This window comes from Bradyrhizobium sp. SZCCT0231 (genome assembly GCF_018130245.1).
Taxonomy (GTDB): Bacteria; Pseudomonadota; Alphaproteobacteria; order Rhizobiales; family Xanthobacteraceae; genus Bradyrhizobium; species Bradyrhizobium japonicum_F.
In genome coordinates, this window is sequence record NZ_JAFCKP010000025.1 from 1 (window position 1) to 55867 (window position 55867).

55 protein-coding genes (1 of these 55 cut by a window edge) are annotated in these 55867 nt (G+C 64.6%); 38 read left to right on the forward strand and 17 right to left on the reverse strand.

Annotation, left to right across the window (positions count from 1 at the left end):
- Positions 1-359 precede the first annotated feature (359 nt).
- Positions 360-731, reverse strand: a complete 372-nt coding sequence (locus JQ566_RS32110; RefSeq protein ID WP_212379869.1) for a hypothetical protein — start codon at positions 729-731, stop codon at positions 360-362.
- Positions 732-1000: 269 nt separating this feature from the next.
- A complete protein-coding gene (locus JQ566_RS32115; RefSeq protein ID WP_212379871.1) occupies positions 1001-1246 on the reverse strand; it encodes a hypothetical protein in 246 nt (81 codons plus the stop codon).
- 245 nt (positions 1247-1491) lie between these two features.
- Between JQ566_RS32115 and JQ566_RS32120 the strand changes: the two genes are divergently transcribed.
- From JQ566_RS32120 to JQ566_RS32150, 7 genes are all read left to right on the forward strand, one after another.
- Positions 1492-1668 (forward strand): hypothetical protein, encoded by a 177-nt coding sequence (locus tag JQ566_RS32120; protein WP_212379872.1) that lies wholly within the window; start codon positions 1492-1494, stop codon positions 1666-1668.
- A 74-nt stretch (positions 1669-1742) separates the two neighbouring features.
- A complete protein-coding gene (locus JQ566_RS32125; RefSeq protein ID WP_212379875.1) occupies positions 1743-2420 on the forward strand; it encodes a response regulator transcription factor in 678 nt (225 codons plus the stop codon).
- A gap of 15 nt (positions 2421-2435) precedes the next feature.
- Positions 2436-3860 (forward strand): sensor histidine kinase, encoded by a 1425-nt coding sequence (locus tag JQ566_RS32130; RefSeq protein ID WP_212379877.1) that lies wholly within the window; start codon positions 2436-2438, stop codon positions 3858-3860.
- A 147-nt stretch (positions 3861-4007) separates the two neighbouring features.
- On the forward strand, positions 4008-4949 hold the full coding sequence (locus tag JQ566_RS32135; RefSeq protein WP_249139939.1) for an RNA polymerase factor sigma-32: 942 nt from the start codon (positions 4008-4010) through the stop codon (positions 4947-4949).
- 61 nt (positions 4950-5010) lie between these two features.
- Positions 5011-8193: an efflux RND transporter permease subunit gene (locus JQ566_RS32140; RefSeq protein WP_212379879.1), complete on the forward strand. Its 3183-nt coding sequence runs from the start codon at positions 5011-5013 to the stop codon at positions 8191-8193.
- Positions 8190-9476, forward strand: coding sequence for an efflux RND transporter periplasmic adaptor subunit (locus JQ566_RS32145; RefSeq protein WP_212379881.1), 1287 nt, complete (start codon positions 8190-8192; stop codon positions 9474-9476). The genes JQ566_RS32140 and JQ566_RS32145 overlap by 4 nt, the downstream gene beginning before the upstream one ends.
- Complete coding sequence (locus JQ566_RS32150) at positions 9473-10174, forward strand: hypothetical protein (protein WP_212379883.1); 702 nt, start codon at positions 9473-9475, stop codon at positions 10172-10174. The genes JQ566_RS32145 and JQ566_RS32150 overlap by 4 nt, the downstream gene beginning before the upstream one ends.
- A 274-nt stretch (positions 10175-10448) precedes the next feature.
- On the opposite strand, the gene JQ566_RS32155 is transcribed toward JQ566_RS32150, so the two are convergent.
- The 3 genes from JQ566_RS32155 to JQ566_RS32165 all read right to left on the reverse strand — a co-directional run bounded on the left by JQ566_RS32155 (position 10449) and on the right by JQ566_RS32165 (position 12192).
- Entirely contained in the window at positions 10449-10682 is a 234-nt protein-coding gene (locus tag JQ566_RS32155; protein WP_212379885.1) for a hypothetical protein, read from the reverse strand.
- A 226-nt stretch (positions 10683-10908) separates the two neighbouring features.
- On the reverse strand, positions 10909-11151 hold the full coding sequence (locus JQ566_RS32160; protein WP_212379887.1) for a hypothetical protein: 243 nt from the start codon (positions 11149-11151) through the stop codon (positions 10909-10911).
- A gap of 534 nt (positions 11152-11685) precedes the next feature.
- A complete protein-coding gene (locus JQ566_RS32165; RefSeq protein ID WP_212379889.1) occupies positions 11686-12192 on the reverse strand; it encodes a winged helix-turn-helix transcriptional regulator in 507 nt (168 codons plus the stop codon).
- A 328-nt stretch (positions 12193-12520) separates the two neighbouring features.
- Here JQ566_RS32165 and JQ566_RS32170 point away from each other — a divergent pair, with 328 nt between their 5' ends.
- From JQ566_RS32170 to fabI, 6 genes are all read left to right on the forward strand, one after another.
- A complete protein-coding gene (locus JQ566_RS32170; protein ID WP_212379891.1) occupies positions 12521-13258 on the forward strand; it encodes an SDR family oxidoreductase in 738 nt (245 codons plus the stop codon).
- Positions 13259-13485: 227 nt separating this feature from the next.
- Entirely contained in the window at positions 13486-14535 is a 1050-nt protein-coding gene (locus JQ566_RS32175) for an AI-2E family transporter (RefSeq protein WP_212379966.1), read from the forward strand.
- Between the two features lie 72 nt (positions 14536-14607).
- The gene (locus tag JQ566_RS32180) at positions 14608-16824 is read left to right on the forward strand and encodes a DUF3141 domain-containing protein (RefSeq protein ID WP_212379893.1); all 2217 of its coding nucleotides are present in this window, start codon (positions 14608-14610) and stop codon (positions 16822-16824) included.
- Between the two features lie 29 nt (positions 16825-16853).
- A complete protein-coding gene (locus JQ566_RS32185; protein ID WP_212379895.1) occupies positions 16854-17810 on the forward strand; it encodes a phosphate acetyltransferase in 957 nt (318 codons plus the stop codon).
- Between the two features lie 5 nt (positions 17811-17815).
- Complete coding sequence (locus tag JQ566_RS32190) at positions 17816-19030, forward strand: acetate/propionate family kinase (protein ID WP_212379897.1); 1215 nt, start codon at positions 17816-17818, stop codon at positions 19028-19030.
- Positions 19027-19815: an enoyl-ACP reductase FabI gene (gene fabI, locus JQ566_RS32195; protein WP_212379899.1), complete on the forward strand. Its 789-nt coding sequence runs from the start codon at positions 19027-19029 to the stop codon at positions 19813-19815. Before JQ566_RS32190 ends, fabI begins: the two co-directional genes overlap by 4 nt.
- Positions 19816-19925: 110 nt before the next feature.
- On the opposite strand, the gene JQ566_RS32200 is transcribed toward fabI, so the two are convergent.
- The 5 genes from JQ566_RS32200 to JQ566_RS32220 all read right to left on the reverse strand — a co-directional run bounded on the left by JQ566_RS32200 (position 19926) and on the right by JQ566_RS32220 (position 23310).
- Positions 19926-20384, reverse strand: a complete 459-nt coding sequence (locus JQ566_RS32200) for a MaoC family dehydratase (protein ID WP_212379901.1) — start codon at positions 20382-20384, stop codon at positions 19926-19928.
- Between the two features lie 13 nt (positions 20385-20397).
- Complete coding sequence (locus tag JQ566_RS32205) at positions 20398-21048, reverse strand: 3-oxoacid CoA-transferase subunit B (protein WP_212379903.1); 651 nt, start codon at positions 21046-21048, stop codon at positions 20398-20400.
- A 3-nt stretch (positions 21049-21051) separates the two neighbouring features.
- Positions 21052-21705 (reverse strand): CoA transferase subunit A, encoded by a 654-nt coding sequence (locus JQ566_RS32210; protein ID WP_212379905.1) that lies wholly within the window; start codon positions 21703-21705, stop codon positions 21052-21054.
- A gap of 67 nt (positions 21706-21772) precedes the next feature.
- Positions 21773-22387, reverse strand: coding sequence for a hypothetical protein (locus JQ566_RS32215; RefSeq protein ID WP_212379907.1), 615 nt, complete (start codon positions 22385-22387; stop codon positions 21773-21775).
- Positions 22384-23310 carry an alpha/beta fold hydrolase gene (locus tag JQ566_RS32220; RefSeq protein ID WP_212379909.1) on the reverse strand — a complete coding sequence of 309 codons (927 nt, stop codon included), beginning with the start codon at positions 23308-23310 and terminating at the stop codon, positions 22384-22386. The genes JQ566_RS32215 and JQ566_RS32220 overlap by 4 nt, the downstream gene beginning before the upstream one ends.
- 134 nt (positions 23311-23444) lie before the next feature.
- Here JQ566_RS32220 and JQ566_RS32225 point away from each other — a divergent pair, with 134 nt between their 5' ends.
- Genes JQ566_RS32225 through JQ566_RS32240 form a run of 4 tightly spaced genes read left to right on the forward strand, consistent with a single transcriptional unit; the run spans position 23445 to position 27502 of the window.
- Positions 23445-25952 (forward strand): alpha/beta hydrolase, encoded by a 2508-nt coding sequence (locus JQ566_RS32225; RefSeq protein ID WP_212379911.1) that lies wholly within the window; start codon positions 23445-23447, stop codon positions 25950-25952.
- Positions 25953-25960: 8 nt separating this feature from the next.
- Positions 25961-26824 carry an alpha/beta fold hydrolase gene (locus tag JQ566_RS32230; protein ID WP_212379913.1) on the forward strand — a complete coding sequence of 288 codons (864 nt, stop codon included), beginning with the start codon at positions 25961-25963 and terminating at the stop codon, positions 26822-26824.
- Between the two features lie 28 nt (positions 26825-26852).
- Positions 26853-27029 (forward strand): hypothetical protein, encoded by a 177-nt coding sequence (locus tag JQ566_RS32235; protein WP_212379915.1) that lies wholly within the window; start codon positions 26853-26855, stop codon positions 27027-27029.
- Positions 27030-27046: 17 nt separating this feature from the next.
- Positions 27047-27502: a potassium channel family protein gene (locus tag JQ566_RS32240; RefSeq protein WP_212379917.1), complete on the forward strand. Its 456-nt coding sequence runs from the start codon at positions 27047-27049 to the stop codon at positions 27500-27502.
- Here the strand turns inward: JQ566_RS32240 and JQ566_RS32245 are convergent.
- On the reverse strand, positions 27483-28166 hold the full coding sequence (locus tag JQ566_RS32245) for a helix-turn-helix domain-containing protein (RefSeq protein ID WP_212379918.1): 684 nt from the start codon (positions 28164-28166) through the stop codon (positions 27483-27485). The two genes, JQ566_RS32240 and JQ566_RS32245, sit on opposite strands and share 20 nt — an antisense overlap.
- Positions 28167-28433: 267 nt before the next feature.
- Between JQ566_RS32245 and JQ566_RS32250 the strand changes: the two genes are divergently transcribed.
- Together JQ566_RS32250 and JQ566_RS32255 are read left to right on the forward strand one after the other, a co-directional pair.
- Complete coding sequence (locus JQ566_RS32250) at positions 28434-29057, forward strand: response regulator transcription factor (RefSeq protein WP_212379920.1); 624 nt, start codon at positions 28434-28436, stop codon at positions 29055-29057.
- A gap of 177 nt (positions 29058-29234) precedes the next feature.
- Positions 29235-29615, forward strand: a complete 381-nt coding sequence (locus JQ566_RS32255; protein WP_212379922.1) for a response regulator transcription factor — start codon at positions 29235-29237, stop codon at positions 29613-29615.
- Between the two features lie 141 nt (positions 29616-29756).
- Here the strand turns inward: JQ566_RS32255 and JQ566_RS32260 are convergent, their stop codons facing one another.
- Both JQ566_RS32260 and JQ566_RS32265 read right to left on the reverse strand, forming a co-directional pair.
- Positions 29757-30338, reverse strand: a complete 582-nt coding sequence (locus tag JQ566_RS32260) for an invasion associated locus B family protein (RefSeq protein ID WP_212379924.1) — start codon at positions 30336-30338, stop codon at positions 29757-29759.
- A gap of 26 nt (positions 30339-30364) precedes the next feature.
- Positions 30365-31252: an alpha/beta hydrolase family protein gene (locus JQ566_RS32265; RefSeq protein ID WP_212379926.1), complete on the reverse strand. Its 888-nt coding sequence runs from the start codon at positions 31250-31252 to the stop codon at positions 30365-30367.
- A 128-nt stretch (positions 31253-31380) separates the two neighbouring features.
- Here JQ566_RS32265 and JQ566_RS34915 point away from each other — a divergent pair, with 128 nt between their 5' ends.
- The 3 genes from JQ566_RS34915 (at position 31381) to JQ566_RS32275 (ending at position 33906) form a co-directional block, all read left to right on the forward strand.
- Entirely contained in the window at positions 31381-31503 is a 123-nt protein-coding gene (locus JQ566_RS34915) for a hypothetical protein (RefSeq protein ID WP_283814394.1), read from the forward strand.
- The gene (locus JQ566_RS32270) at positions 31500-33209 is read left to right on the forward strand and encodes a SulP family inorganic anion transporter (RefSeq protein WP_212379928.1); all 1710 of its coding nucleotides are present in this window, start codon (positions 31500-31502) and stop codon (positions 33207-33209) included. The genes JQ566_RS34915 and JQ566_RS32270 overlap by 4 nt, the downstream gene beginning before the upstream one ends.
- A gap of 262 nt (positions 33210-33471) precedes the next feature.
- Positions 33472-33906 carry a hypothetical protein gene (locus JQ566_RS32275; protein WP_212379930.1) on the forward strand — a complete coding sequence of 145 codons (435 nt, stop codon included), beginning with the start codon at positions 33472-33474 and terminating at the stop codon, positions 33904-33906.
- A 43-nt stretch (positions 33907-33949) separates the two neighbouring features.
- On the opposite strand, the gene ppk2 is transcribed toward JQ566_RS32275, so the two are convergent.
- Positions 33950-34750, reverse strand: coding sequence for a polyphosphate kinase 2 (gene ppk2 / locus JQ566_RS32280; protein ID WP_212379932.1), 801 nt, complete (start codon positions 34748-34750; stop codon positions 33950-33952).
- Positions 34751-34786: 36 nt separating this feature from the next.
- Positions 34787-35239: a hypothetical protein gene (locus JQ566_RS32285; protein WP_212379934.1), complete on the reverse strand. Its 453-nt coding sequence runs from the start codon at positions 35237-35239 to the stop codon at positions 34787-34789.
- Between the two features lie 181 nt (positions 35240-35420).
- Between JQ566_RS32285 and JQ566_RS32290 the strand changes: the two genes are divergently transcribed.
- The 7 genes from JQ566_RS32290 (at position 35421) to JQ566_RS32320 (ending at position 42639) form a co-directional block, all read left to right on the forward strand.
- Positions 35421-35831, forward strand: coding sequence for a hypothetical protein (locus JQ566_RS32290; RefSeq protein WP_212379967.1), 411 nt, complete (start codon positions 35421-35423; stop codon positions 35829-35831).
- Positions 35824-37056 carry an HlyD family secretion protein gene (locus tag JQ566_RS32295; protein ID WP_212379936.1) on the forward strand — a complete coding sequence of 411 codons (1233 nt, stop codon included), beginning with the start codon at positions 35824-35826 and terminating at the stop codon, positions 37054-37056. The genes JQ566_RS32290 and JQ566_RS32295 overlap by 8 nt, the downstream gene beginning before the upstream one ends.
- 54 nt (positions 37057-37110) lie before the next feature.
- The gene (locus JQ566_RS32300) at positions 37111-38991 is read left to right on the forward strand and encodes a sensor histidine kinase (protein WP_212379938.1); all 1881 of its coding nucleotides are present in this window, start codon (positions 37111-37113) and stop codon (positions 38989-38991) included.
- Between the two features lie 214 nt (positions 38992-39205).
- A complete protein-coding gene (locus JQ566_RS32305; RefSeq protein WP_212379968.1) occupies positions 39206-40852 on the forward strand; it encodes a DUF3300 domain-containing protein in 1647 nt (548 codons plus the stop codon).
- Positions 40849-41763 carry a DUF2950 domain-containing protein gene (locus JQ566_RS32310; protein ID WP_212379940.1) on the forward strand — a complete coding sequence of 305 codons (915 nt, stop codon included), beginning with the start codon at positions 40849-40851 and terminating at the stop codon, positions 41761-41763. Before JQ566_RS32305 ends, JQ566_RS32310 begins: the two co-directional genes overlap by 4 nt.
- Complete coding sequence (locus JQ566_RS32315; RefSeq protein WP_212379942.1) at positions 41747-42211, forward strand: hypothetical protein; 465 nt, start codon at positions 41747-41749, stop codon at positions 42209-42211. The genes JQ566_RS32310 and JQ566_RS32315 overlap by 17 nt, the downstream gene beginning before the upstream one ends.
- Before the next feature lie 266 nt (positions 42212-42477).
- The gene (locus tag JQ566_RS32320; protein WP_212379944.1) at positions 42478-42639 is read left to right on the forward strand and encodes a DUF2934 domain-containing protein; all 162 of its coding nucleotides are present in this window, start codon (positions 42478-42480) and stop codon (positions 42637-42639) included.
- 378 nt (positions 42640-43017) lie between these two features.
- Here JQ566_RS32320 and JQ566_RS32325 read toward each other — a convergent pair whose 3' ends face one another.
- The gene (locus JQ566_RS32325; protein ID WP_212379946.1) at positions 43018-44805 is read right to left on the reverse strand and encodes a peptide ABC transporter substrate-binding protein; all 1788 of its coding nucleotides are present in this window, start codon (positions 44803-44805) and stop codon (positions 43018-43020) included.
- Positions 44806-45258: 453 nt separating this feature from the next.
- Here JQ566_RS32325 and JQ566_RS32330 point away from each other — a divergent pair, with 453 nt between their 5' ends.
- The 9 genes from JQ566_RS32330 (at position 45259) to JQ566_RS32370 (ending at position 54350) form a co-directional block, all read left to right on the forward strand.
- Positions 45259-46041, forward strand: coding sequence for a MetQ/NlpA family ABC transporter substrate-binding protein (locus JQ566_RS32330; protein ID WP_212379948.1), 783 nt, complete (start codon positions 45259-45261; stop codon positions 46039-46041).
- Positions 46042-46189: 148 nt separating this feature from the next.
- Positions 46190-47227 carry a putative FMN-dependent luciferase-like monooxygenase gene (locus JQ566_RS32335; RefSeq protein ID WP_212379950.1) on the forward strand — a complete coding sequence of 346 codons (1038 nt, stop codon included), beginning with the start codon at positions 46190-46192 and terminating at the stop codon, positions 47225-47227.
- A 37-nt stretch (positions 47228-47264) separates the two neighbouring features.
- A complete protein-coding gene (locus JQ566_RS32340) occupies positions 47265-47864 on the forward strand; it encodes a CMD domain protein (RefSeq protein ID WP_212379969.1) in 600 nt (199 codons plus the stop codon).
- An 11-nt stretch (positions 47865-47875) separates the two neighbouring features.
- A complete protein-coding gene (locus JQ566_RS32345; RefSeq protein ID WP_212379952.1) occupies positions 47876-48451 on the forward strand; it encodes an alkylhydroperoxidase domain protein in 576 nt (191 codons plus the stop codon).
- Between the two features lie 59 nt (positions 48452-48510).
- The gene (locus tag JQ566_RS32350) at positions 48511-49668 is read left to right on the forward strand and encodes an ABC transporter substrate-binding protein (RefSeq protein WP_212379953.1); all 1158 of its coding nucleotides are present in this window, start codon (positions 48511-48513) and stop codon (positions 49666-49668) included.
- A 96-nt stretch (positions 49669-49764) separates the two neighbouring features.
- On the forward strand, positions 49765-51588 hold the full coding sequence (locus JQ566_RS32355; protein WP_212379954.1) for an ABC transporter permease: 1824 nt from the start codon (positions 49765-49767) through the stop codon (positions 51586-51588).
- Positions 51588-52436, forward strand: a complete 849-nt coding sequence (locus JQ566_RS32360) for an ABC transporter ATP-binding protein (protein WP_212379955.1) — start codon at positions 51588-51590, stop codon at positions 52434-52436. The genes JQ566_RS32355 and JQ566_RS32360 overlap by 1 nt, the downstream gene beginning before the upstream one ends.
- On the forward strand, positions 52433-53170 hold the full coding sequence (locus JQ566_RS32365; RefSeq protein ID WP_212379956.1) for an ABC transporter ATP-binding protein: 738 nt from the start codon (positions 52433-52435) through the stop codon (positions 53168-53170). Before JQ566_RS32360 ends, JQ566_RS32365 begins: the two co-directional genes overlap by 4 nt.
- A 103-nt stretch (positions 53171-53273) precedes the next feature.
- The gene (locus JQ566_RS32370; protein ID WP_212379957.1) at positions 53274-54350 is read left to right on the forward strand and encodes a HoxN/HupN/NixA family nickel/cobalt transporter; all 1077 of its coding nucleotides are present in this window, start codon (positions 53274-53276) and stop codon (positions 54348-54350) included.
- A 26-nt stretch (positions 54351-54376) separates the two neighbouring features.
- Here JQ566_RS32370 and JQ566_RS32375 read toward each other — a convergent pair whose 3' ends face one another.
- A protein-coding gene (locus JQ566_RS32375) for a helicase HerA domain-containing protein (RefSeq protein ID WP_212379958.1) crosses the window boundary here: on the reverse strand, positions 54377-55867 show its 3' portion. 24 nt of this gene lie beyond the right edge of the window; 1491 of the gene's 1515 nt are visible here — the last part of the coding sequence; its start codon lies off the right edge, out of view; its stop codon occupies positions 54377-54379.

The window sequence follows — 55867 nt, forward strand, 5'->3', positions numbered from 1 at the left end:
CTGGAATTTGGCGCCGCCGCACGAAAGCCGTCGTCTGGCGCGCACTCGTCTCAAGCTGCTCAGCTCCACCCAGCTGCGCAACCACTCTCGTCCAGTCCTCGTTCAGAAGCGATTCGTCTGCCATGCCCCTTGGAATCACGTGTGATTCCAACACTCAAGAATAAACTTAACGCCTATGCGGCCTTCCCTGCGCCCTCTTGGCTGAAGAAGGGCGGAGCGACGACGAGAAAGCTCGGGCGAAACAGGCCGCGAGAACGCGAAGCCATGTGTTTCATCGCAACGCTATCAAGCTGCGCGGTGCGATCGGCCGGCACTGCGACGCTGCGCGGCCCGGACCGATCGGCATCGTGCATGCAGGCTTAGCTGCAGCTCAGCGGCAACGGCTGGCCGGGATGAAACGCGTACCAGTCATAGCAATCCGGATAGGCGCCGTAGAATCCATATCCGGGCCGGAAGCGGCCGAAGTGGTGAAACGCGTGCTGGCGGAGGCCGCCGGCATGGCCGCCGAAGCCGAGGTGCTCGCCGCCGAACCGGGCACCGCCGCCGAATCCGCCGGCATGTCCCATGCCGCTGAAATGCGCGCCGCCGCCAAAGCCCATATGGCCGCCGCTGAAGCCGCCACCGCCGAAGCCGCCGTGGCCGCCGCCAGCGCCGCCATGCGCTTCGGCCGTTCCGACAGCCAGCGCGGAGGCAAGCGCCGCTGTCGCCAGGATCATCAATGCTCGTTTCATGAGGGACTCCTTTCGTGTCCGGATGCGCGGCGGCCGATGCGCTCGCTTGCGCCTCGTGCCGTCCGCAAGCCCCTGCGTGAAGGGAAGATAGGAAGCTCGCGCGGCCCTCCCACTGAATTCGATGTCAGGCGCGGGGCGCCTCGGCGGGATGTGCGGGCGGTCGCCGGCGCGCCTCGCAAAGCAAAGGCGGGCCCGCGATCGGGCCCGCCTGCATCCTTGAACGGCAAGCGGCCGGGCGAGGCGCCCACCCGGCCGCGAGGTCGCCATGATCAGAAGCTGCCGGTGCCCGGCTCACAGGGAACATTGTTGCCGGTCCACGGCGCTGTCGCGAACGCGCCGACGCGCGGCGCCGGAACGCAGGCGCGGCCGCCCTGATAGACGGGCCCCTCCGATGCGACCGGATCGGCCTGCATGGCGGATGGATGCGTGACGGCATGGCTGGTGCGCGCCATGGCCGGTCCCCCGAGCATGGCGACAGCGATCAGTCCGGTCGACAACAGCTTGAGAGTGGTCATTGGGATTCTCCTTGTGTGACAGCAGGCAGTCCAAGCCGGCCTGCGAAGGAGGTGCGTATGGTCGCGCGTGAACCAAACGCACGAATCGCTCACCCGCCTTCAACGGCGCGTGATCCCGACGTTGCCGGCAAGCACGATCGTGCAAACCGGCAACGTTCGCGGTGCCGGCGCGTAACAACGGCCTCCCCAAGGACATATCTGCAAGGACATATCCGTAAGAGCGTCCTGCTGCATGGAGATGAGAGATGATCGCGGCGACAGCACATTCGATCGCGCTCGCACCGCTGGCGGTGGCCGCGCGTCGGGCCTCCCTGACATGCTATTTAATGGTGCTCGATCCCGCCGGGGACTATCTGCATGACGAGCCGGCGGCGCGTCGCATGATGGTGCTGCCCCGCATGTTCGGCCCGAAGGGGCATTGAACATGTCGTCGCGGACCAGCGAGCCCATGCCTCGCCGCCGGCCTCAACGTCTCGCAGCACGTGGGACCAGCACAATGACGCGGATTCTCCTGATCGAGGACGACACCGAGACCGCCGACGCGATCGTGTCGGAGCTCACCGAGCACGGCTTCGAGGTGCGATGGGCGCCCGACGGCATCGGCGGTCTCGACCGCGCGCGCGAATCCTCGCCCGATGCGCTGATCGTCGATCGCATGCTGCCCGGAATGGATGGGCTCACCGTCATCGAGGCCTTGCGCAAGGATCAGGTCAGGACGCCGGTGCTGGTGCTGAGCGCGCTCGGCGCCGTCGACGACCGGGTGCGCGGCTTGCGCGTCGGCGGCGACGACTATCTCACAAAACCGTTCGCGCTGGTCGAGCTCGTCGCGCGCGTGGAGGCGCTGCTGCGCCGTCCGATCGACAACCGTGAGACCACGCTGCATGCCGGCCCGCTGGAGCTCGACCTGATCGAGCGGACCGCGCGGCGCGGCGAGCGCGAGATCGACCTGCTGCCGCGCGAATTCCGCCTGCTCGAATACATGATGCGGCGGAGCGATCAGCTGCTGACGCGCGCGATGCTGCTCGAGGAGGTCTGGAACTACAAATTCGTTCCGGCGACCACCAATCTCATCGACGTGCACATGGGCCGTCTTCGCCACAAGGTCGACGGTCCCGGTGAGACGCAACTCATCCACAACGTTCGCGGCTCAGGATTCATCCTGCGCGTTCGCTGACAGGTCCGGCGGATCATGCGGCAGATTGAGTTCATCCGTTCGAACACGTTCCTCTGGGCCGCGGCGGTTGCAGCCACGCTGGCGCTGTTCGTTGCCGCCCTGTTCGCCTTCATCTATTGGAAGATCGACGATTACCTGATCATGCGGTCCGATCGCATGATCGCAACGCAGCTCAACGTCCTGGCCCAGCTGCCGCCCGGCCGTCTCATCGATGCGATTTCCGATCATCTCGAGCAGGACTCCAGGGGCGTGCAATATGCCGGCCTGTTCGATGCCGCAGGCGCCCGGCTTGCCGGCAACATCGAACGGTTGCCGCCGCATCTCGATCTCGGCGGGCCGGTCCGCAGCATGCGGCTCGCCCGGGTCGGGCCGCCGCCGGTTCGCGATGCCGTCGTCAAGGCCGCGGGCAGGCAGCTCGGCAACGGCCACATTCTCGTGATGGGGCGGAATGTCGATGAGACGCGCGAGATATCCAGCGTCGTCGGGCAGGCGCTGCTGCTCGGCCTGCTGCCGGCATTCTGCCTCTGCCTGCTGGCCGGGGCCTGGCTCAGCATCCGCGCCGAGCGGCGCGTCGAGCAGGTGAACCGGCACGTACAGCGCATCGTGGCCGGCGATCTCCGCGAGCGGCTGCCGCAGACCAATGCGGACGATCCGTTTGCGCGGCTGGCCAGGATCGTCAACGGCATGCTCGATGAGATGGAGACGACGATCAACGCGCTGGCCGGTGTCGGCAACGACATCGCCCACGATCTCAGGACGCCGCTCACGCGGGTCCGTCTGGCGCTGGAGCGCGGTCGTACGCACGCAGCCACTCTGGAGAACCTTCAGGACGTCGTGGACAAGTCCATCGCCGGCATCGACCAGTCGCTCGCGATCATCACCGCGCTGCTGCGCCTGGCCGAAATCGAGAGCAGCAGCCGCACGGCCGGGTTCGGTGAGGTCGCGCTCGACGAGATCCTGCGGCAGGTGTGCGACGTCTATGAACCGATCGCCGAAGACAAGGACATCGCGCTTCGCGTCGACATCGACCGCAAGGCGGAGGTGCGGGGCGACCGGGATCTGCTGTTCGAGGCGATCGCCAATCTCGTCGACAACGCCGTCAAGTTCACGCCGCGCGGTGGAAGGGTGACGCTCGAGCTGGTGTCGGACGCCAAGACCGTGCGCGTCGGCGTGAGCGATACCGGCCCCGGCATCGGCGAGGGGGAGCGCGAGGCTGTGCTGCGGCGATTCTATCGTTCCGACAAGATGCGCAATACGCCGGGAGTGGGACTGGGCCTGAGCCTCGTCGCCGCCATCGTCAAGCTGCACGGCTTCCGCCTGACCATTTGCCCTGCACCCGGCGGACGGGTGGAGATCCTCGCCGCGTCGGGAAAGACATCACGCGGGACCGCGGCATCCGACCCCGCTCGCGCGCGTCACGCCAGCCTCGCGCCGTTGTGACCGCGAAGGGCGCGCGCGATGCGTGCGAAGCGGAAATCACGTCGAGATATCTGAAAGCGAATTCAGGCTTGTTAAGTCCAATTTACTGGCGCCGTCAGTCGGAGGCCTCTTACGCTCCGTTCGCCGGTTCCAATGTGGGAGCAAGAGATGCCAATGCGCCACGCGGGTTTGAGCAAGATCGATGTCGCCGTGCCGGCCAGGCCTAAAGCGGCCGGCGTGGCCAATCCGTATTCCGCACTGATCGGCCGCTACGACCTGCTCGAGCGCGAGCAGGAGCAGCAGCTTGCGCGTCGCTGGCAGGAGACGCGGGACGGCGATGCCGCGAACGTGCTCGTCACGAGCCATCTCCGCCTCGCCGCCAAGGTCGCGCGGAGCTACCGGGGATATGGTCTGCCGTTCGCCGACCTCATGGCCGAGGCCAATCTCGGTCTCGTGATTGCTGCGTCGCGGTTCGAGCCCGGCCGAAACTCGCGATTCTCCACCTATGCGACATGGTGGATCAAGGCTGCCATTCACGAGTACATCCTGCGCTCCTGGTCGCTGGTCAGAATTGGAACGACGGCGGCCCAGAAGAAGCTGTTTTTCCGGCTCCGCGGCGAGATGCGAAAGACCGCCGGCGGCGCGATGGCGGGGATCACGCCTGACGTTGCCGAGGCGATTGCCGTCAAGCTCGACGTGTCCGCGCGTGACGTGATCGAGATGGATTGCCGGCTGCGCGGCGACCTGTCGCTGAACGCGCGGGTTGGCGGCGACGAGCAAGGTGCCGAGTGGGAGGCCATGCTCGTGGACGAGGCGCGCGACGCCGAGACCATTCTTGCCGATCGGGACCAGACGGAGCGCCGGGCCGGTGCCCTGCGGACCGCGCTCAAGGCCCTCACGGGGCGCGAGCGGCGCGTGCTGGAGGCAAGGCGGCTCGCTGAGCATCCCCCGACGCTCGATCAGCTCGCCCGCGAGCTTTCGATCTCCAGCGAACGCGTTCGGCAGATCGAGCTTCGCGCCTTTGCAAAGGTCCGGCAAGCCGCGATCCGTGCCACGCAGTCGCCGTCCCTGGCGCCAACCGCCAGCGATGCTGAACGCGTTTTCATTTGAACGGCCGCGCATCGCCGCCATCTGAACAGAGACTTCGCGCAACCTCCAGGCAGGCGCCATCATGGGAATTGTCCGCTTTGCGCTCCGCTTTCCGCACACCTTCTATGTGCTCGCGGCGCTGATCCTGTTTCTCGGCGGCATCGCGGTCTGGTCGATGCCGACGGACATTTTTCCCGAGATCCGCATTCCCGTCGTCACGGTCATCTGGAGCTATACCGGCCTCTCGACGCCGGAGATGGAGCAGCGCGTCTCTACGTACAGCCAGTACTCGATCAGCGCCAATGTCAGCGGCATCAAGAACATCGAGGCGCAGACGCTCAACGGCCTGTCGGTTCAGAAGATCTACTTCCAGCCGGACGTCAATCTCGATCTCGCGATCTCGCAGATCGTTTCGGCAACCAACGCCATCCGCGCCCTGATGCCGCCGGGCATTCAGCCGCCGGTCATCGTGCAGTTCAATGCCTCGAGCGTGCCGGTGCTGCAGCTCAGTCTCGAGTCCGACAAATTGAACGAGCAGCAATTATACGACTTCGGCATCTACCGGATCCGGCAGCAGCTGGCTCCGGTCCCGGGGGTGACGCTGCCGACGCCTGCCGGCGGAAAATACCGGCAGATCATGGTCGACATCGATCCGAACAAGCTGCTGTCGCGCGGGTTGACGCCGCTCGACATCGTCAATGCGGTGAACACCCAGAACCTGACGCTGCCGACCGGCACGGCGAAGATCGGCGACACCCAGTACACCATCAGGACCAATGCGACGCCCGCCTCGATCAAGGATCTCAACATGATCCCGGTCAAGTTCGCGAACGGCGCGACCATCCTGCTGAAGGATGTTGCCCAGGTCCGCGACGGATCGCAGGTCCAGCAGAACATCGTGCGCGAGGACGGTCATCGGTCGGTCCTGCTCAGCGTGATCAAGAACGGCAATGCCTCGACGCTTGCCGTCGTCAACGGTGTCAAGCAGGCCCTGGAGTCGATTCGAGCGTCGGCCCCTGCCGGGTTGAAGATCAGCGAACTGTTCGATCAGTCGGTCTTCGTCACCCATTCGGTCGACGGCGTGCTGCGCGAAGGCGCGATCGCGGCGGGGCTCACGGCGCTGATGATCCTGGTCTTCCTGGGGTCGTGGCGGTCGACGCTCGTGGTGCTGATCTCCATCCCGCTCGCGATGCTGTCCTCGCTCGTCGTGCTGCATTTCCTCGGCGAGACCCTCAACACGATGACGCTGGGCGGGTTGGCGCTCGCGGTCGGAATCCTGGTCGACGATTCCACGGTGACGATCGAGAACACGCATCGGCTCTGGACCGAGGAGGGGATGCCGCTGTCGGAGGCGACGCTGCACGGTGCGGCCGAAATCGCCGTACCGACGCTCGTCTCCACGCTTGCGATCAGCTGCGTCTTTACTTCCGTCGTATTCCTGGAAGGACCGGCCAAATACCTGTTCACGCCGCTCGGCCTTGCGGTGGTGTTCGCGATGCTGGCCTCATACGTGCTGTCGCGGACTCTCACGCCGATCACGATCGGCCTGTTGCTGAAGGGCGAGCGGCGCCATGGCGAGGGCGAAAGACCATCCGGCCTGTTTTCGCGCGCCTCGGCCATGTTCGAGCGCGCCTTCGAGCGCCTGCGCGACGGCTATTCCGAGCTCTTGACGATGCTGCTCCGGCGGCGCGGCATCGTGCCGACCGCTGCCCTGCTCGTGCTGGCTCTCGGGGCCGTCATGTTCGTCTACGTGGGCAGGGACTTCTATCCCCTGATCGACGGCGGCGAGATCCAGCTCCATGTTCGCGCGCCCGCCGGCACCCGCATCGAGCGCACTGAGGCGATCTTCCAGGCGGTCGAGGACAAGATCCGCGAGGTCATTCCGGACCGGGATCGCGGGCTGATCGTCGACAATATCGGACTGCCGGCGCGCCCCTACAATCTGGCCTTCACCGACGGCTCGACGATCGGGGTGAACGACGGCACGATCCTCGTATCGCTCAAGGACGGCCACAAGCCGACCGCGGACTACGTCAAGAAGCTGCGCCAGGTCTTGCCGGCGGCATTCCCGGAGGACGTCTTCTATTTCCAGGCGGCCGATATCGTCACCCAGATCCTGAATTTCGGCCTGCCGGCACAAATCGACGTCCGGACCGTCGGCTACGGCGCCAACAATCTGGCCGTGGCGAAGGAATTGCAGAAGAGCCTGGCGGCAATTCCCGGGATCGTCGATGCGCATCTCCAGCAGGAAGTCGATGCGCCGGCCTTCTATGCCGACATCGACCGGACCCGGGCCGCTCAACTGGGACTCAACGCCAGCACGGTGGCGACCAACATCAATGTCAGCCTCAGCTCGTCCGCCCAGGTCTCGCCGAATTTCTGGACCGATCCGACATCGGGCATTCCCTACTATCTGGCCGTGCAGACGCCGGAGTACCGCGCCAATTCACTCAATGCGCTGGCGAACACGCCGGTGTCGGCCTCGCTGGCTGCAAGCGGGCAGACGGTGCCTGGCCTGCTCAGCAATGTCGCGACCTTCAAGCGCGGGACTGTGCCGACCAATTTGAACCAGGCCAATGTCCAACCGGTGTTTGACGTCTATGCGAGCGTGCAGGGGCGCGATCTCGGCAGCGTCGCGGCGGATATCGACAAGGTGACTTCGACGCTTCAAAAGCAGCTGCAGCCGGGAAATTCGATCCAGGTCCTGGGACAGATCCAGAGCATGCATCAATCGTTCCGCGATCTCGGGATCGGGCTGCTGTTTGCCGCCATCCTGGTCTACATGCTGATGGTCGTGAACTACCAGAACTTCGGCGACCCCTTTGTCGTCATCATGGCGTTGCCGGCGACGTTCTGCGGTATCGTGACGATGCTGTTCATCACCGGGACGACGCTGAACGTGCCTTCGCTGATGGGTGCGATCATGGCGGTGGGGGTTGCGTCGGCCAATTCCATCCTGCTCGTGACCTTCGCGCGTGAGGCGCAGCTGAAGGGGCAGTCCGCGTTCGAGGCTGCGCTGAGTGCGGGCCGCACGCGAATCCGTCCCGTGCTGATGACGGCCGCCGCGATGATCGTGGGCATGATCCCGATGGCGATCGGAGGCCCGGGCGAGGAGCAGAACGCGGCGCTCGCCCGCGCCGTCATCGGCGGGCTGCTGTTCGCGACGCCCACGACATTGCTGATCGTGCCTTATCTCTTCGCCTGGCTGCGCAAGGGCAATGACGGCAAGGCTCACCACGGCGTATTCGAGGAGCAACCGGAATGAGCGATGTTCGCGTGCGGACCAATAGCGACGAGGTGAGCGACCAGCCAGATGCGGAAAGCGGCCGCATCGTGGAGTTGCCCGGCAAGGAGGCGCGGCCACGACGCCGGCACGGCGGCGCCTGGCTCGGCGGCGCTATGCTTCTGCTGCTAACGGGCGGCCTTGGCGTGGGCGGCTGGCGGCACTATCAGGCCGCACGCGATCTGGCTGCATCGACGGAGCAGATCAGGACCGCCATCCCGGAGGTTCGGGTCGCGACGGTTCGTGCCGGTGGCGACCTCATGAAGGTCACGCTGCCGGCGACGACGACGGCGTTCGAGGCCGCGAACATCTTCGCGCGGGCCAGCGGCTACATCGAGAAGCGCTACGTCGATATCGGCGATCGCGTGAAGAAGGGCGATCTCCTTGCCGCGATCACCGCGCCGGAGCTCGACCAGCAGATCGCGCAGGCGCAGGCGATGCTGGCGCAGAACCAGGCCGCGTTGCAGCAGGCGCAGGCGAGCCGGGAGCTTGCCGACGTCACCAATGCGCGGGACAGCAATCTGGTCAAGCAGGGCTGGTTGACGGCTCAGCAGGGTGACAACGATCGTCTCACCCTGCGCGCCCAGCAGGCCGCCGTGAACGTGGCGCAGTCGAACATCACGGCGCAGGAGGCGCAGATTCGCGTGCTGCAGCAGGAGAAGGCCTACCAGCGCGTGGTGGCACCGTTCGACGGCGTGATCACGCAACGCAACGTGGACAATGGCAGCCTCGTCCAGGCCGGATCGACCTTCATGTTCACGCTGATGCATTCGAATGTGATCCGAACCCAAGTCTTCGTTCCGCAGGACGAGGCCTTCGGCATCGCGCCGGGCGTCGATGCCGAGATTCGCGTCCCCGAGATTCCGGGCCGGACCTTTCCGGGAAAGGTCACGCGCATTGCGACCGCGTTGCAGCCGGGAAGCCGAACGCTGCTGACCGAGATCGACGTCCCCAATCCGGACGGCGCCTTGAATCCAGGCATCTACTGCACGGTCGAGCTGTCGATCCCGCGGAAGACTCCGTCGATGTCGGTTCCGGCGGATGCGCTGGTCTTCGATCAGAACGGCCTTCATGTCGCAGTCGTGCGCAATGGTGTCGTTCATTTGCAGAAGGTCTCGATCGCGCGGGATTTCGGCACGTCGATAGAAGTGCGCGAGGGCGTGCAGCCCGGCGATCAGGTCGTGCTCAATCCGCCGGTCAATCTGGCCGAGGGCAGCAAGGTCGCCATTCGCAAGCAGGATGCGAGCCAGGGGACCCAGACATGATCCGGATCGTATGCGCGGCGCTCGCTGCCCTGTTGCTCGGCTGCTCTGCCGGCAAAGCCCAGGTAGCGACGACCGGCAGCACGGCGATGGACCTTCCGACCGTGCCGGGCGCGATCGTCACGTCGCCGCTCAATAGTCCGGGGCCGTTTTCCGCAGCGACTGTGCCGGGCGCTCCCGATACCACGCTGGCACCTGTCCCACTCGCGCTGGATCCGACGACGCCGGGTACGGTCGTCGTCTGTGCGCCACCATCGGCGTCTCCGACGCCGGTGCCGGCGACCCCGATCGTATCGAGCACGGGATTGCCGGCGTCTGGCAGTGTGGTCCCGATCGTGCCGGCGATGGGGCAGAACACCAGCTCGATCGGGACCGTTCCCGCGGCTGCGCCGGCGGGGACGGCGGCGACCACCGCGTGCAGTTCAACACCAGGCGGAGCCGTCGCGAGCGCTGCATCCTTGCCGCTCTCGATCGCGGACGTGCCGGCCGGACCCTCGCCCGGCACGATCCCGCAGGTCGTCACTGACGCTGGCGGCACGGGCATCGATCCAAATGCTGCGGTCGCGCCGAGCCCCAACACGTCGACATGTGCGGAAGGCGTGACGATGAATCTGGCGTCGCCTGCGACAGTGATGCCGGCCAACGCAACAGGTGCGGCGCCGACGCCGGGCGTCACGCCGATTTTGCCGCCGGGCTGTTGAGGGTGAAGCCGTGTAGCGCAATCGCCGTACGATATCCTCCTGCCGAGCAGCGACAATCTTCGCTGATGCCGGTGCTCGATCGCCCATTTGGCGGCGGAGACAGAGTCAACGATCAGGTATCTGCCGATCGGGATCGGAGGAATGACAGCGTCGCGAACAGTTGTCATTCCTCCTTCCTGCTCGAGACGGACAAGCCTCGAGACCGTGTGACGATCCGCTTCGGCTCAGTGTGCGCGATTGCGTCACGCCGAAGGGCCTCGTCCGGACCGCGCGCTCAATAGCCGGAGGTGGGCTCGCAGGGCGGACGGCGCCACGGGGCAGTTGCATAGGCGCCGACGTCCGGAGCCCGCGTGCAGCCGCGCTTGGAAGTGACCGGAACACGTTGCGCCGATGCGTAGGCATCGACGTTCGTGCGCCGCGCGTTGGTATTGCTTTCGCGCGCGATCGCCGGGGAGGTAACCATCGCCGCGGCGATCAGTCCGGCCGAAAACAGCTTCAGTGTCGTCATCGTACGTCTCCTTGATAAAGCGATGCCGGGAATGCCTCGGCTCGCTCGCCAGACATGTGTACGCGTGCGCTCGATCCGCAGTATCAAACGAACGGTCATTTTCGTCTTTGCACGGAGTCATGCGCGCGCGATGTTCATCGTAGTTGCGCGCGCACGGCGTGGGCGTACTCGCGGACGATGGTCGCCTCTACTCGCGGGCTGCATCTTGTCTGCTCGCTCCACCCTGTCATCGGCGCCAATGATGGCCGTGCACCTGACCCGCGCCGAACACGGGAGCGGCGCCACCGGGGCGCTCGAGGCCCATCCGTCCTGCCGGCGTCAACGCGCCGCCATTCAGTACGTCGCGGTCGGGATACATCGAGGCATAGGCCGCTGGCTCCTGGTCGGCGAAGGACCAGGCAGCGGAGGCCGACGACAGCGTCGCTGTTGAGATCAGTGCCGCAGCGATCAGGATCTTCAATGCACTCATAGCGATTCTCCATTGTTGTCTCGTGCGGAGTCGCTGGGCGAGAGATCGCTGCTCGGCTGATGGCGTTTCCGGAATCGTCTTCTATGCCGGGACATATAGGTCGCCCGGCGGACAAAACCCGTGCGTGTGCATCACGCTCGCGAGAAGATGGCCGACTGCAGGACATAGTGGCCAGTCTATCGACGAATACTCTGTGCGTTGTCGCAGGGATTCCTGTCACCGATGTCAGACTCGATCGCGCGATCGTTCATGGTCAAAATCGCGCGCGGAGCCCAGTTCGGATACGTCTGCAGCGATGGACCGGCGCCACCTGGAAAGCTTCGGGATGTGCTGGACGCCAGGTCCGAATGAGCCCGCAGCAGGCATTGTGACGGACGTATCAATCATTGCAGCGGCCGGCGGCGCCCGCACAACATGACGCGTGCAGCGCGCGGAATCGGCCTGCCGGAAATTCGAACCGGCTTCAGATGTGATCCGGGTATAGGAGCGACATCGGCTGCCCGCAGGTGACGACAGATCATGGATCCGCGCGCCTCAAGCGGCGCGGGAGCGCGCCTTCGTCTTCGAGGCCGCCGGGTTCGGTGGGGTGCTACGGGCGCCCGGCCCCGGGTGAGTGTGAACCTCCTTGGCCGAAAGCGGCTCGCCGCACTCGGAGCACACCATGACCGGATCGAAGTCCTTGCCGCACTTGCGGTGCTGGTGCAGCAACGGCCTGCCGCGCTCGTCGACCATGTGAATATCGCCCCAATGCACGATCGCCATCATGATCGGATACAGATCGAGCCCCTTTTGAGTCAGGATGTATTCGTGGCGCTTGGGGGATTCCTGGTAGGGAATGCGGCGCAGGATGCCCTGCCGTACCAGTTTTTTCAGCCGCTCGGCCAGCAGGTGGCGCGTGATACCGAGGGCCGACTGGAAGCCCTCGAAGCGGCGGGTGCGCAGGAAGCATTCGCGCAAGATCAGAAGAGTCCAGCGATCGCCGATCACGCCGATGGTTCGGGCCATCGAACATGGCTCTTCCTCGAGCTCTTTCCACTTCATCCATTCATTCCAGCGGCCCGTCGCGGGCTCGAATCGTCAGGGAGCCGGCACGGCTTTCCTCCATTCTAGATAGGCACTAAAGTTCCAACAATCCTCCTCCAGATCAGGAAAAACAAGCCATTTCCAGATAATTTGACGGTTCTATTTTAGAACTATAGAATTAAGAACGTGCTGAGCCTCGGATGCCAGGTGGCCATGGCGGACTTTCCAGGCGCGGTCGATGCCGCGAGCCGCCGGATGGTCATGGTCCAGGGCCGCGGCATCGCGCCGGGTGCTGTGGTGCAGGCAAAGCAGCTTCGACAAATCTAACCTAACCGGGAGACGACCCGTGCAGAAGAGAAACGCGACCGTGGCAGTGATCGGCGCCGGCGACTATATCGGCGGCGAGATCGCCAAGAAGTTCGCCTCCGAGGGATTCACCGTGTTCGCCGGGCGCCGCAACGGCGACAAGCTGGCGCCACTGGTCAAGGAGATCGAGGCCGCCGGCGGCGAGATCCAGGCCCGCTCTCTGGATGCGCGCAAGGAGGAGGAGATCATCTCCTTCCTCAATGATGCCGACAAGCATGCGCCGCTCGAAGTGTGCATCTTCAACATCGGTGCGAACGTCAATTTCCCGATTCTGGAGACCACGGAACGCGTGTTCCGGAAGGTGTGGGAGATGGCCTGCTATTCCGGCTTCTTGGCAGGCCGCGAGGCAGCGCGGCTGATGCTGCCGCGCGGCGGCGGCAACATCTTCTTCACCGGCGCGACGGCATCGCTCCGCGGCGGCAGCGGCTATGCCGCCTTTGCCAGCGCGAAATTCGGCCTCCGTGCCGTGGCGCAGGCGATGGCGCGCGAGTTGGGTCCGAAGAACATCCACGTCGCGCATCTCATCATCGACTCCGGCGTCGATACGGAATGGGTCCGGCAGCGTCGCATCGAGGCGCTCGGTCCCAATGCACTCGATGATCCGGACGCCTTGATGCCGCCGGCATCGGTCGCCGCGTCCTACTGGCAACTCTACCAGCAGCCGAAGAGCGCATGGACGTTCGAGCTGGAAATCCGCCCCTTCGGCGAGAAGTGGTGAGGGGATCAGCAAGACTGCAATCAATCATCGCTTGGTGAAAGCCGACGACGACCTCGGATGGATTCCGAGCCTGCGGCCCAAGTCAGGCCTCTTGCCGGCTCGATCGCTTGATCTGGATCAAGATCGCTTTGTAAAGGCGCCGGCTAGGGTGCCGATCGTGCGTGCAGTTCGACGAGAATAAAGGCGCGGCCGTGAAGACACTTCGTCAGCTGGTCACCGGCGAAGACATGATCCAGCTTGTAGTCCGGCTTGGGCTGCTGGCTCTTCTGATCATCTGGACCCTCGTCCTGATCCGACCGTTTGGCACGATCCTCGCCTGGGGCGTCGTGCTCGCGGTCGCGCTCAATCCGGTCTTCGTGCTGCTTGCCAAGGCCTTGGGCGGTCGCCCGAAGCTCGCGGCAGGGCTTCTCACGGCAATCAGTCTGGCGATTCTCATCGGTCCGGCGACCTGGCTTGGAATGGGCGCGGTGGATGGGGTCAAGGATTTTGCCGGGCAGCTGGCCGCTGGCGAGATCGCTATCCCGTCGCCGCCCGAAAATATCCAGAGCTGGCCCGTGGTTGGACCGCAGCTCTATGCGTTCTGGGACGAGGCTTCGACCAATCTCCGCTCTGTGCTTCGCCAGATCGCGCCCTATCTGAAGCCGTTCGCCGGCACGTTGTTGGGGCTTGCCGGCGATGCCGGCGTAGGCGCAATCAAGTTCCTGTTGTCGGTGGCGGTGGCCGGACTGATGTTGCCTTATGGGCAGCATCTTGTGGCGGCCGGCAGGGGATTTCTGTCGCGGATCGTTCCCGAGCAAAGCGAGCATTTCTTGGACCTCGCAGGCGCGACCATCCGTGCGGTATCGCAGGGCGTGATCGGTATCGCGGTGATCCAGGCCCTGCTGGCCGGAATCGGATTCAAGCTCGCCGGCATTCCGATCGCCGGCCTTCTGGCATTCATTGTATTGTTGTTGTCTATCGTACAGATCGGCGGAGCGATCGTGATGCTGCCGGTGATCATCTGGATCTGGGCAGCGAAGGACGTCACCACGGCACTGCTGCTGACGCTTTTCCTGGGAATCGTCAGCGTGCTCGACAACATCTTGAAACCGCTGGTGATGGGGCGTGGCCTGACCACACCGACATTGGTGATCCTGATCGGCGTGATCGGCGGCACGTTGGCGCATGGTATGGTGGGCCTTTTCATCGGGCCGATCATTCTATCGGTGAGCTGGGAGCTTGCGGTCGCCTGGATCCGCCTCGACCGCACGGCGTCGAACGTGATCGCGAAACCTTGACCTGTTGACCTAAATCAACGTTCCGCAGCGCAGCGCGCCTTGTATGGAGCGAAACGCGAGCGAGGTCGGAACATGTCGATGGAAACTCCAAGCCTGCCGGGCGGTCCCATCTCCGGGCTTGTCGCCTCGGCCGTTGAATACATGATCGATGCCGGACAGCGCAGCGTGCTGTTCCTGGACATCATGCGCCGGCGCGGGGATCAATATCGCGAGCACGTCGCCCAGACCGCGCCGCACGTTCTGCAATTTGCCGCGGAATTGATCATCGACGGCCGCAAGCTCGATCAACCGGTCAATTATGCGCTGGTCCGCATCATTCCGCCCAAGGGTGTCGAAATCGATCTTGAACGGCGGCCGTTCGTCATCGTCGATCCGCGCGCTGGCCACGGCCCTGGTATCGGCGGCTTCAAGGCCGACAGCGAGATCGGCGTCGCCATGAAGGCGGGGCATCCCTGTTACTTCATCGGCTTCTTGCCGGAGCCCATGCCGGAACAGACCATCGAGCGCATCGCGCGTGCCGAAGCGCTCTTCATCGAGAAAGTCATCAGCCTGCATCCGAAGGCCGACGGCAAGCCCTGCGTGATCGGCAATTGTCAGGCCGGCTGGGCCGTCATGATCCTGGCCTCGCTGCGACCGGAGCTGTTCGGGCCGCTGATCGTCGCCGGCGCGCCGCTTGCTTATTGGGCCGGCGTGCACGGCAAATATCCGATGCGCTATTCGGGCGGCCTGCTCGGTGGAAGCTGGCTGACCGCGCTCGCCAGCGATCTTGGCGGCGGCAAGTTCGACGGCGCGTGGCTGGTGCAGAACTTCGAGAACCAGAATCCATCGAACACGCTGTGGACCAAGCAATACAACGTCTATTCCAAGGTGGACAGCGAGGCCGACCGCTACCTCGAATTCGAGCGCTGGTGGGGCGGGCACGTCAATCTGAACGCCGAGGAGATCCAGTTCATCGTCGACGAGCTTTTCGTGGGCAACAATCTCGCGGCCGGCAAGATCGAAATGTCCGACGGCCAGAAGGTGGATCTGCGTAACATCCGCTCGCCGATCGTGGTGTTCTGCTCGAAGGGCGACAACATCACCCCGCCGCAACAGGCGCTTGACTGGATCCTCGATTGCTACGCCGATGTCGACGAGATCAGGGCCTATGCGCAGACCATCGTCTACACCGTTCACGAAAGCATCGGCCATCTCGGCATCTTCGTCTCCGGCGGTGTGGCCAAGAAGGAGCACGCCGAATTTTCCAGCAATATCGACCTGATCGACGTGCTTCCGCCGGGGCTGTACGAGGCGACGTTCGAAGCCAAGGGCGAGGAGACGACGAGCTCTGACATGGTCGTCGGCAATTGGGTGATGCGCTGCGAAGCACGTACGCTCGATGACATCCGCGCCATGGGCGGCAATTCGCCGGAGGACGAGCGGCGATTTGCCGCCGCCAAGCGGGTCTCCGAGATCAACCTGGCCGCCTATCAGAGGTTCATTCAGCCCTGGATCAGGAAGATGGTGACGCCTGAGATGGCGGAGACGATGCGCAACCTGCATCCCCTGCGGTTCCAGTACGAGGCGCTCAGCAGCAAGAACCCGCTGATGAACGCGGTGAAGTCGGCCGCCAACGAGATCGAGGACAACCGCAAGCCGGTGGCGAAGGACAATCCGTTCCTTGCCTTCCAGGAGCAGATGTCCAAGCAGATCGTTCATGCGCTCGACAGCTGGCGCGATGCGACTGAAGCCCTCAGCGAGGCGGTCTTCCTCAACGTGTACGGCTCGCCGGCCCTGCAGGCGGCGCTCGGGATCGATCCGAACTCGGAGCCGTCGCGCCGGCGCGAAATGTCGGCCGAGCACCGTGCGATGCTCGAAGGGAAGATTGCCGAGCTGAAATCGAAGATTGGCGAGGGAGGCTTGCGCGAAGCGGCCATTCGCAGCCTGCTTTACATTGGCTCGGCGCGGGGAATGGTGGACGAGCGAAGCATCGAGGCGCTGCGGCAGGTTCGCCGGGACTACAGCGGTCCGCAACTGACCCTGGCGCAGTTCAAGATGCTGGTGCGCGAGCAGTTCTTCATGCTGCTGCTCGATCGCGAAGCAGCCCTGGCTGCGATTCCCAGGATGCTGCCGGAGGACCTCAACAAGCGGCGCGCGGTTATTGGCTCGATGCGCGAGGTGCTGTCCGCCAGCGGCGAGATCACGGGGGAACGTGCGAGCCGGCTCCGGCGCATTGTCGCATTGTTCGGCGTCGAGGAGGAGGCGTCGTCGAACGTCGCCCCTTTCGATCCAAAGGCAAGAGCATCGTAGCGGCCGGCGAGAGGAGCGGGAGCAGCATCATGTCAACGGACGCAACACCATCTCCCAGCAAGTATGACCGGCTGATCGCGGCGGTGAAGGCACTGCCGCCGATGCCGACCATCGTGGTGCATCCCTGCGACGAGACCTCGCTGCGCGGTGCGGTCGACAGCGCGCAGGCCGGCATCATTCGCCCGATCCTGGTCGGCCCCGCCGGCAAGATTGGGGACACGGCAAAGAAGTCCGGTCTCGACATCGCGGGATTCGAGGTCGTCGACGCCGCCCATAGTGATGAGGCCGCCGCCAAAGGCGTCGAGCTGATCCACGCGGCCCGCGGCGAGATGCTGATGAAGGGAAGCTTGCACACCGACGAGCTGATGCGGGCCGTCACCGCGAAGGTTGGAGGCCTGCGCACCAACCGCCGGATCAGCCATGTCTTCGTGATGGACGTGCCGGCCTATGCCGAGACGATCTTCGTCACCGATGCAGCCATCAACATCTTCCCCGATCTCGATGCCAAGCGCGACATCATCCAGAACGCGATCGATCTCTACACCCAGACCGGTTTCGGCAAGCAGCCGCGCGTCGCGATCCTGTCGGCGGTCGAGACCGTCACGGCAAAGATCCCCTCGACGATCGAGGCGGCGGCGCTGTGCAAGATGGCGGATCGCGGGCAGATCACCGGCGGGCTGCTGGATGGACCGCTTGCCTTCGACAACGCCATCGATCCGGAGGCGGCGCGCATCAAGGGCATCAAGTCCGAGGTCGCGGGCCGGGCGCAGATCTTGGTCGTTCCCGATCTCGAAGCCGGCAACATGCTGGCGAAGAATCTCGCTTATTTCGCCAAGGCCGACGGTGCCGGCATCGTGCTCGGCGCGCGCGTGCCGGTCGTGCTCACCTCGCGAGCGGACAGCCCGCGTGCCCGGATGGCGTCCTGTGCGGTGGCAGCACTCTACGCTCACGGACGGCGCCAGCATTCGCCAACCATTGCAGCGTGACCGCCATGGACACCATCCTCGTCGTCAATGCCGGCTCCTCCAGCGTCAAGTTCCAGGTCTTTTCGATCGAGGGCGAGGGCAGGCTGCGACGACAGATCAAGGGGCAGGTCGACGGCATCGGCAGCCGTCCGCGGTTGCGGGCCAGCGGGGCGAGCGGCGATCCCATGGCCGACCGGGCCTATCCGATCGAGACGGTCGCGGACGTGCCGGCCGCGATGGGGCTCGCGGGCAATTGGCTGCGCGAGGAGCTTCGTATCCACCCGATCGCCGTCGGGCATCGCGTCGTGCATGGCGGGCCGGACTACGAGCGGCCGGTGCTGATCGACCACGGCGTGGTCGCCCGCCTGGAACGGTTCATCAGCCTCGCGCCGTTGCACCAACCGCACAATCTGGCGCCGATCCGCTCGGTTCTCGCCAATTTCCCGGCCCTGCCGCAGGTCGCCTGTTTCGACACCGCCTTTCATCGCACGCATCCTGCCGTCGCCGATCACTATGCGATCCCGCACCAGCTCCATGCAGAGGGCGTGCGGCGCTACGGCTTTCACGGACTGTCCTACGAGTATATCGCCAAGACCCTGCCGCAGATCGCGCCCGAACTCGCGATGCAGCGGGTGATTGTCGCGCATCTCGGCAGTGGCGCCTCGATGTGCGCGATCAAGGACGGGCGAAGCGTCGAAAGCACCATGGGCTTCACCGCCTTGGACGGACTGCCGATGGGCACCCGGCCGGGCCAGATCGATCCCGGCGTCGTGCTCTATCTCATGACCGAGAAGGGCATGTCGGCCTCCGACATGCAGAACTTTCTCTACCGCGACTGCGGCTTGAAGGGGCTTTCCGGCGTCAGCAACGACATGCGCGAGCTGGAATCGAGCAAGGATCCCAAAGCGAAGCTTGCCATCGACTATTTCGTCTACCGGATCGGCCTCAACACAGGCATGCTCGCGGCGGCCTTGCAGGGCCTGGACGCCTTCGTCTTCACGGCCGGCATCGGCGAGAACTCCGCGACCATTCGCGCGCGCGTGGTCGCCCGGCTCGGTTGGCTCGGGATGACCCTCGACCAGACGGAGAACGCCAGGCACGCGCGCCTGATTTCGCGGTCCGACGGTTCCATTCCGGTCTACGTCGTGCCGACTGACGAGGAGCTGATGATCGCGCAGCATACCTTGTCGCTCCTCATGAACAGACCGTCGAGCCACCCCCAACAAGCGAGGGCGTCATGATTCCCGTCTATCCGGAGACCAAGATTGCGCTGAAGGGCAAGAAGGGCCTCGTCGTCGGCATCGCCAACGATCAATCCATCGCCTGGGGCTGCGCCAGGGCGTTTCGCGCGCTCGGCGCGGAGCTTGCGGTGACTTACCTCAACGACCGCGCCAAGAAGCATGTCGAACCGCTCGCGCAGGCGCTGCAGGCGCCGATCTTCATGCCGCTCGATGTCATGACCGAAGGCCAGACCGAGCAGGTGTTCGAGAGGATCGCGAAGGAGTGGGGCCAGCTTGATTTCCTGCTGCATTCGATCGCCTTCTCACCCAAGGAGGCGCTGCACGGTCGTGTCGTCGATGTCGGCCGCGACGGCTTCCTCAAGACCATGGAGGTCTCCTGCTGGTCGTTCCTGCGGATGGCGCATCTGGCCGAGCCGCTCATGAAGAACGGCGGCACCATGTTCACGATGACCTACTACGGCAGCCAGATGGTGGTGGAGAACTACAACATCATGGGCGTCGCCAAGGCCGCGCTGGAAGCCGCCGTCCGTTACGCCGCCGCGGAGCTCGGGCCCAAAGGCATCCGCGTGCACGCGATCTCCCCGGGCCCGCTCGCCACGCGCGCGGCCTCGGGCATTCCCGAGTTCGACGAGCTGATGGACAAGGCGCAGTCCAAGGCACCATCGCGCAGCCTCGTCAGCATCGATGATGTCGGCAACGCCACCGCCTTCCTGGCGCTCGACGGTGCCAAGCTGATCACCGGCGGCGTGCTCTACATCGACGGCGGCTATCACATCATCGATTGAACGCCTCGCCGGAGCCCGGATGGAGCGAAGCCCGCGAAGGGACTTGCTCCGCGCCCGGCCGACCCGGGCTACTTTGCATGGGGTTGTTTTTCAGAATTTACGCACCCCGCTCAGCGGTAGTGCAGGGCGATCAGCTCGGCCACGCAGGCCGGCTTCTTGCCGCCTTCGATCTCGATCACGAGGTGGTAGTTCACGCGCAGGCCGTCGGGCGGCACGTCCTCGGCTTCGGCAATCGTCACGCGGCCGCGCACCCGCGAGCCCGCCGGCACCGGCGCCAGGTATCTGATCCGGTCGGCTCCGTAGTTGAGCGTGTTGCGCAAGCCCTTCAGGCTCATGACCGAGCGGACGAACATCGGCGCGAGCGAGAGCGACAGCAGCCCGTGAGCGATGGTCCTTCCACCAGGCATCTCCACCTTGGCGCGCTCCTCGTCGACGTGGATCCACTGCTCGTCGCAGGTCGCATCGGCGAACTTGTTGATGCGATCCTGGGTGATCTCGATCCAGTCGCTGACGCCGATCTCGGTGCCGACCGCGGCTTTGACTTCCTTGAAATCGCTGAATATCCGCATGCCTCTAGCCTCTTCAGAGCTTCATTTCCGAAACCTTGTCGGGCACGACGAGCTCGGCCTCCGTCACCGCCATGACCTCGCCGACACTGACGCCGGGCGCCGTCTCGAGCAGCGTCCCTCTGCCGTCGGGGAAGCCGATCACGGCGAGATCGGTGACGACCAGATCGACTGGCCGTGCCGAGGTCAGGGGCAGGCTGCACTTTTTCACGATCTTCGATTTGCCCTTGGCCGCGTGCTGCATGGCGACGATGACGCGCTTGGCGCCGCTCACGAGATCCATCGCGCCGCCCATGCCGGGTACCATCTTGCCAGGGATCATCCAGTTGGCGAGAAGCCCATGCGCATCGACTTGCAGGCCGCCGAGTACGGTGACGTCGACATGTCCGCCGCGGATCAATCCGAACGACATCGCGCTGTCGAACGTGCAGGCGCCAGGCAGTGCGCTGATCGGCCGACCTCCGGCGTCGGTGAGGAGCGGGTGCTCCATGCCCTGCTCGGGGATCGGGCCGGTGCCGATCAGGCCGTTCTCCGACTGGAAGAACACCTTCAGATCGGGCGACACGTAGTTGGCGACCAGCGTCGGAATGCCGATGCCGAGATTGACGAGGTTGCCGGCGCGCAGCTCCTGCGCGACTCGTCGGGCGATGATCTCCTGTGCATCCATGGATCACCCGTTCGAATTTGTGATGATGTAGTCGACCAGCGGCGCGGGCGTCATCACGTGATCGGGCGCGATGACACCCACCGGCACGATGTGTTCCGCGGTCACGATCACGGTGTCCGCCGCCATCGCCATGACCGGATTGAAGTTGCGGGAGGTCAGCGCATAAGCGAGGTTGCCGAGGTAGTCGGCGAGGAAGGCGTGCACCAGCGCGAACTGTGCCCGCAGCGCGGTCTCGAGCAGATACGGCTTGCCATCGACCTCGATCTGTCGCTTGCCCTCCGCGACCAGCGTACCGACGCCGGTCGGGGTGAGCACACCGCCGAGGCCGCAGCCGCCGGCGCGAATGCGCTCGGCGAACGTGCCCTGCGGAATCAGATCGATTGCGACCCGGTTGGTCAGCATCTGCTGTTGGGCCTTGGGATTGAGCCCGATATGCGTTGCGGTCAATCGCGAGACGAGCGTCGCATCGAACAGCTTGCCCACGCCTTTTCCAGGCGTTGCCGCGTCGTTGCAGATGACGGTCAGATTGCCCTTTTTCTGCCGGACCACCTCGTCGAGCAGGCGCTCCGGCGTTCCGACCCCCATGAAGCCGCCGACCATGACGCTGGCGCCATCCGGGATCATCGCGACGGCTTCTTCGACGGAAACGGCCTTCATGGTCGACCCTCCAGTCTGTTCCTCGCTCCGATGTTGGCGAGCGGGCTCTACACTCCCTTGATCTGGGTCAAGGCTTCGCCTCATTCTCGTCGCGGTCGGCAATGCCGACGCTCTGCAGCATGTCGCGCCACAGCTTGCGCACCTGGACGTGGCGTCGCTCGAGCGCCGCGCTCACGCTGTCGCGAAACGGCACGAGGCTTTCGCCCTTCAGGAACACGATCTGCGCCTGCAACAGCCGGCCGCTCTCGAACTCGACGCGCCGCAGCGCCATCACGAAGGGGTCGTTTGCACTGGCCTCCGGCGGAAGCAGCGCCGCCGGCCGGACGCCGGCGTGAACGGCGTGCGCCAGCGTCGCAAGGTCAACCGCGGCGGCGAGCGCGTGGTCGGCCATTCCTTCGACCGGGGCCGGAAGCCAGGCCATCTCCCAGGAGGCCGCCAGATAGCCAAGCGCGAGCTCCGGGGCCCAGCTGGTTGCGCGCATCAGCAGCGAGACGATCTCGGACTCGTTGTAGAGTTGGGCGTTCAATTCGGTCTGCCAGGCGGATTCCAGCCTCAAGGGCAGGCTGAGGGCGAAGCGCCGGCCCAGCGCGCCATGGGCCGAGATCAAGAACGCGGCGATGCGGGTCTGCTGCTGCGGCGGCACCCGGCCGTCGGAATCGAGGGGGCCAAGAAACTTGCTCATGGCGCCTTCCCCTGCACGGGAATGGCCCGCAGATGATCGTAGCCGGCGGGAAAGGGAATGAGATCGCCGCCGGCATCCTCCGGAGCGATCCAGACCGCCTTGTTGCCGTGCCACCGCCCAGCCAGCACGTCGTCCGCAAAGCGCGCGAGCAGGTCCGCCGTCAGCGTCGGCTTCTCCAGCGTGAAGGCGTGATAGGCCCGCGGAATGATCACGAGCGAGCTATTGGGAATCCCGACGCGCAGCGTCTCGTGCAACGCGCGCGGCGTCAGGAAGTCGAACTCGCCGTTCAGGATCATGGTCGGCACGCTGATCGCGGGCAATTGCGGCGTCAGCGGTTTGAAGTCGAGGAAGGACTCCATCAGGTTTTGCAGGGCATAGACGTCGTTGACGAGCCAGCCCTGCCGCTTCACCGCATCGAGCTTGTCCAGCACCGGCTTGAGCCATGCGTCGGAGACGTTCATCGGCAGCAGCAGATCCTGCAGATAGCTGGTGCCGCCGAGGATCAGTCCCGTGCGCAAGGCGTTGCCGAGCAGGAAGAGCTGCGGGGGCAGCTCGGCAAAGCAGCTCATCGGCACCAGGCCCGAGAGCCGCTCTCCGCGCTCGATCGCATAGCGCAGCGCGATCAGGCCGCCAAAACTGATGCCGCTCAGGAAGACGGGGCCGTCGCCGAGCTCGGAGATCAACAGGTGAAGTGCTTTGACCTGATCATCCTGACTGATGAAGAGAGCGGGCTTGTCGGACTCCCCCTGGCCGAGCAGGTCGAACGTCGCGACGCGAAATCGGCGCGCGACCAAGGCATCGCGATAGGCCGTCCATAGTTCGGCATATTGCGTGAGCCCGTTCACCAACACGTAGGCCGGCGCGTCGGTGGGACCGTCCAGCTCGTAACGGATGCGGTACGAGCCGTAGGCAAGGAAAGGCATTGCGGCGATCCGGCAGGTAATTTGGTGCGGGACTATCCTCGATCAGAACCTCTGGATTCCGTTGAGCTAAATCAAAGGATGCGTCGGCTGCTGCTCCTAGCGTCCGATCAAAATAATCGCCGGAGGAATTCGCCATGATCGGGAGAGAGGCCGTGCGCCGCTGTTTCCTCAGTCTGCTGCTGCTGTTGATCGGGACGTCACTCGCAATGGCGCAGCCCTTCACCCGTCGCTCATCGCAGATGCAGCACGACGGGCTGAAGAAGACCTACGAGATCGCCAACTTCCGTCTCGGCGGCAAGTACGATCTCTCCGATCCCTCCAAATGGGAGAATGGCGGCGAGGGCGGCGTCACGCTGGAATCGCTCGGTGGCGGCAAGCTGCACACCGCCTACATCGCGATCGGCAACGCCCGGCGCAATGCAGCCGGTGAGATCACCAATGCAGTGGTCATCAATTCCTACTATTCCGGCGATTCGACCGACATGTACGAGCAGTGGGTCAAGGGTGCTCCGCTGTCGGGCGGCGTGCCGATCATCGGCCCGGGTCGGCCGATCGATACCGATCGCTATTACGTCATCATGGTCGATCCGCTCGGCACCTGGGGCGCCAGCAAGCCGTCCGAAGGGCTCGGCAACAAGTTTCCGCAATACAGCTACTACGACATGGTGCAGGCGAACTATCGCCTGCTCCGCGACGGTCTGAAGGTCGCGCGTGTGGCGCTTGTGACCGGTGTCTCCATGGGCGGCACTCAGACCTATGTCTGGGGCGTGATGCATCCGGAATATGTGAGTGCCTTGATGCCCATCGGCGGCACCACGCAGTCGGATGGCGATGACCCCGTGGGCAACTGGACATTCCAGATGATGACAGCCGCGATCGAGGCCGATCCCGTCTGGCAGGCGACCAAGGGTGACTACTACAAGCTGCCCAAGGAGAAGCATCCGGTACCTGGCGTCGCGTTCGGCTGGTCGATCCTGGGAATGACGGGCTACGACTTTGCCTTCCGCACAGGTCAGAACTGGAAAGCGGTCCAGCCGGAGATATTCTACTGGGATCCGCCGAACGAGCAGGCGGGGCTGAACGTCGCCAATCGCGCCAAGCTTTATGACGCCGTGGATCTCGTGTGGCGCAACCGGGTCGGCGAGACCCACAACATCAATCCCTATCTGGGCCGCATCCAGGCGCGCACGCTGGTGATGCACATCACCAACGATCTCTGGCTGAACTTCAAGCTGGCCCAAAAGGCCGTCGATCGTGTGCCCGGCGCAGATCTCATCGCCCAGGAGAGCCCGGTCGCCCATTACGGCGTGTTCCCGATCATCAACCAGCGCAAGAACGATCCGAAGTTCGTCGCCTTCATGGACGACGTGGCCGCCCTCGATCGCGCCCAGAAATTCGTCGACAAGAATTACCGCGTGCCCGACGTCGCCCAGAACATCGATCCCAAGAAGTCGTTCTGGAAGGCGTATGTGACCTATCCCTATCCGGTCAAATTCGGCAATGCCAAGGACAAGAGCGGCAAATCCTGGGAAATCGGCTACATGGACGAGTATGCCGGCACCGACAAGGATCCGAAGGTGCTGGTCATCATCCACGGCAAGGGCGCGTTCGGCGGCCACTACGGCAACATCATGCAGTACGCGCTGCGCAGCGGACTGCGCGTGATCGTGCCCGACCTGCCGCATTACGGCATGTCCGGGCCGGGCAATCTCGACAAGAGCCCGGCGCGGACCATGCAGGACATGCGCGAGGTGATCTATGACCTCGTGGTCAACCAGCTCGGCGTCAAGAAGGCGTACTATCTCGGCCACTCGCTCGGCGGACAGTTCGTGATGGGCTACGCCCTGACCTGGCCGGACGCGGTGCAGGGCCTCGCGCTCGAAGCTCCCTCCGGTCTCGAGGAATATCCGCGCGAGATCACGATCGCCAAGGACACGAAGGCGAAGCTGTTCGACCCGTCGTTCGACCACGATTTCGACAAGTGGAAGGCGACTTGGGGGCCGACCGGGATCCTCGACGCGGAGATCAAGCGGCCGGAGCAGAGCGTTCGCGACTTCTTCTACTTCAAGAAGCGCGATCCCGAGACCAACGTGGTGTCGGCGGCCAAGAGCGGCTACTTCTTCAGTGACAGCGAGTACGCCCGCTTCCACACCGAGCAGCGCGTCGGGCTCATCAAGGGCAACCCGAAGGAGCTCGAGCAGTGGTCCAACGTCTTCATCTACGACATCTACACCATAGGCGCCGAGCTACAGCAGGACGATCCGAAGAACCTTTACGAGCGCGTCACCCAAATCAAGGCGCCGATCTTCCTGTCGTTCGGTGACAAGGAGCCGTTCATCCCGACGCCGGCCTTCAACGGGCTGACCGACCTCGGGCGCGACGTCATCTCGCCCTTCATGACGCGGATGACCAATGCCGGCAATCGGCCGATCCTGAAGATCTACCCGGACACCGGTCATTTCATCCACACGGATAATCCGGTGGAATTCCCGGTCGACGTCGTAGACTTCGTGACCAAGGGAAGCGTCGACACGTCATCGCCGCTCGGCATCGACCGCATGATCAAGGGCGCCGTGGTCTCGGCCCTGCCGGTGGCGCCGACGCCGCCCGGTGCGGCGCCGACCGCCGGCCTGAACAAATAGGGCAGCGCATGGCAACGGTGCAGGCGGGTGAGGTCCAGCTGGGCTGGCGGGAGTGGGGAGGGGGCGACGTCACCGTCGTCTTCATCCACGGCAATCTCGCCAGCAAGGACTGGATCGAGCTCGCCGCGCCGCTGTTTCCCTCCGGCCTGCGGGTGATCGGCATCGACTGGCGGGGCTGCGGCGACAGCGACCGGCCGAAGCCGGCCGCCGACTACTCCAACTATTCCATGCAGCAGCATGCGCACGACATGCTGGCCGCGCTCGATACGCTCGGCATCAGGTTCTGTCATCTCGCCACCCACTCGACCGGCGGTATCATTGCCGCGCGGATACTCCTGATGCAGCCGCAGCGGTTCGGACGCGTATTCGCGCTCGATCCGGTCACGCCGCTCGGCATGGCCTTCAACAGCGACCAGATCGGCCTGTTCCGCGCGATGATGGCGAGCAAGGAGCTGACCCGGACGATCATGGCGACGGCAGCCTCCTCGCTGTTTGTGCCGGAAAGTCTGGCGCCGAACGCTGTTCCCCGCTTTCGTGAGGGCCTCCCCGAAATTCAAGCGCTGTTCGACCGGATCATCGAACAGACCTTTGGAGTCTCAGAGGGGATCTGGATCGGTACGCCGGTCAATCTTACCCTCGAGCGGGAAAGCAGGGAGCTGGAGGGCCGCATGCCGGAACTCCACCATCCGCACCTCGTGCTGTGGGGCGAATGCGACGGCTGGATTCCGCCGGTGGATTTGCGCACCATGGCGGCCGCAATGCCCGACTGCCGGCTCGTGGTGGTGCCCGGCATCGGTCATTCCATGAATCTCGAATTGCCGGCGCTCTATGCCGGCTATTTCGGGGCCTGGTTCGGAGGACTTTCGAAATAGTGCGATCTTGCAAGGGGGTGAAACCGTGATGGCCGATACGACCAAGCTCTCGGTTGAAAAAGCGCTGGAAAAGCTGCGAAGCAGCGAGCACGTCAAATCAAAGAGCCACCCTCGCGACGATAGGACTGAGGAGCTCAGCCAAGAAATCAAGCGCATGAGAGCACAGAGGCGGCGCCTGGACCAGCCACCGCGCAAGCGCAGCTGAAGCCGGTTCGGTCCGGCATGGCGCTTCAATTCCTGCTCGTCGCGCTCGTCAGCGCGATCAACATCATGATCCACGCGCTCGTGACCGTGGGAGCCATCGGCATCGCCCGAGCCGCCGGGTATCGGCACACGGCGCGGCCGAGATTGCACCTGATGGCCGTCATGGTCGCCACCGCCACGGCGCTGATGCTGGCGCACACGCTGGAGGTCCTGGTCTGGGCGTTGGCTTATCGCATCGTCGGCGCGGCGCCCCCGGGCAGCGAGTTGCTCTATTTCACCTTCGTCAACTATACCACGCTCGGCTACGGCGACATCACGCCGGTGCAGGACTGGCGGCTGCTAGGCCCGATGACCGCGATGAACGGCATCCTGCTGTTCGGCTGGTCGACCGCCGTGCTGTTCGAGGTGCTGCGCAAGACGCTGGAGCGCCTTGCGGTGATCGATGCACCCGGATTCAGCCCTGAAGATCGATAGTCGCGAGCTGCTGCCGGTCCAGCAGCACGATCTGGCGCTGCGTATTGCCGAGGAAGCCAATGACGCCGAGCTCGTGCAAGCGCGACAGGGCGCGCGAGACGGTCTCCAGCGTGAGGCCGAGATAATCGGCGATGTCGCGCCGCGACATCGGCAACGCCATGACGGTGGAGGCCGCAATCCGCTTGTCCATTTCGAGTAGGAAAGCGGCGACCCGTTCAAGCGAGGTCTTCCGGCCCAGGAGCAGCATGTGGTCCTCGGCATGCTGGAGGTTGTTCGTGGTCATGCAGAGCAGGTTCTTGGCTACCATGACGTCGCTCTCGGCCACGGTTTCCAGGCTCTGGCGCCTGATCAGCCGGACGGTCGTTTCCACGATGGCTTCGGCAGTGAAGCGATGAGAAGCGCCGTTCTCCAGTCCGAAGATATCGCCGACGAGGTGAAATGCGCCGATCTGGCGGCGCCCGTCCGACAAGAGCTTGTAGCTCCTGACGGCACCCGTCTTGACCTGATAGACGTACTCGGCCGATTCCTTCTCGCCGTAGATCTCGGTGCCCTTTTTGTAAGTAAATTCGTTTAAACTCACGATCGGATTTGAGCTACTTGTCATTCCGAAGTCGTTGAGCGAATTGGGAAGGGAGAGCGGGGCGGTCGTGATGCGTAAGAACATGGGCCAACTCCTCAGGAGGAATCGCTGAATTGGACGTGGAATTGTCATGGGGGAATGCGCCGCGCTATCCCACTCCCGCTGAGGTTGATGTTCGACCAGGGAGTTATTTCAGACCATTGTCCCAGTGGTCAATGTACCAAAGGACAGTGCGGCAGGGATGGTGCGCTCCGTGAGAAAAACGTCAGCCTGTCTGCCCCGGATTGCGAAATTGGGCATATGATCGGCATCATCGGATGGGTTTGAGGGTTCTGGTTTGAAGAGGGCAATTTGCCTGGCCTCGTTCACGTAGTTGACGACGACGCCTCGTTTCGCACGGCGATCGAGCGGCGCCTGAAGCTCTCCGGCTATGATGTCGCAACCTATGCATCTGCGCAGGAGCTGCTCGACCGCTTGCCGGATGATAGCAAGCCCGGTTGCATCCTGCTGGACGTGCGGATCCCCGGGTTGAGCGGACCGGAGCTACAGAGCCGTCTGATCGAGCTCGGCTCGACGGTCCCCATCGTCTTCCTGACCGGACACGCCGATACGCCGACGACTGTCCGGGCCATCAAGGCGGGTGCCGAGGATTTCCTGACCAAGCCGGTGTCGTCGGAGCAACTGATCGATGCGATCGAGCGCGCTTTGGCCCGCCAGGAGGCCAGCCGGCATCATCGGCGGAAGCTCGAATCGCTCCGCGCGCTCGTTGCGACGCTGACGCCGCGGGAGCACCAGGTGTTCGATCTGATCGTGCGGGGCAAGATCAACAAGCAGATCGGCCACGAGCTTGGAACGACCGAGCGCACCATCAAGGCTCATCGTCATCAGGTGATGGAGAAGATGCAGGTGCGCTCGCTGGCGGAACTGGTCTCGATCGCGGAGCGGCTCGGCTTGCTCGATGCCGACAAGGCTTAGGAAAGCTGGTTGTCGGCTCGCGGTGCCGACCGCGTGACCTGTACCAAGGGACAACATCATACTTTATTGACAGGTGGCGGGAGAGGGTGAGCTAATGTCTTAGGTTGTCGGCCGACAATAGCGATCAGAGCCAGAGCTGATGATGCCTGGCAATGCGTCCAACGAAGGCCGACCAAATTGCCCGGGAACAAGTGCATTTTCGTCGTCGATGACGATCCGTCGGTACGGATCAGCATGAAGCGGCTGCTTCGCGAGCACGGCTTCAGCGTCCTGCTGTTCGAATCGGCGAACGCGCTGCTTGAGCATGGCGACCTGGACGACGCGATCTGCGCAATCCTTGACGTCAACCTGGGTAATCATTCGGGCATCGATCTGCGTCGGCGTCTGACGGATGATGGCGTTTCACTGCCGGTCATCTTCATCACGGGAAACGACAGCTCTGAAAATCGCTCGGCTGCGATCGAGTCGGGATGCGCGGCCTATCTCACCAAGCCCTTTGCCGCGCACACGCTGATCGAGTCGATCGAAAAGGCCTGCGCCGGAACGATCGCACAATGATGCCGACCCGGTTGGGTCAGCAGCGCCATCCCATTTCACACGAGGGGCTTGAAATCGATTTGGTTGATTTCGATCGACGGCGGAGTGCCGGGTTTCCGCGGGCCTCGCGACGTTTGCGAGAGTGAGCAAGCCGATCCCTGCTCACTCGTCGATATCCTGTTCCATGGTCATGGCTGGCGCGCCCTTGTGGACGGCGGCGAATTGCGCAAGCGGCAGGGACGTCGTCAGGGCCAGCAGGTTGGAATCGACGACCTCGAGAGTCAGCGACTTGCCCGCTTCCATGGTCTTGACGAATTTGGGATCGGCCACGGTTCCCGCGATGCAGGCGTTGGTGAGACACCAGCTATATGGCACCTGGTGAGGGTTGCCTCCATCGACCGTCAGCTTGACGGGATGCTTGAGATACATGCCGACGGGCACGAACATCTGCAGCCGGGCCGTCCGGCTGTCCTCCCGTTCGATCAGGTCGACACGCACGGCGGTCTGCCCGGTCGGAAATTTGCCGGTGATCGACGTGCGGCAGAGCCTAGGAGCCCCGGCTGCCTTGAAGCAGAGCTTCTGCCAATCGCCGTAGGTGATGTCCTTGGCTTCGCGCTCCCCGCGCTTGGCCACGGAGGCGTTGGTATCGCTGGACTGCTCGTCCCTCGCAATCGCGTCAGCAACGGACGAGCTGACGAGGGCTGCAGCCACGACTCCCCAGATGCAGCGAGCGGAATTGTGCATGGCACGACCTCCCGGATTTCTTGGGCCTATTTCTGGGCCTCGAGGAATTTCTCGACCAGCGGTGACCACAACGGAATGGCGTCGGGCGAACCGATGAAGAAATGGCCCTCATTGCCGAACGGCGGCATCAAATGGTACTCGGCCTTGCCGCCCGCCGCGGTGAAGGCCGCATGCATACGCTTCGACAGGGCAGGGCCGAAGAAGGTGTCGTTATCGATATAGATCCACAGCATCGGTATGCGCGAGGTGCGCCCGAACTCGGCGGCGGCCTCAACGAGCTTGTCGGGCGCGCAATTGTTGTTCGGCTTGCCGCCAACGCGGCCGCCTCGACCCGCGGCAAACGTGATGATCGCCTTGACTGCCGGCGGGTTCAAGCTCGACAGTGCGATCGACGCCCAGCCGCCGGCGGATTGCCCGATGACGACCACATCCTTCGGGATGATGCGCTTCTCGATGGCCATGTAGTCGATGATCCAGAGGTCGACCTGCGCGACGGCGAGACCTGGCGAGCGGAAGTCGGGATTGGTGCACTTGCCGACCTTCGAGAAGAACGGGCCGTAGATGCCGCGCTCGGGTATGTCGATGGCGGAGGCGCCATAGCCGCTGCCGACCGGCGCCACCACGAGATGGCCGCGATTTGCGAACCATTTTGCGGCATCGCGAAATTCCACGAGCGGAAAGAAGCTGCGCTCCGTCGGGTTGAGCGAGACGCCATGATTCATGATGACGAGCGGGAAGGGGCCGTCGCCGACGGGCCGCACCACGTAGGCGAACATCGGCAGCGGCAAGGGTAGTGCCCAGATTTCTTCCTGAATGCGCCGGGCTGCGGATTGATCGTCTGCGCGCGCCGACGCGATCAACGCCAGGAAAGCCAGCGTCCACAACAGCCATCGGACCGGGGATTGCAGCCGCATCGCGTCCTCCCTCATCCAGAAACGGTGGCGGCCAAGTCCGATCGGAGGCTTGATTCAGATCAACCCTCTGCCGCCCGCGCGTGCCGTCATGGATCGACGCCGGGGATGCGAGACACGACGTATCGGATATGAGCTCACTGGGTATCGCCGTCAGCCCGTCGCTGCGCCGCGAAGAAACAGTTCTGGTCGAACTGCTGCTTGCCTTCGTGCTGCTGCGCTGCGAGGCCGGGCATTCGGAGGTGCGCGCATGAATGGGCCCTCCGAGCCACGCACGAGCTGGATGCGATTCCTTCCTCCTTCGGGCTGGCTGCCCGCCTATCGCGGTGAGTTTCTGCCATCCGACGCCGTTGCCGGCGTCACGCTGGCGGCCTACGCGATTCCCGTCTCGCTGGCCTATGCCGCCCTGGCCGGACTGCCGCCGCAGGTCGGCATCTACGGCTACATGCTCGGCGGCATCGGCTATGCGCTGCTCGGGTCTTCGCGGCAGCTCGCGGTGGGGCCGACCTCGGCGATTTCGCTCATGATCGCCGGCACGGTCGGCGCGCTCGCCGGCGGCGATGCGGTGCGCTATGCGGAGATCGCGAGCCTTGCCGCCTGCGCGGTCGCGCTGCTGTGCTTCCTGGCCTGGCTGTTCAAGCTCAGCGTGCTCGTCCGGCTGGTCAGCGACAGCATTTTGGTTGGCTTCAAGGCCGGTGCCGGGCTGACCATCATCATGAGCCAGCTTCCGAGTTTGCTCGGTGTTCCCGGCGGCGGCCACAATTTCTTCGATCGCGTCATCAAGCTCGCCGGCCAGCTCGGCGACATCAATCTCCTCATCCTGGCGATCGGCGCGGTCGCGCTTCTGCTCCTCCTGCTCGGGGAGCGGTTGCTGCCGGGAAAGCCGGTCGGCATCACCATCGTGGCGCTGTCGATCGCGGTGGCGACACTGCTCGGCTTCCCGTCGCACGGTGTCCCCGTCACCGGGAAGATTCCCGAAGGCCTGCCTGCTTTGGGACTGCCGACCTTCGGCCTGCTCGAGTTCGACGATCTGTTTCCGCTCGCCGCGGGCTGCGTGCTGCTGGCCTATATCGAGGGTGTCTCGGCGGCGCGGAGCTTTGCCGCCAAGCACGGCTATAATCTCGACGTCCGCCAGGAGTTTCTGGGGCTCGGCGCTGCAAATCTCGCCACCGCCTTCGGCCACGGCTATCCCGTCGCCGGCGGCCTGTCCCAATCCGCCGTCAATGATAGCGCGGGCGCGCGGACGCCGCTGGCGCTCATCGTCTGCTCGGTCGCGCTCGGGCTGTGCCTCCTGTTCTTCACGGGGTTGTTGACCAATCTGCCGAAGGCGGTGCTCGCGGCCGTCGTGTTTGCCGCCGTGTACAGGCTGGTGGATGCCCGCGCCTTGTTGCGGATGTGGCAGGTCAGCCGGATCGATTTCTACGCCGCGGCGATCGCGCTGATCGCGGTGCTGCTGCTTGGGATCCTGCAAGGTGTCCTGCTGGCCTCGATCGCATCGATCTTCCTGCTTCTGGCGCGCGCCTCGAATCCGAACGTCGCCTTTCTCGGCCGTCTGCCCGGCAGCGGACGCTATTCGGATAGCGCGCGACACGAAGGCGTCGAGCCGCTGGTCGGCGTCATCGCGTTTCGTCCCGAGGCCTCGCTGCTCTACATCAATGCGGAGATCATTTTGGACACGGTCCTGACGTCGCTGCGGCGATCGCCGGGCATCCGCCTGGTCGCCTGCGACTTGTCTGCATCGCCCTATATCGACTTGGCGGGCGCTCGCATGCTGCGCGATCTCACCGACGAGCTTGCCTCCCGCCATGTCGCCTTCTGCATCGTGGGCGCGCATGCGCAGCTGCGCGATTTGCTGCAGGCTGAGGGGCTCGCGGAGAAGACGGACGCCAGCCACTGGCTGCGCTCGCTCGACAGCGTGCTCGGCGAAGGTCAGTCCGGGCCGGCTCGGAGAACCTTCTGACGGCTCGTGGCTTTCCCATCAGCCCCGGTATCGTGCTGCATTGCGATGACAACGACGCTGTCAGTCGATCGCATCACAACCGCCATGACCATTGACTTGGATCAACGGAGCGCCCGGTGCGCCCCTCAGATTGACGACCACCTCCGTGCTCTGGATCGGATTCCGTCGGCTATGCCGTCTCGGGCATCCTGCTCACCGTGTTCGGCTACTTCGCAATGATCCTGGCTCAGTAATCAGCGTGACCTCACAGGGGAAGGAACTCATGAGAAAACTTGCTACACGCCTCGCTCTCGCCGCTCTGCTCGCCGGTGTTGCCGGCCTCAGCACGCCGTCGCGTGCTGATACCGGCCAGGTCGCTGTCGTCTTCACCAAGGGCGGATTCATCGTCGGCGTGGGCGGCGGTGAGGGCGTCCTGCTGTATCGGGGCAAGAAATATCCGTTCACCGTCTCCGGCATGAGCGTCGGTTTGACGGTGGGAGCATCGACCACCAAGTTCGTCGGCCGCGCGCTCAATCTGAAGGGGCCGGCATCCATCGAAGGGTCGTATGCCGTGGGAGGAGCGGGTGGGGCAGTCGCCGCAGGCGCTGGTGCCGTTCAGCTGCAGAACAGCAATGGCGTGATCCTCCAGCTCAGCGGCCCGCGCGTCGGGGCGGAAGTGTCGGCTGCCGTCGGCGGCGTCACGATTCGTCTGAAGTGATCCGAACAGGCGACAGGCTGCGCCACCGCAGCCCGCTCGTCTTTCAATATCGTTCGGCGACGAAATTCATTCCCTTCAGGCTGGCCTGGTCGTTGTAGCGTCCCTTGCCGGCGCGCTTCGGCAGCTTGACCTTGTCCTTCTTGATGCGCTTGTAGGGGATGGCGCCGAGAATGTGGGCGATGCAGTTCAGCCGCGCCTTTCGTTTGTCGTCGGAGCGGACGACGCACCAGGGCGCATCCTTCGTGTTGGTCTTCTTCAGCATCAGGTCGCGCGCCCGCGAATAGTCGTACCACCGCCGGAAGGATTCCAGATCCATCGGGCTCAGCTTCCACTGCCGCACCGGATCGTCGATGCGGGCCTTGAAGCGGCGCTCCTGCTCGTCCATGCCGACCTCGAGCCAGATCTTGATCAGCATGATGCCGCCGTCGATGACGTATTTCTCCATTTGCGGACAGAGCGTGAGAAACCGCTCGTGCTCGGCGGGCGTGCAGAAGCCCATGACGTATTCGACGCCGGCGCGGTTGTACCAGCTGCGGTCGAAGATCACGATCTCGCCACCGGCCGGGAATTGCTGCATGTAGCGCTGGAAGAAGAGCTGCGTCTTCTCGCGGTCGGATGGCGCGGGCAGCGCGACGGTGCGGAACACGCGCGGGCTGACCTTTTCCGTGATCGCCTTGATGGTGCCGCCCTTGCCGGCGGCATCGCGGCCCTCGAACAGGACGATGACCCGAAGCTTGTTGGCCTTCACATAGTCCTGGAGATGGCAGAGCTCGACCTGGAGCTTTGCCAGCTCCTTCTCATAGGCCTTCCGCTTCATTCGACCGTCAGGCTCGTCCTTGGCCATGCGCACCCCTTCCGGCTGATAGCGACAAGGCGAGGCTCAGTCGCCCCAGGAGATCGTGACGCCGACGTCGCCGGGCATGCCGCCCGGGAAATCGATGATCTGGTAGGCGATGCGATAGCCGCGTGGCTTCAGATAATCGGTCCAGAGCTGGAAGATTTCCTTCGGAATGCCGGTCAGGGTGTTCTCCCAGCCCGCCTCCTGCTGATTGATCGCGCGGCCCTTGTCGGTGCACAGCGTATTCGGGAAGCGATAGACCTGCACCTCGGTCAGTCCGTTGCGGACGGCCCGCTGGATGATGGTCGAGGCGAGCTTGATCTTCTCTTCCTCGGTCTTGCCGGACGGCTTGCCCAGCCGTTCGATCAGCGCGCGCTTCTCCGCTTCGGCGGCGGCGGCGAGACGGGCGTACTCCTCGGCCTTTTCGGCCTCCTTGAGGGCGGCCTCTTTGCGGATCTGGGTGGCGTTGGGAATGAGCTCATCGAGACCGGGCATGGTTTGCGGCTCCTAAAGTGGCTGTTGCAATTCAGTGTTCCGCGTTAGGCTAGGTCCGGCAGGCGGCATTCCCTTGATTCAAATCAAGCAACCCGCGATGGGCCTTTACACACTGCCTCGGGCCCCTGCTTAAGGCCGGATTTCTGATCGGGAGAGACCATTGAGCGAGCAGCTTCATCCGATGGCCCCGCACCATCTGCCGTTCTTTCTCGCGCCCGGCAGCGGGACCGACACATTGATGGTGATCATGGGCATCTTCCTGGTCGGAACCGTGCTCTGGGTCGGCACGCTCTATTGGAAGCTGCACAGCTTGCCCGAGCGCATGGCGCACAAGTCGCAGAAGCTACAGCTCGAGTTCGTCGCGGTGCTCGGCCTGATCTCGCTCTTTACCCATATGCATATCTTCTGGGTGGCGGGCTTGCTGCTCGCGCTGATCGACATTCCCGACTTCGGCACGCCGCTGCGCAGCATCGCCGATTCCGTCGAGAAGATCGCGGACGCGGCGCCGGGAGAGGAGCGGGCGACGCCGCAAGCAAGCGCGCCGCCGGACAAGCCGGATGTCGTCAGGGAGAGGGAGCCCAGCCATGTTTGAGCTCATGTTTTGCTCCCTGCTCACGATCCTGCCCGATTACCTCTACCGCCGCTACGCCCAGGGCAAGCGCTTCGGTAAGGAGATCACCTTCTTCTCCGTGTGGTACGAGTTGAGGTGGGGGATCACCGGCTGCCTGATGCTCACGGTCTCTCTGATCACGATGATCTTCTATTTCCACCCGGCAACCAACTCGGCGACGCTCTACTTCCGGACGGTGCCGATCCTGCCGGAGGGCTCGGGGCGGGTTGCGGAGGTCAAGGTCGGCTTCAGCCAGGCGGTCAAGGAGGGCGACGTGCTGTTCACGTTGGACAGCTCCAGGCAACAGGCCGCGGTCGAAACGGCCAAGCGCAAGATTGCCGAGGTGGAGGCTGCCATGGAGGCGGCCAAGGCCGACGTGGTCAAGGCCGAGGCGCAGACCGAGGAAGCCAAGGCGAATTACCAGCAGGCCAAGGATGAGCTGGACACCAAATCCGATCTGCAGCGCCGCAATCCCGGTATCGTTCCGCAACGAGATATTGAAAAGCTCCAGGTCCTGGTCAGTCAGCGGCAGTCGGGTGTCGATGCCGCAGCGGCCGCCAAGGAATCGGCCGCCTTGCAGGTCTCGACGCTGCTGCCCGCGCAGAAGGCGAGTGCCGTCGCGGCGCTGGACCAAGCCCAGGTCGATCTCGACAAGACCTTCGTCCGCGCCGGCGTGGACGGACGCGTCGAGCAGTTCGCGGTCCGGCCAGGGGACGTCGTCAATCAGATGATGCGTCCTGCCGGCGTGCTGATCCCGGAAGGTGCGGGGCGGAAGGTTCTGCAAGCCGGCTTCGGCCAGATCGAGGCCCAGGTGATGAAGGAAGGCATGGTCGCGGAAGCGACCTGCATCTCCAGGCCATGGGTCATCATCCCGATGGTGGTCACAACCGTTCAGGACTACATCGCCGCCGGACAGTTCCAGGCGGGCCAGCAACTGCTCGAGGCGCAGAATGCCGTCAAGCCGGGCACGATTCTCGCGTTCCTCGAGCCGCTCTACAAGAATGGCCTCGACGGCGTGACGCCCGGCAGCGCCTGCATCGTCAATGCCTACACCAGCAATCACGAGGAGATCAACGCCAAGGGCACCTCGACCGGCCGCGCGATCGCGCTGCATGTCGTTGACGGCGTCGGCCTCGTGCACGCCCTGTTGCTGCGCATCCAGGCCTTGCTGCTGCCGATCAAGACGCTGGTCCTGAGCGGACATTGACAAAACCTGGCGCGTTGCTCGTTTGAATCGCGCCAGCCCGATGTGGGAGACAGGATGATCGGGCACGTCGTCATGATTGCGCGCGGAGGGCGCTCGTGGGGATTGTGCCTGGTTTTTCTGTGCTTGCTGTCGGTTGCGACATTTCCGGCAACGTTGGCCACTGGCGCCGAGCCGAAGCGAGTTCTCCTGCTGCATTCCTTCGGTCGCGACTTCCTGCCCTGGAGCGAGTATGCCCGCAGCATCAAGGCCAATCTCGAGCAGCGATCCCCATGGCCACTCGATATTCATGAGCACACGCTGCTGAACGCGCGGTTTACCGCGCCGGGCCCCGAAGGGCCGTTCGTCGAATACCTGCACTCACTCTATCAGGGCCGACCGCCGGACATCGTGATGAGTGTTGGAGGGCCGGCGGCGGGCTTCATTCAAAGGCATCGCCGAGAGCTGTTTCCGAAGGCGCCGATGGTGCTGACGACGGTCGAGGAGCGGCTGATCGACAGAGCGGTTCTCACTGACAACGACACCGTTGTTCCGGTCCGTAACGATTTCATCGTGGCATTCCGCAACGTCCTGCAGGTTCTGCCGGATACTCGATCGATTGCCCTCGTCATCGGCGCATCGCGGCTGGAGAAATTCTGGCTGGAGGAGGTCAAGAAGGATGTCAGGCCGCTCGAAGGCCGGGTGTCGTTCATCTGGTACGGAGACCTGTCTTTCGAGGATATCCTGAAGCAGGCATCGAGGCTCCCGGAGCATACGGTCCTGTTCTGGGGCTTGATGTCGGTCGATGCGGCGGGCGTCGTTCACGACGGCAATGTCGCGCTCCATCGCCTCCATGCCGTCGCGAATGCGCCGATCTTCTGCTTTGAGGAAGCATTTTTCGGACGCGATATCGTCGGCGGTCCCATGCATTCGATTCCCGAACTGGCCCAGAAGACCGTCGATGCGGCGCTTCGCATTCTCGGCGGCGAGAAGCCTGCCAATGTCAAAGTCGAGCCGATTGAATATGCCGTCCCGAAATACGATTGGCGCGAACTGCAGCGCTGGGGAATCGAGGAGAGCAACCTGCCGCAGGGCAGCGAGATCCTGTTTCGCGAGCCAGGCATCTGGGAGAGATACCGCTGGCAGTTGGCATTGATTGCCGCGGTGATCCTGATCCAGGCGAGTCTCATCAGCGGCTTGCTCCATGAGCGCCGGCGGCGGCGCACGGCCGAGGTCGAGTCGCGGCAGCGGCTGTCGGAGCTTGCGCATGTCAACCGCTACGCAGCTGTCGGCGAGCTGACGACGTCGATCGCGCATGAGCTGAACCAGCCTCTCGGCGCCATCCTCACCAACGCCGAGTCGGCGGAGCTGATGTTGAAGGGCGCTTCGCCGGACCTCCAGGAGCTCCGCGAAATTCTCGCCGATATCAGGCGCGACGACCAGCGGGCCAGCGAGGTGATCCGCCGCCTGCGCAGTGTGCTGAAGAGGACGCCGTTCGAAGTCCGGAGCATCGATCTGAACGAGACGGTGCGCGAAGTGATGGGCTTTGTCGCCGACGTGGCTGCTGGACGCGATGTCGCCCTGAGCTTCCATGCTCCTCCCGCTAATGTGCTTTGCGTCAAGGGTGATCCCATCCAGCTTCAGCAGGTCGTCCTCAATCTGATCCTCAATGCGCTCGATGCGATCTCTGAAGCGAAATCCGGAAAGCGCGAGGTCCGCGTGATGACCGGCCGTGCGGGCCATTTTGCCGAGATCAGGATTAGCGACACCGGAGTCGGTATTGCCGTCGACGACCTCAAGAGCATTTTCGAGCCATTCTTCACAACCAAGCCGCTGGGCATGGGCATGGGATTGACGATCGTCCGGAGCATCGTCGAGGCGCATGGCGGGACGATTTCCGCCGAGAACCAGACCTACGGGGGAGCCCTGTTCACGATCCGGCTTCCGATCGTTCACTAGAGCATGATCCGGAAAAGTGTCCAGCGGTTTTCCGAAAAGATCATGCTCAAACAAGAACCTAAAGCGCGATGACGATTCATCCTGATCTCATCGCGCTTTAGGCTCTTTCGCTGCAGCGGGCAGGTGCCGCGCCGGAGGCCGTTTCCTTGATCTTTGTCAATGAATGCGTCCTTCGCGGTCTCATGTTCTTCGAATGACTGTGATGGAGGACGTGATGATCCGCTGCGGCAAGACGTTGATCGCGCTTGCGCTGCTGCTGGCCGTGCCGGGGGGAGTCTCTGCTCAGACGCCCCAGCCGGCCGCACCTGCTCCCCAGACGCAACCCGCGCCGGCTGCCGAATTGCTGAAGCCCGAGCAGCTCGAGGCCCTGGTCGCGCCGATCGCGCTTTATCCCGACACACTCCTTGCGAACGTGCTGGCGGCCTCGACCTATCCGCTGGAGGTGGTGCAGGCCGATCGCTGGCTGAAGGAGCGCAAGAGCCTGAAGGGAGATGCGCTCAGGACCGAAGTCGAGAAGCAGTCGTGGGACGACAGCGTCAAGGCGCTCGCGAGCACCGCGGATGTCCTGACGATGATGAACGACAAGCTCGAATGGACCAAGAGTCTCGGAGATGCGTTCCTCGCGCAGCAGGCCGACGTGATGGACGCGATCCAGCGGCTGCGCACCAAGGCCTATGACAACAAGAAGCTGGTCACGACCAAGCAGCAGAGGGTCAGCGTCCAGACCCAGGAAAGCAAGCAGGTGGTGGTGATCGAGCAGGCCGATCCGCAGGAGATCTACGTGCCTTACTACGATCCGGCGACGGTTTACGGCGCGTGGCCCTATGAGGCCTATCCGCCATACTATTTCGGCTATCCGTCCTATATCGGCGCCGGCGTGGTGGCCGCGGGCATCGCCTTCGGCACCGCCTGGGCGATCGGACGCTGGGGCAATTACTGGGGCGGCGGCTGCAACTGGGGCAATCGCAACGTCTACGTCAACCACCGCACCGCCAACATCAACACCGGCTGGCAGCACAATCCGGCGCACCGTCAGGGCGTGCGCTACAACAACACCAATGTTCAGCAGCGCTTCGGCAACAACAATCTGAAGGCCGGCGCATCGGACAGGATGGATTTCCGCGGACGCGATGGGCAGCAGGTGTTGCGGCCCGATCAGGGTGCGCGAGATCGCGCGGGCGACCGCGCTGGTGATCGTGGCGGACTTGGCGACCGTGTTGGCGACCGTGCCGGAGATCGCGCAGGCGATCGCGCCGGCAATCGGGGCGATCGGCCTGGCGGCGACCGTGCTGGTGCGGCGGATCGCGCCAAGGGCGGCGGCGATCGGGCCAAGGCCGCTGCCAAGGCCACTACCAAGGGCGGCGGCGATCGCGCGAAAGCCGCGAACCGCGGCGGCGGCGGCAATCGCGGCGGCGCGATGAACGTGTCGTCCGGTCGATCGGCGGCCGCGGCATCAGCGCGCGGGCGGTCGAGCATGGCGAGCATGCCGCGTGGCGGCGGCGGTCCGAGCATGGCCGGCCGAGGTGGCGGAGGCGGAATGGCAATGCGTGGCGGCGGTGGCGGCGGTTTCCGCGGAGGTGGCGGCGGGGGCCGGCGCTCCGACATCGCGCTGAAGCACGATATCGTCCTGCTCGGCCACCTCGCCAACGGCCTCGGCTATTATCGCTTCAGCTATATCGGCAGCGACAAGGCCTATGTCGGCGTGATGGCGCAGGAGGTCGAGCAGGTGATGCCCGACGCTGTGGCCCGCGGCAACGATGGTTATCTGCGGGTCCACTATGAAAAGCTCGGGCTGACATTCCGCACCTACGGCGACTGGCTCGCCGGCGGCGCGAAGCTCCCCGCGGAGGTGACGCCATGATCGGCCTGACATTGTTTCGCCGCACGGTGTTGCCGGGCATGATGGTGCTGGCGCTGCTTGGCTCTGTGGCCGAGGCACAGCAATCCTACAGGACGCCGGAGGACGCGGCCGCAGCGCTTGCTGCGGCAGTCAAGAGCGGACCTCGCGACATCCTGAAAGTGCTCGGCAGCGCGGCCGAGGACATCGTCTCCTCCGGCGACGAGATCGCCGACGACGATATCCGCCAGCGCTTCACCTCGATGTATGACGCCAAGCACGGCATCAAGGCGGAGGGCAACAAGAGCGCGACACTCATCCTGGGGCCCGACGATTTCCCGTTTCCGATTCCGCTGATCAATACCAAGGCGGGTTGGGAATTCGACACCGACGAAGGACGCATCGAAGTGCTTCGCCGTCGCATCGGGCGCAACGAGCTCGACGCGATCCAGACCGCGCTCGCTTTCGTCGACGCGCAGAACGAATATGCGGACAAGGACCGCGGCGAGGGCGTCGGCGTCTACGCACAGCGCATTGTCTCCTCCCCCGGCAAGAAGGATGGATTGTTCTGGCGCGACGACAGCGATCCCAGCCCGCTCGGAGCACTGGCTGCGCAAGCCTCGCGTGAGGGCTACAAAGCCGGCGAGGGAATGACGCCCTATCACGGCTACTACTTTCGCATCCTGAGGGGGCAGGGGCCGGATGCCCCCGGCGGCGCGCTGAACTACGTCGTCAAGGGCAGGATGATCGGCGGCTTCGCGCTGATCGCCTGGCCCGCCGAATACGGCAATTCCGGTGTGATGACATTCCTCGTCAATCACGCTGGCGTTGTCTATCAGAAAGACCTGGGGCGACGGACCGAGTTTATCGCCCAGCGCACGACATTGTTCGACCCGGACCAGACCTGGAAGAAAGTCGATGCGCAAAAGCCATGATATGAGCGCGAGCTTCGGTACGAGGTTCGTTCGCCTTGCGGCGATCACATTCCTCGCTTGCACGATTCCGGCTACTCCGTCCTTCGCACAAGCCGCCGGGCACGTTCGGGTCAAGATCGTGAAGGCAGGCCTGCTCGTCGGCGGAGGCGCCGGCAATGGGATACTGACCTATCGCGGCCGCGACTATCCCTTTCGCGTCACAGGAATAAGCCTCGGGATCACGGCCGGCGCGACTGCCGGCCGCCTGGAAGGCTGGGCGTCCGGCATCAGGGATATCAGCGATTTCGCTGGCACTTACAGCTCCGTAGGCGGTGGCGCCGCCCTGGTCGGAGGTATCGGCGGCGTCCACCTGCGAAACGACAATGGCGTCGTGATGGTGCTGCAAGGGCCGAAGGCCGGGCTGGAGATGGCCGCCAATCTCAGCGCGATAACGATTTCGCTGAAGTAGGCCAATTCGCGTTCCAGCGTCCAGTTGCAGCAAAGCTCGGGCGGATTGCGCCGCGCGCGGCCGCTGTCTGACAACCAAGCCAGCCGCAAATTCGCCGGTCAGACTGGATTCCGCCCGGCGGGGCCAGGCGCGCAGGAACTCTTGCACATGGTCGAAGATTGACTCCGCGGGCCAGCGTCGCCGCCGATGGCTGGCCTGCACGGCCCCGCCTCCAAGCCCCCCGTACCCCCCAGGGTGGGGCCGTGCTCCCGACGCAGGAGGTGCAATTGTCCGAGCCGACCGAGCAAGCCATCCGAGAACGCGCGCACCGATTGTGGGAGCAGGCCGGCAAGCCCGAAGGCCGCGAGGAGGAATTTTGGCACGCTGCCGAGCAGGAGCTGCGCAACGAGGACAAGTCGAGCACGATGCGGACGCCGGATACGCTGTGACCGACAGGACCTGCCCGTTCTGCCAGGGCCTCGGATGGGTCTGCGGTGGTGCGTAGGATGGGTAGAGCCCTTGCGAAACCCATCATGCGTTCGCGTTCGAGACCTATTGACGGGTTTCGCTTCGCTCCACCCATCCTGCGAGACTCTAAAAAAGAAAGAGCCGCCGGGATCTTCACCCTGGCGGCGTCGCAAGGTCCGTAGCTGTTGATCGTGTTCCCAGCCTTGTGCGTACCGCCGTTACCTTGTTTGCGGCCATGCCCGGTCTTTGTAGGGGAGGGTGCGTGATTCCGCTGTGATCTGGAGCACACAGCGGAAGGGATTCCACGCGCTATGCGCGGTGCGGCTTGTCCGGATACGAGAGTTCTCGCCGAGTTCCCCTCAGCTCCGATACCACGCCGCCAGATTCCACGTGATGGTGTCCCAGCCCGAGATGTCGATCATCAGGTTGTTGGCGCCGGCATTGACGACGTGGCGCGAGAGCAGGGGCAGGAACACGTGAGCCCCGCAGAAGATCTCGTCCACCTTCATCAGCAGCGCGGCGCGCTTGACGGGATCGAGCTCGTTCTGCGCCGCCTTGTAGGCCTTGTCGGCTTCGGGATCGGAATAGCGCGAATTGTTGCGGCCGAGCCATTTGTTGTCCTTGGTGGCGATCTCCCAGGACACGCACTGGTTCAGCAGGCGCTCCGGATCGGGCTGCGGCTGCGTCGTGTTGTACATCTCCATGTCGGCGTAGAATTTCGAATAGGTGTCGGGATTGCCGACATCGGAGGAGAAGAACACCGAGGCGGTCACCGCCTTGATCTCGATGTCGATGCCGGCCTTCTGGCAGGCCTGCTTGATGATGGCCTGGGTCTTCTGCCGCGGGGCGTTGGTCGAGGTCTGGAACACGTATTTGAGCCTCTTGCCGTCCTTCTCGCGGATGCCGTCCGCGCCCCTGGTCCAGCCGGCCTCGTCGAGGATCTTGTTGGCCTTGTCGATGTCGAACTCGTATTTCAGCCTGGGCGACTTGAACTGCTTGGGCGCGTTGACGAAGCTCGCGGTGGCGATGGCGCCGCGGCCGTAGATGAATTTCTGGATCGAATCGCGGTCGATCAGGAGATTGATCGCGCGGCGAACGGCGGGATCGGACAGCGTCGGGTGCTTGGTCTTGACGCTCGAACGCTCGCCGTCGACCTCGGTCCAGGGGTCCGTCGTGTTGAGGATGACGAACTCGACATTGCCTGAAGGCGTGATGTCGAGCTTGCCCTTGCCGCCCGCCTCCATGCGCTTGAGGACCTCCTCCTCCACCTGCATGTTCCAGGCAAAGTCGTATTCGCCGGTCTGTAGCACCGCGCGCGCCGCAGACACCGCGTCGCCGCCGCCCTTGATCTCGAGCGTGTCGAAATGCGGCTGGTTCTTGACGTGATAGTCGGGATTGCGCTCGGCGCGGATCATGTCGCCCGGCTTGAACTCGACGAATTTGTACGGACCGGTGCCGACCGGCTTCAGATTGCCCGGTGCTTCGCGCGACTTGGCGCCGACATAGTCGCCGAAATGATGCTTTGGCAGGATCATCCCGACCGAGCCGACGAACGGATCGGCCCAGAACGGCGTCGGCGCCCGGAAGATCACCTTGACGGCGTGGTCGTCGATCTTCTCGACCTTGATGTCCTTGTAGGAGCCCGTCGTGTAGGCCGCGGTGGCGAGGTCGGCGGCATACTGCCAGGTGAAGACGACGTCGTCGGCGGTGAAGGGCTTGCCGTCATGCCATGTCACGCCCCGCTTCAGCTTCCAGATCACGCTCATGCCGTCGGCCGAAAGGCCGCCGTTCGCCTTGGTCGGAGCTTCGGCCGCCAGGCAGGGGATGAGATTGCCGTCCTTGTCCCAGCCGGCGAGCGGCTCGAAGAAGACGCGCGATGCGATCTGGTCCTTGGTGCCGAGCGCGAAATGCGGATTGAGCAGGGTGGGCGCCTGCCAGAGCAGGAGCTTGAGCGTGCCGCCGCCGCCGGCCTTGGTCGGCTTGTACGGCAGCGTGGCGTCCGCCATCGCCACGTCGTGCCAGACCAGGATTTGGCTGGCGATCGGCGCCGCGATTCCGACCGCGGCCATTGTCCTGATGAACGAGCGACGCGACAGCGTGCCTTGCTTCACCTCCGCGACCAGATTGCGGATTTCGTTCTCGTTCATCGGATGACCTCCACCTGCGCAACTCGTCGCCGAGCAGCCATCATGTTTCATGACGGCCGGGCCGGCAATGCCGGCAAGGCGGGGATGCGACGAAATGACGATGCGGAGAGCGCCCCCTGTCGGGCACGGACCCGGATCGCCTGCCTGAGGGACCCAGGTGGCGATCCGGTGCGATCTAAGTGAACTTGGGGAAGTTCTAAGGCCGCACCGAAACGCTAACCCGGCCGGCGCAGATCCATCAAGTTTCGGAGTGTTGCGCTGGCGAAAGAATCATTGCTGCGGCCGGGAAATCGCCACACATGAAAGATGCCGGCGTGGTTTCTTTTCCGTTTGATGTCGAACGGAGAACGTGCGTCCGCGGGGGCCCGACAATATGGTTTTCCATTTCATTGATTTCATGCGGCGGGGAAGCGAATACGGTTCCATATTTGTCGCAGACCTACGGAGACCAAGATGTCGTTTCGCCTCCCTTTCATACTCTCGACCGTGCTCGCCGTCTGGTCCGCCGCAGCAACCGCCGAGACCATCAAGATTGGCGTGACGCCGGGGCCGCATGCGCAGATCCTCGAGGCCGTGAAGCCGATCGCCGCCAAGCAGGGGCTCGACATCCAGCTGCTCGAGTTCTCCGATTACGTGGTGCCGAACGCCGCGCTCGATGCCGGCGAGATCCAGGCCAATTCGTTCCAGAACCAGCCTTATCTGGACAACCAGAAGGCCGATCGCGGCTACAAGATCGAGTCCGTCGGCCTGACCGTGAACTTCCCGATCGGCGTCTATTCGAAGAAGCACAAGGCCTTCGCCGATATCCCCGAGGGCGGCAAGGTCTCGATCCCGAACGACCCGACCAATGGCGGCCGCGTGCTGCTGTTGCTGCGCGACAAGGGCGTGATCAAGCTGAAGGACGGCACGGGCTTCAAGCCGACGGTGCTCGACATCACCGACAACCCCAGGAAGCTGAAATTCATCGAGGTCGATGCGGCCCAGGCTCCGCGCGCGCTCGACGACGTCGACGCCGCCGCGATCAACACCAATTATGCAACCCAGGCCGGCCTCGATCCGGTCAAGGATCCGATCCTGCGCGAGGATCCGAAGGGGCCCTACGTCAACCTGATCGCGGTCCGCACGGCCGACAAGGACAAGCCCTGGGTCAAGATTCTCGTGGACAGCTATCACACGCCCGAGGTCAAGGAGTTCGTCCTGACCAAGTTCAAGGGCGCGGTGCTGCCGAGCTGGTAGGCAGTCTGCCCGCATAAAGTCCATGTAAGGGCGATCCGGCGGGCAGCCTTGCGTATGAGCCTTGCGTATGTGCCCTGCGCAATGTCCGCTTGTCTGGAGCTGCGGCAACCGACATCATCGGGGCCCATCCTCGCCCGACAGGGATCGTATGAAACGCTTTGCCAACCTGAAACGCCTGGGCTTCTTCACGCGGCTGCTCGACGAGGCCCCGGCCGCCGAGCGATATCGCTGCGCGGCCGAGCAGATCGTCCGCGCCGAACAGGCGGGCCTCGATTCCGCGTGGATCGCACAGCATCATTTCCACGAGCGCGAGGGCGGCCTGCCGTCGCCCTTCACCTTCCTGGGTTACGTCGCAGCCGAAACCTCGCGCATCCGCCTCGGCACCGGCATCGTGACGCTGCCGCTGGAGAACGCGGTGAGGGTGGCGGAGGATGCCGCGGTGCTCGATCTCCTCTGCAACGGCCGTTTCGAGCTCGGCGTCGGCACCGGCGGCAACCCGTCCGCCTTCGCCGCCTTCGGCCTCGACAGTGCCCAGCGCAACGAGATCTTTGCACGCAATCTCGAAATCGTCCGCACCGCGCTTGTCGGCAAGCCGCTCGACGGCGGCGACACGCTCTATCCGCAGCGGCCGCAACTGGACAAGCGCATCTGGCAGGCGACATTCTCGGTCGCCGGCGGCGCCCGGGCCGGCAAGGCCGGCGATGGCCTCCTGCTGTCGCGCACCCAGCCGCGATCCAAGGACGCGCCGGACGCGACGCTCGCCGAGATCCAGAACCCGATCATCGACGCCTATCTCGCAGCACTGCCGCCGGGCTGCGAGCCGCGCATCATGGCCTCGCGCAGCGTCTTCGTCGCCGACGACCATCGCGAGGCGATGCGTCTCGCCGACATCGGACTGCGCCGCGCGCTGCCGCAATTCATGAAGGGCGGACATCTTCCCCCGGGAGAGACGCTGGAGGAGATGATCACCGCGTTCGACACCCATGTCGGCGCCGCCGATGAAGTCATCGCCTCGCTGCGCACCGATGCCACCCTGGAGCGGGTGACCGATCTCGTCTTCCAGGTGCATTCGGTCGATGCGCCGCATCCCTATGTCCTGCGCTCGATTGATCTCGTCGCGGAGAAGGTCGCGCCGGCGCTGGGCTGGACCCGGACGATAGCCAAAGACGTCGCTCTCGCAGGTTAGCCGGGATGAATGTGATCGCGTTGCACGAGGCTGAATGATGGCACCGAAGGATATCATCGACACGCTTGCCGGCATCGAGCCGGGCTCCACCCTGGACGCCATCCGCGCGCGCCGCCTGCAGGCGCGCGAGAACGCGCAGAAGAGCTATCTCTCGCTGTTCGAGCCGATCGACGCGAGCGATTTTTCGCTTGCCGAACGCGCCGCGGTCGCGGCCTTCGTGACCGGGCTCCATGGCGAGTCCCCCGTCGCCGCCTTCTATCGCGAGAAGCTCGCGGCGAACGCGGATGGAGCGGCGCTGGTCGAGCCGATCAAGTCAGAGATCGCGCGCGGCACGACGTCGGGTCCCTATGGCGCCTTTCCGGCCGGCCCGCTGTCGGTCGAGAACAAGGCCGGGCCGATCTATCGCGTGAGCACAGAGGGGAAGTCCGCCTTCGGCCCCAGGCTGGTCGCAGCACTGGAGCACGCGCATCTCCTGGTGTTCCGCCCGCGCGATGCCGCATCCGCCGATATGAAGGCGCTGCTGGCCGCCGGCTGGTCGACCACCGGCATCGTCACGTTCTCCCAGCTCGTTGCGTTCCTGTCGTTCCAGGTGCGCGTCGTCAGCGGCTTGCGCACGCTCGCAGCGGCAAGCGTGTAGGAGGTTGCATCATGAGTACCGTCAATCCGCCCGTCGTCTTCACCCAGGACGAGCTAGGCTGGGTCTCGTGGATCGCCCCGCTGCCCGAGGCTGAGCTGACCGAGCGGCACTTCGCCGGCCTTGTCGATCGTGCCCGCGCCAAGTCGGAATATTTCCGCCTGCTGGTGCGCGACCCTGAGGTGCTGGAAGCCCGCACCAAGACCGACAAGGACATCTTCTACAACGTGGCCGACGGCCTGCCGCGCGCCGAGCGCGAGCTCGCAGCGGCAGCAACCTCGCGTTACAACGGCTGCATCTATTGCGCCTCCGTGCATGCGCGCTTTGCCAGCACCTATTCCAAGCGCCGAGACGACGTGCAGCGCCTGCTCGACGAGGGCGTCGGGGCCGATCTCGGCGAGCGCTGGAACGCCGTGGTCAAGGCCTCGGTGGCGCTGGCCGCAACGCCAATCGCGTTCGGTCCTGACAATATCGCGGAGCTGCGCCGCGCCGGTCTCGACGATGCCGAGATCGTCGACGTCATCAACGGCGCCTCGTTCTTCAACTGGGCGAACCGGCTGATGCTGTCGCTCGGCGAGCCCGCGAAATAGGCAATCTCACCGGCACAAGAATTGCTGCTTGTCTCAACATTGAATGGACGGAGCCGTGCATGAGCAACATCGATCGCCGTACCCTGGTCAGGGGCTCTCTCGCCACCATGGTGGCCGGAGCGGCCTTCTCGCGCGCCGCGCTGGCGCAGTCCTCTGAGCCGATCCTGCTCGGCGTCAGCGGCCCCCTCACGGGACCGAACGCCCAATATGGCGCGCAGTGGAAACAGGGCTTTGATCTCGCGCTCGACGAGATTCACGCCGCCGGCGGCATCAACGGCCGCAAGCTTGCCTACCAGTTCGAGGACAGCCAGAGCGATCCGCGCCAGTCGGTGGCGATTGCCCAGAAATTCGTCTCCGATCCCCGCATCGTCCTGGAGCTCGGTGATTTCTCGAGTCCCGCCTCGATGGCGGCCTCCCCGATCTATCAGCGCGGCGGCCTGGTGCAGTTCGGCTTCACCAATTCGCACCCTGACTTCACCAAGGGCGGCGACTTCATGTGGAGCACGTCGGTGAGCCAGGCCGACGAGCAGCCGTTGCTGGCGTCCTATGCCGTGAGGCGGCTCGGCCTGAAGAAGCTTGCGGTGCTGCACCTCAACACCGATTGGGGCCGCACCAGCCGCGATCATTTTGTCAAGGCGGCCAAGGAATACGGTGCGGAGGTCGCGGTCACCGAGGGCTACATCGCGGAGGAGCGCGACTTCCGCTCCACGCTCGTGCGCGTGCGCGACGCCAATCCCGACGGGCTGATCCTGATCTCCTATTATTCCGACGGCGCGCTGATTGCCCGCCAGGCGCGCCAGGTCGGCCTGAAGCAGACCATCTGCGCGGCAAGCTCGGTGTACTCGCCGAAATTCCTGGAGCTCGGCGGCGAGGCGGTCGAGGACGTCCATCTCGGCACGCGTTATTTCCCCCAGGATCCCAGGCCCGAGGTCAAGAAATTCATTGCGGGCTTCAAGGCCAAGTACAACGGGCAGGAGCCCGACGCCTTCAACGCCTATTCCTATGACGCGGTGCACATGGCGGCCGCCGTGGTCAAGATCGGCGGCACCGACCGCCGCGCCATCCGCGACGCCTTTGCCAAGGTGAAGGACGTCTCCAGCGTCATCTTCGGCCAGGCGACGTTCGACGTCGAGAGCCGCCGCGTCAAGGGAGCCATGAACGCCGAACTCGTCGTGCGCAAGGGCCAGTTCGCGCTCTGGGACGGCAAGCCGACCTGATCTGATGGCCGGATCATGCGCAAACAAACCAAGGCGCGATGATCTCATCGCGCTTTATCGCTCCGGCCGCTCTTCTCTCTACGCGGGGATCATCGCTTGTCTTCCTGGCTCGACTACACGATCAACGGGCTGATCGTCGGTAATGTCTACGCCCTCGTCGCGGTCGGGCTCGCGCTGATCTTCGGCGTCAGCCGGCTGATCAACTTCGCGCAAGGCTCGATCTATCTGGTCGGCGCCTATATCGGCTGGGTTGCGGTGGTGCAGCTGCATACGCCGCTGCCGCTCACGATCATCGTCGTGGCGGCGGCCGCGGCGGCGGTCGGCTTGATCATCGAGCGGTTCGGCCTGCGGCCGCTGCAGAACTCGGTGCGCATCGCGCCGCTGCTCGCGACGATCGGCATCAGCTTCGTGCTCGATCAATTGGTGATGCTGACCTTCTCGCCCAATCCGCGCGCGCTGCCGAGCCAACTGCCTGATGTTCGCTTCCAGCTCGGCGGCGGCACGATCGGGCCGCTTGATCTGCTCATCGCCGGCGTCGGCATCACCAGCGCGCTGCTGCTGTTCGTGTTCCTGCGCTACAGCAAGCTCGGCTGGGCGGTGCGCGCGGCGTCGCAGGACCGCGACGCTGCGATGCAGATGGGTGTCGACGTCAACCGCGTCAACCAGGCCGTGTTCGGCATCGCGGCGGCGCTCGGCGGCGTCTCCGGCATGCTGGTCGGCATGTACTACAACCAGATCGACACCGCGATGAGCCTTCAGGCGACGCTGAAGGGCGTCGTCGCGGAAGTCGTCGGCGGCGCCGGCAACGTGCCCGGTGCGGTCATCGGCAGCCTGCTGCTGGGACTGGTCGAGAGCTACGGCGTCGCCGTGTTCGGCACCAGCTATCGCAATCTGTTCGCATTCCTGCTTCTCGTTGTCGTGCTCGTGCTGCGGCCGAACGGCTTGTTCGTCAGCGCCCGGCAGGCGCCGCCCGAGCCGCTCACCGGCACCTTCATCGCGCCGAGCCGCCCGGTGCGCATTCCGCGCTGGGCCTTGGCCGTCGCTGCCGCTGGCTTCGCGGTCCTGCCGTTCTTCCCGGTGTCCTTCTACGTGCTCCAGACCCTGATCAACGCCTGGCTGCTCGGCATGCTCGCGCTCAGCCTGACGCTGGTCGCGGGCACGATCGGGCAGGTCTCGCTTGGGCACGCCGCGCTGCTCGCGATCGGCGCCTATACCTCCGCGCTGCTGTCGCTGACATCGGCCGTTCCGGTCGGCCTCGCCATCATCGGTGGCGGCCTGATGAGCGCTGCGCTCGGTACGCTCCTGATCTCGCCCTCCTTCCGCCTGCGCGGGCATTATGTGTCGATCGCGACCCTCGCGATCGGCGAGATCGTGTCGCTGGTGATCCTGAACTGGGAGAGCGTCACGCGCGGCCCGATCGGCATCTCCGGCATCCCGCCGCTGTCGCTGTTCGGCTACGACCTGATCAGCCCGTCCTCGGTCTACTGGTTCAGCCTTGCGGTGATGCTCGTGCTGGCGCTGCTCCAGGGGCGGCTGCTCACTTCGCATCTCGGGCGCAGCTTCCGCGCCATCCGCGACGACGACATCGCCGCGCGCGCCTATGGCCTCAGCCTGAACCGCTACAAGTCGCTGGCCTTCATCTTCGGCGGCTTCGCCGCCGGCGTCAGCGGCGGCATCGCCGCGCATCTCTACTCCTACATCAACCACGAGACCTTCAACACGCAGCAATCCATCCTGGCGCTGACCGTCGTCATCCTCGGCGGCCTCGGCAACGTCGTCGGCGCGATTGTCGGATCTGTCGCGCTGGTCGGCCTGCCCGAAGTCTTCAGGATCGCGGCTGAGTATCGTATCCTGATCTACGGCATCGTGCTGCTGCTCCTCGTGCGATTCAGGCCTCAGGGCCTGTTGGGGACGATCTGATGGCGGAGCGGCACAATCCCATGCTGTCCCTGCGCGGGCTGACGCGCCGTTTCGGCGGCCTCACCGCGGTCGATGCCATCGACCTCGACCTCGCCAAGGGCGAGCTCATCAGCATCATCGGACCGAACGGCGCCGGCAAGACGACGCTGTTCAACCTGGTCACCGGACTGGACCGGCCCGACGCCGGCACTGTCAGCTTCGAAGGTCAGGACATCACCGGCCTGTCGCCGGAGCGGCTCGCGGCCGAAGGCATCGCGCGCACCTTCCAGCTCGGCCGCGTCTTCGGCAATCTCAGCGTCATGGACAACGTCCTGATCGGCGCCCACACGCGGCTGCGCGCGGTGAGGCCGGCCGTGCCGGTGATCGGCCCGCTCTTGGAGCTTGGCCTGGCCCTGCTGCGTCCTGCGCGTGTCAAGGACGAGGAGGAGCGGCTGCGGGAAGAAGTGAAAGCGATCCTCGCCCGCTTCGGCGAGCGGCTGCTGCCGCGCATCGACCAGCCGGCCTATAGCCTGTCCTACGCCAACCGCCGCCGGGTCGAGATCGCCCGCGCTCTGGCGCTGAGGCCGCGCCTCTTGCTGCTGGACGAGCCGACCGCCGGCATGAACCCGACCGAGACTGCGGAGATGCAGGCGCTCGTCGCCGAGCTGAAAGCCGAAGGGCTGACCATCCTCCTGATCGAGCACAAGCTGGAAATGGTGATGCGCCTGTCCGACCGCGTCATCGTCATGGACGAGGGCAAGAAGATCGCGGAAGGTCCGGGCGAACAGGTGCGAACCGATCCCAAGGTGATCGAGGCCTATCTCGGCCACGGCCTGTCGGGTGTGACGGAGCAGGAGAGCGCGGCATGACGAGCGCACCCGAACCGCTGCTGGCGCTGTCGAACGTCAACACCTTCTACGGCCAGGCCCAGGTGCATTTCGACCTGTCGATCACGGTCGCGCGCGGCCACATCGTCTGCCTGCTCGGCGGCAATGCCAGCGGCAAGTCGACGACGATGAAGATCATTTTGGGTCTGGTGAAGCCGCGTTCGGGCGAGGTGACGTTTGACGGCGCCTCGCTGATCGGCCTCTCCACGCCGCAGATCGTCCGCCGCGGCATCGCCTCGGTGCCGGAGGCGCGGCGGCTGTTCGCGGACATGAGCGTGCGCGAAAACATCCTGATGGGCGCTTTCGTGCGCAACGACCGCGATGCCGTGGCCCGGGATCTCGAGAGGATGCTGACGCTGTTTCCGAAGCTTGGCCAGCGGCTGTCGCAGCGCGCAGGCTCCCTGTCCGGTGGCGAGCAGCAGATGGTGGCGATGGCGCGTGCGCTGATGAGCCGGCCCCGCATGATCGTGATGGACGAGCCGACCATGGGCCTGTCGCCGCTCTATGTCGATCGCGTGCTGGAGCTGATCCGCACCATCAATCAGGCAGGCGTGTCGGTGTTCATGGTCGAGCAGAACGCCAGCCTCGCGCTCGAGATCGCGCATGAAGCCTATGTGCTCCAGACCGGCAGGATCGTGCTCTCCGGCCCGGCGCGGACCTTGAAGGACGATTCCCGCGTCCGCGACGCCTATTTGGGTGGTTCCGAGGCGGCGTAGCTCTGCGCAAGACTCGTCTGGACTGCCTGGAATTGCACTGGTCAGTATGACCATCCTGTGAAAATATCATACCGGTGGCGCGACGGGGCGTGCAACGGACGGAATGGTTGTCGTGACGAGATGGTCTTTGCGGGCGGTCGAGCCCGGGGTGGCGTTGCTGTTCGGCGGGCTCGTCGCCGCCAATGTTGCCGCGTGGGCCTGGGCCTTCGCGCTGTTCGGCGACCGGCCGACGGTGATGGCGACGGCGGGGCTCGCCTGGGTGTTCGGTCTGCGTCACGCCGTCGATGCCGACCACATCGCCGCCATCGACAACGTCGTGCGCAAGCTGATGCAGGCGGGCAGCGCACCGCGCAGCGTCGGGCTCTATTTCGCGCTCGGCCATTCCACCGTGGTCGTGGTTGCAACCATGCTGCTGGCGCTCGGTGTGGTCAGCCTTGGCGGCGACAGCCTGCTCAAGGAGATCGGCGGCTTCGTCGGCACATCGGTGTCGGCACTGTTTCTGCTGGCGATCGCGGCCATCAACCTCGCCATCTTCGCCGGCCTGTGGCGGACCTTTCGTTCGGCGCGGGAGCAGGGCGTCCACGATGCTGCGCAGCTTGACGCGCTGCTTGCCAGCCGCGGCGTCCTCGCGCGCCTGATCGGTCCGATGTTCCGCCTGGTGACGAAGCCGTGGCACATGTATCCGCTTGGATTCCTGTTCGGGCTTGGCTTCGACACCGCAACGGAGATCAGCCTGCTCAGCATCTCCGCCGGCGAAGCCGCGCGCGGCGCCTCGCTCGCCGATGTCCTGGTCTTTCCCGCGCTATTTGCGTCAGGCATGGCGCTGGTCGACACCGCCGATTCCGCGCTGATGGTCAGCGCCTATCGCTGGGCCTTCGTCGATCCCCTGCGGAAGCTCTGGTACAATCTCACGATCACGGGCGCTTCGGTCGCGGTCGCGCTGTTCATCGGGGGCGTCGAGGCGTTCGGCCTGATCGCGGATCGGCTCGGCCTCTCCGGCGGCATGTGGACGCTGGTCGAGGGCCTCAATGAGTCGCTTGCCAATGTCGGCTTCGTGGTGATCGCGCTGTTCGCGCTGGCCTGGCTCGTCTCAGTCCTGCTCTATCGCCGCATGTTTGCGGACGAGGCGCGTCGTTCGTCCGATGCGGCCCGCGGATTCGGTGCGACCGAGGCGGCGTGAGGATGAGACGCCTCTGAATCCGCAGCTCAGAGCGAAGCCGCGCTCGCGACCTGCTCCAGCGGCAAATCATCGCCATTGGGATCGCCTGGCGCCGTGGCCCAGGCCAGCTCCACCAGCGTCACGATGCGGCGTCCGCCGCCGTCGAGCTGACAGACGATCAGGCCCTGCTCCTCCATATAGCTGAGCAGCCGCTGCGCGCGGCGCAGCGAATGCGAGCCATAGGCGCGGGCGATCGCGGCATCGCCTGGGCACGGCCAGCCTTCTTTCGCCGCGCGCGCGATCATCATGAACACGCCCTGCATGTCGTCGGGCAGGATCGAGGCGCGCAGCGAGACGTCCTGCCAGGCGTCGTCATCGGCGAGATCAGTGCCGAGCCCGGCGCGCGCATGCGTCAGCATGCGGCGGAATTCGTTGAGATCGGGCACCGCCGCGCCGAGCCCCTCGATGCGGCAGCGGACCACGAATTCCTGATAGAGAACGCCGATGGCGCGGAAGCCGGCGTCGGGCTCGGCCAGCACGGCGCGCAACGTGCGGTCGACACGTTCGCGCCGCTCCGCGAGCTCTTCGGCGCTGACCGGCACCTCGACCGCCTCGGGCCGGATCTCCGGCGCGGCGGCGGCTTTCGCCGCCCGGAGCTGCTCCAGCAAATCCGGTGCGGGCCGGCGCTGCGGCCGGCTGGCATCCGGCGGCGGCGCCGCCAGGATCACGGCGCGCGCATCCTCCAGCGTCGCCTCCGGCAGCGGCATCAGCCGCGGCGTCGAATTGCGCGGGCTGGTGTCGGTCGGGCCGATGTTCAGACGCAGCGGACGGCGTGACAGCGCAGGTCCCAGCGCCATGAACTGGCCGCGCTCGAGATCGCGAAAGGCTTCCGCCTGCCGCCGCTCCATGCCGAGCAGGTCGGCGGCGCGGGCCATGTCGATATCGAGGAAGGTGCGGCCCATCAGGAAGTTGGAGGCTTCCGCTGCGACGTTCTTGGCAAGCTTCGCCAGGCGCTGGGTCGCGATGATGCCGGCAAGGCCGCGCTTGCGGCCGCGGCACATCAGATTGGTCATTGCGCCGAGCGACAGCTTGCGCGCCTCGTCCGAGACTTCGCCAGCCACGGCCGGCGCGAACAGCTGCGCTTCGTCGACGACGACGAGCATCGGATACCAATGGTTGCGGTCGACGTCGAACAGGCCGCCGAGGAACGCCGCGGCGCGCCGCATCTGGTTCTCGGCGTCGAGACCTTCGAGATTGAGCACGGTGGAGACGCGATGCAGCCGCGCGCGCTCGCCGGCGACCTGAAGGCCGCGCTCGGTGTGGTCCTCGGCCTCGATCACCAGATGGCCGAAGCGCTCGGCCAGGGTAACGAAGTCGCCTTCGGGGTCGATGATGGCCTGCTGTACCCAGGGCGCGCTCTGCTCCAGCAGCCGCCGTAGCAGGTGCGATTTGCCGGAGCCCGAATTGCCCTGCACCAGGAGGCGGGTCGCCAGCAGTTCCTCGAGGTCCATGGCGGCCGCGGCGCCTGCCGTGGTCTG

Bases quoted from the DNA above. Each gene is read 5' to 3' on its own strand.
- JQ566_RS32260 (WP_212379924.1), bottom strand. From the start codon at position 30,338: ATGCACAATTCCGCTCGCTGCATCTGGGGAGTCGTGGCTGCAGCCCTC.
- JQ566_RS32205 (WP_212379903.1), bottom strand. From the start codon at position 21,048: ATGGATGCACAGGAGATCATCGCCCGACGAGTCGCGCAGGAGCTGCGC.
- JQ566_RS32120 (WP_212379872.1), top strand. From the start codon at position 1,492: ATGATCGCGGCGACAGCACATTCGATCGCGCTCGCACCGCTGGCGGTG.
- JQ566_RS32265 (WP_212379926.1), bottom strand. From the start codon at position 31,252: ATGCGGCTGCAATCCCCGGTCCGATGGCTGTTGTGGACGCTGGCTTTC.
- JQ566_RS32140 (WP_212379879.1), top strand. From the start codon at position 5,011: ATGGGAATTGTCCGCTTTGCGCTCCGCTTTCCGCACACCTTCTATGTG.
- JQ566_RS32230 (WP_212379913.1), top strand. From the start codon at position 25,961: ATGGCAACGGTGCAGGCGGGTGAGGTCCAGCTGGGCTGGCGGGAGTGG.
- JQ566_RS32365 (WP_212379956.1), top strand. From the start codon at position 52,433: ATGACGAGCGCACCCGAACCGCTGCTGGCGCTGTCGAACGTCAACACC.
- JQ566_RS32285 (WP_212379934.1), bottom strand. From the start codon at position 35,239: ATGCCCGGTCTCGATGAGCTCATTCCCAACGCCACCCAGATCCGCAAA.
- JQ566_RS32275 (WP_212379930.1), top strand. From the start codon at position 33,472: ATGAGAAAACTTGCTACACGCCTCGCTCTCGCCGCTCTGCTCGCCGGT.
- JQ566_RS32315 (WP_212379942.1), top strand. From the start codon at position 41,747: ATGCGCAAAAGCCATGATATGAGCGCGAGCTTCGGTACGAGGTTCGTT.
- JQ566_RS32370 (WP_212379957.1), top strand. From the start codon at position 53,274: ATGGTTGTCGTGACGAGATGGTCTTTGCGGGCGGTCGAGCCCGGGGTG.
- JQ566_RS32160 (WP_212379887.1), bottom strand. From the start codon at position 11,151: ATGAGTGCATTGAAGATCCTGATCGCTGCGGCACTGATCTCAACAGCG.
- JQ566_RS32165 (WP_212379889.1), bottom strand. From the start codon at position 12,192: ATGAAGTGGAAAGAGCTCGAGGAAGAGCCATGTTCGATGGCCCGAACC.
- JQ566_RS32190 (WP_212379897.1), top strand. From the start codon at position 17,816: ATGGACACCATCCTCGTCGTCAATGCCGGCTCCTCCAGCGTCAAGTTC.
- JQ566_RS32200 (WP_212379901.1), bottom strand. From the start codon at position 20,384: ATGCGGATATTCAGCGATTTCAAGGAAGTCAAAGCCGCGGTCGGCACC.
- JQ566_RS32360 (WP_212379955.1), top strand. From the start codon at position 51,588: ATGGCGGAGCGGCACAATCCCATGCTGTCCCTGCGCGGGCTGACGCGC.
- JQ566_RS32225 (WP_212379911.1), top strand. From the start codon at position 23,445: ATGATCGGGAGAGAGGCCGTGCGCCGCTGTTTCCTCAGTCTGCTGCTG.
- JQ566_RS32330 (WP_212379948.1), top strand. From the start codon at position 45,259: ATGTCGTTTCGCCTCCCTTTCATACTCTCGACCGTGCTCGCCGTCTGG.
- JQ566_RS32110 (WP_212379869.1), bottom strand. From the start codon at position 731: ATGAAACGAGCATTGATGATCCTGGCGACAGCGGCGCTTGCCTCCGCG.
- JQ566_RS32130 (WP_212379877.1), top strand. From the start codon at position 2,436: ATGCGGCAGATTGAGTTCATCCGTTCGAACACGTTCCTCTGGGCCGCG.
- JQ566_RS32310 (WP_212379940.1), top strand. From the start codon at position 40,849: ATGATCGGCCTGACATTGTTTCGCCGCACGGTGTTGCCGGGCATGATG.
- JQ566_RS32150 (WP_212379883.1), top strand. From the start codon at position 9,473: ATGATCCGGATCGTATGCGCGGCGCTCGCTGCCCTGTTGCTCGGCTGC.
- JQ566_RS32210 (WP_212379905.1), bottom strand. From the start codon at position 21,705: ATGAAGGCCGTTTCCGTCGAAGAAGCCGTCGCGATGATCCCGGATGGC.
- JQ566_RS32220 (WP_212379909.1), bottom strand. From the start codon at position 23,310: ATGCCTTTCCTTGCCTACGGCTCGTACCGCATCCGTTACGAGCTGGAC.
- JQ566_RS32155 (WP_212379885.1), bottom strand. From the start codon at position 10,682: ATGACGACACTGAAGCTGTTTTCGGCCGGACTGATCGCCGCGGCGATG.
- JQ566_RS32345 (WP_212379952.1), top strand. From the start codon at position 47,876: ATGAGTACCGTCAATCCGCCCGTCGTCTTCACCCAGGACGAGCTAGGC.
- JQ566_RS32305 (WP_212379968.1), top strand. From the start codon at position 39,206: ATGATCCGCTGCGGCAAGACGTTGATCGCGCTTGCGCTGCTGCTGGCC.
- JQ566_RS32180 (WP_212379893.1), top strand. From the start codon at position 14,608: ATGTCGATGGAAACTCCAAGCCTGCCGGGCGGTCCCATCTCCGGGCTT.
- JQ566_RS32335 (WP_212379950.1), top strand. From the start codon at position 46,190: ATGAAACGCTTTGCCAACCTGAAACGCCTGGGCTTCTTCACGCGGCTG.
- JQ566_RS32185 (WP_212379895.1), top strand. From the start codon at position 16,854: ATGTCAACGGACGCAACACCATCTCCCAGCAAGTATGACCGGCTGATC.
- JQ566_RS32175 (WP_212379966.1), top strand. From the start codon at position 13,486: ATGATCCAGCTTGTAGTCCGGCTTGGGCTGCTGGCTCTTCTGATCATC.
- JQ566_RS32125 (WP_212379875.1), top strand. From the start codon at position 1,743: ATGACGCGGATTCTCCTGATCGAGGACGACACCGAGACCGCCGACGCG.
- JQ566_RS32135 (WP_249139939.1), top strand. From the start codon at position 4,008: ATGCCAATGCGCCACGCGGGTTTGAGCAAGATCGATGTCGCCGTGCCG.
- JQ566_RS32145 (WP_212379881.1), top strand. From the start codon at position 8,190: ATGAGCGATGTTCGCGTGCGGACCAATAGCGACGAGGTGAGCGACCAG.
- JQ566_RS32290 (WP_212379967.1), top strand. From the start codon at position 35,421: ATGGCCCCGCACCATCTGCCGTTCTTTCTCGCGCCCGGCAGCGGGACC.
- JQ566_RS32115 (WP_212379871.1), bottom strand. From the start codon at position 1,246: ATGACCACTCTCAAGCTGTTGTCGACCGGACTGATCGCTGTCGCCATG.
- JQ566_RS32215 (WP_212379907.1), bottom strand. From the start codon at position 22,387: ATGAGCAAGTTTCTTGGCCCCCTCGATTCCGACGGCCGGGTGCCGCCG.
- JQ566_RS32350 (WP_212379953.1), top strand. From the start codon at position 48,511: ATGAGCAACATCGATCGCCGTACCCTGGTCAGGGGCTCTCTCGCCACC.
- JQ566_RS32340 (WP_212379969.1), top strand. From the start codon at position 47,265: ATGGCACCGAAGGATATCATCGACACGCTTGCCGGCATCGAGCCGGGC.
- JQ566_RS32325 (WP_212379946.1), bottom strand. From the start codon at position 44,805: ATGAACGAGAACGAAATCCGCAATCTGGTCGCGGAGGTGAAGCAAGGC.
- JQ566_RS34915 (WP_283814394.1), top strand. From the start codon at position 31,381: ATGAGCTCACTGGGTATCGCCGTCAGCCCGTCGCTGCGCCGCGAAGAA.
- JQ566_RS32240 (WP_212379917.1), top strand. From the start codon at position 27,047: ATGGCGCTTCAATTCCTGCTCGTCGCGCTCGTCAGCGCGATCAACATC.
- JQ566_RS32270 (WP_212379928.1), top strand. From the start codon at position 31,500: ATGAATGGGCCCTCCGAGCCACGCACGAGCTGGATGCGATTCCTTCCT.
- JQ566_RS32295 (WP_212379936.1), top strand. From the start codon at position 35,824: ATGTTTGAGCTCATGTTTTGCTCCCTGCTCACGATCCTGCCCGATTAC.
- ppk2 (WP_212379932.1), bottom strand. From the start codon at position 34,750: ATGGCCAAGGACGAGCCTGACGGTCGAATGAAGCGGAAGGCCTATGAG.
- JQ566_RS32245 (WP_212379918.1), bottom strand. From the start codon at position 28,166: ATGTTCTTACGCATCACGACCGCCCCGCTCTCCCTTCCCAATTCGCTC.
- JQ566_RS32235 (WP_212379915.1), top strand. From the start codon at position 26,853: ATGGCCGATACGACCAAGCTCTCGGTTGAAAAAGCGCTGGAAAAGCTG.
- fabI (WP_212379899.1), top strand. From the start codon at position 19,027: ATGATTCCCGTCTATCCGGAGACCAAGATTGCGCTGAAGGGCAAGAAG.
- JQ566_RS32300 (WP_212379938.1), top strand. From the start codon at position 37,111: ATGATCGGGCACGTCGTCATGATTGCGCGCGGAGGGCGCTCGTGGGGA.